Here is a 44,372-nt window from a genome sequence, read left to right as displayed (position 1 = left end):
CCACCGATCATCCGTCCGGCGTTTACACGATCCGAAGCCCACGGTCGATTGACCCCAATCCTAATGGGCCCATAAAATTCGTAGCCCCGGCCGTTGGCCGGACACCGCGCGCAGCGCGGCCCAAGCATCCGAAGGCGGCATCACCACCGCCACCGATCATCCGTCCGGCGTTTACACGATCCGAAGCCCACGGTCGATTGACCCCAATCCTAATGGGCCCATAAAAATTCGTAGCCCCTGCCGTTGGCCGGAAACCGCGCGCAGCGCGGCCCAAGCATCCGAAGGCGGTATCACCACCGCCACCGATCATCCGTCCGGCGTTTACACGATCCGAAGCCCACGGTCGATTGACCCCAATCCCAATGGGCCCATAAAAATTCGTAGCCCCGGCCGTTGGCCGGAAACCGCGCGCAGCGCGGCCCAAGTATCCAAAGGCGGAAACACACGGCCCCCGCGTTTCGTCCGGCGTTTATACGATCCGAAGCCACCCACCAGACGTCCATGACCCGGATCGAAAAGCAGCCGGCCAACGGCCGGCGCTACCGCCGCTGCGCGAACAGCCAATCCCACATCGCCGCATCCGCATACGTCGCATCCCACGCGTTGTGGTTGCCCTGCGGGTACTCGGTATAGCGCACGTCGTCGGCGCCGGCGGCATCGAACGCGGCCTTCAATTTCCTGTCGTCGGCGGGCAGCACCACATCGTCCAGTGCCCCATGGAACATCCAGATCGGCGTGGCCTTGAGGCGCTCGGCGATGGCAGCATAGGGATCGGCTTCGTCCGCCACGGACTCCACGAACAATGACGCCCGCACTGCGCGCGGCGCCAGCACCGCGCCGCACACCGGCACGATCGCGGCGAAACGGTCCGGGTGTTCCAGCGCGATGTTCCAGCTGCCGTAGCCGCCCATCGACATGCCGGTGAGATACTGCCGCGCAGGATCGGCACCGAATTCGGCGATGGTGGCATCCAGCGCGGCCAGCGCGATGCGGTTGTTGATGCCCGACCATTCCTGGTCTTCCGGTGCCTGCGGCAACACTACCAGTGCCGGGAAGTCGCGCGCGTGGTCGCGCAGGTGCGGGCCCAGCCCGGCGGTGGTCTGGCGATGGCCGTCACTGCCACGCTCGCCCGATCCATGCAGGAACAACACCACTGGCAACGCGCCGCGCTGCGCCTTGGCATCGCGCGGCACGAATACCTGGTAGCGCGACACCCGCCCGTCCACGGTGACGCTGCGCTCAACGAAGTGCCCCTTGTCCGCAACGCGGGTCGTGGCACAGCCGCTCATGACGAGCACCGCCACCACCCACATCCACCACGCCGCGCGCTGTCGTGCCATTGTCTTTCCTCGGCTGAAATCGTTTTCAGTCTAGGCGCGGACGTCGGCGCAGGCATCTTGCAGTGCATCAGTCCGCGCGCGGTACCGAAGCCAGGATCTCCAGCTGTTCGATCGCCTCCGGGTGGCCGTCGGCGGCGGCGGCCTGCACCTGGGCCAGGCTGGGGTGGACCACCAGCAGGATGGGGTTCTCGCACTGGGGGCAATCGAACTCGGCCTCGTCCTCGTGCAATTCCATGCTCATCTCGCGCGAGGTCCCCTTCCATTCGCAGGCGGGGCAGGTGTGGGTCTGGTCGCGCCAGCCGGGGACGAAGTAGTTGTCGAGAGTCAGGGCCATGTCGGTGAACCGGTCAGTGCAGCAGGATCAGGGTGGCCAGGCCCAGGAAGCTGAAGAAGCCCATGACGTCGGTGACGGCGGTCACCACCACGGTGCCGGCCACGGCCGGGTCAACGTTCATGCGCTTGAGCAGCAGCGGCAGCAGCACGCCCGCCAGCGCCGCGGCACAGAAGTTGATGATCAGCGCCAGGGTGATCACCAGCGACAGCAGGAAGCTGTGGAACCACAGGTAGGCGATGATGCCGACCACGGTGCCGATCAGGGTGCCGTTGATCAGCGCCACCCGCGATTCCTTCCACAGCAGGATGCGCGCGTTGCTCTGGCCCACCTGGCCCAGCGCGATGCCGCGCACCATCAGGGTCAGCACCTGCACCGCCGCGTTGCCGCCGACGCCGGCCACGATCGGCATCAGCACCGCCAGCGCAACCACCTTCTGCAGGGTCAGCTCGAACTGGCCGATCACCGTGGCCGCCAGGAACGCGGTGCACAGGTTGATGCCCAGCCACACCACGCGGCCGCGCACGGCGCGCTTGATCGGGGAGAACAGGTCTTCTTCTTCGTCCAGGCCGGCCGCGCCCAAGGCCTGGTGCTCGGCCTGCGAACGGATGATGTCGACCACGTCATCGATGGTGATGCGGCCGAGCAGGATGTTGTTGTCGTCCACCACCGGCGCCGACACCCAGTCATGGTCGGAGAACTGCCGGGCCACTTCGTCGGCGCTTTCGCCGACGTCGATCGCCGGCTGCTCGTCGTCGATCAGGCGGTTGATCGGGGTGCTGTCCTCGTGGGTCACCAGCGAGGCCAGCGACAGCCGGCCCAGGTACTGGTGGCGGCGGCTGACCACGAACAGGTGGTCGGTGTGGTCGGGCAGTTCGCCGCGCAGGCGGAGGTAGCGCAGCACCACGTCCACGTTGACGTCGGCGCGCACGGTCACCACGTCCGGGTTCATCAGGCGGCCGGCGCTGTCCTCGGGGTAGGACAGGACCTGCTCGAGCCGCTCGCGGTTCTCGCGGTCCATCGACTTGAGCACTTCGTCGATGACCGTATCGGGCAGGTCTTCGACCAGGTCGGCCAGGTCATCGATGTCCAAGTCTTCGACCGCGGCGATGATTTCGTCCGGGTCCATGTCGGCCAGCAGGCTTTCGCGCACTTCCTCGCCGACGTGGACCAGCACCTCGCCATCGTCTTCCGGGTCGACCAGCCCCCACACCACTTCGCGCTTGCCCGGCGGCAGCGATTCCAGCAGGTTGCCGATCTCGGCCGGCGCCAGCGTATTGACCAGCCGGCGCACCGGACCCAGCCGCCCGCTGTCCAGTGCATCGGACAACAGTCGCAACTGGCGCGCCGTCTTGTCGTGGCGTACGGCTTCGGCCATGCACAGCTCCCGCGGCAAAAGAAAAAAGGCCGCTATCCCGGACAGGATGCGGCAGAGGGGGTGGTCACCGCGTCATTATCGCTTGGATGCATGACAAACCGGTAGGTCAGCGCGTCACGACCAACGGTCGTGACCTACCGGGCTGTTCATTGGTTTGTGTCGATCCAGCGCTCGATGCTGCGCCGGTCGCGTGCGGCCAGCAGCTTTGGTGCTGCGGCCTGCAGTTCGGACAGATCGCTGTCGCGCACCGCGCGCCGCACCTCCAGCAGCGTGCCGGGGTGCAGGCTGAACTCGGTCAGGCCGAGCGCGAGCAGCATGCGGGTCATGCGCGGGTCGCCGGCGATCTCGCCGCACACCGCCACCGGCACCTCGTGTTCGCGGCCGGTGCGCAGGATGTGCGCCAGCAGGCGCAGCACCGCCGGGTGCAGCGGCGAGTACAGCTCGCCCACCGCTTCATTGTTGCGGTCGGCGGCAAGCAGGTACTGCACCAGGTCGTTGGTGCCGATCGACAGGAAGTCGACCAGGTCGATGAAGCTTTCCAGCGCGATCGCCGCAGCCGGTACTTCGATCATCGCCCCGAACGGGATGTGCTCGGCCACTTCGTGGCCCTCGGCGCGCAGCAGCTCGGCCTGCTTGTTCAAGCGCCGGCGCACCGCCAGCAGCTCCTCGCGGGTGCTGACCATCGGCAGCAGGATGCGCAGCTTGCCGTAGGCCGACGCCCGCAGGATCGCGCGCAGCTGGGTATCGGCCACCTTCGGCCGGGCCAGCGACAGGCGCACGCCACGCAGGCCCAGTGCGGGGTTTTCTTCGTTGCTCAGGGTCAGGCCGGTGCGGTCGGCCTTGTCCGCGCCCAGGTCCAGGGTGCGGATGGTCACCGGTCGCCCGCTCATGCCGAGCGCCGCATCGCGGTAGGTTTCGAACTGCTCCTGTTCGTCGGGCAGCTCATCGCGCTGCAGGAACAGGAATTCGGTGCGGTACAGGCCCAGCCCGTGCGCGCCCAGCGCATGCGCCTCGGTAACGTCTTCGCGCGATTCGGCGTTGGCCAGCAGCGCGATCTCCACCTTGTCGCGGGTGCGGCTGGGCTTGCTGCGCAGGCGGCCCAGCTCGCGCTGCTCGCGGGCCTGGTCGCGCAGGCGGGCGCGGTAATCGCGCAGGTCCGGCGGCAGCGGGTTGACGGTGATCTGGCCGGTGCTGCCGTCGATGCCCAGCACGTCTCCGTCGGAAATCTTCTGCAGCAGGTTGGGAACGTTGACGATCAGCGGCAGGTGCAGGCTGCGCGCCAGGATCGCGCTGTGCGAGAGTGCGCTGCCCGCGGCGGTGACGATGCCGACCACGCCATGCGCCTGCAGCTGGGCCAGCTCGGAAGGCGCGATGTTGTCGCAGACCAGGATTTCACCGGCCAGCCCCTTCACGTCCGGCGGGCGTTTCTGCAGGAAGGCATGGATGCGGCCGATCACATGGTCCAGGTCGTCCATGCGGCTCTTCAGGTAGGCATCGTCCATGCCATCGAAGACCTTGGCCAGGCGGTCGCGCTGCACGCGCAGCGCATACCCGGCGCTGTACGGGCCGCTGCGGATCAGCTCGTCCAGGCCGAACAGCAGTTCGGGGTCGTCCAGCAGCAGCGCGTGCAGGTCGAGGAATTCGCCCACTTCCTGGTTCAGTGCACCCTGCAGCCGCTGGCGCAGGTCGTGCATTTCGGCGCGGGCCGCGTCCACCGCCAGGTGCAGGCGCTGCAGTTCGGCCGCCACCTGGGCCGGGGCGATGCGCTGTTCGGCGACTTCCAGGGCATGCGGCAGGCGCACCCGGGCGCGGCCGAGGGCATTGCCACGCGAGGCCCCGTGTCCGGCCAGCAGCAGGGCACCGGACGCGGTCCGTGCCGGTGTGCTGGAACCCGGTCGCGACGGTGGCCCCGGCATGCTCAGCTGTCCTCGTCGAAGCGTCGCTCGAACAGGGCCACCACTTCGTCCATGGCAGCCGCTTCGTCTTCGCCGTCGATGCGCACGGTGACCGGGGTGCCCTGGCCGGCGGCCAGCAGCATCACGCCCATGATGCTCTTGGCGTTGATCTCACGGCCTTTGGCGGCCATGGTCACGTTGCAGCGGAAGGGCGCCAGCACCTGCACCAGCTTTGCAGTGGCGCGGGCGTGCAGGCCCAGGCGGTTGGATACGGTGAGTTCACGTTCAAGCATCGTCGACAATCGCTCCATTGCGAGTGCCCGCCGCCGCAGTGGCGGGCAGTTGATCCAGTCCCTGTTCCGGATAATTCATCACTCGCAACAACATCGGCAGGCTCAGCGCCGAGACCCGGCGTGCCGGGGTGCCCAGGCGGGCCAGCTGCGCTGCCAGATTGCTCGGGCTGGCGCCATACAGATCGGTCAGGATCAAAACGCCCTCACCGCTGTCCACGCGCCGCAGGGCGGCCGAGGCAAGCGGGAGCAGGGCATCCATGTCTGCGTCGAACGGTACTTCGAAAGCTTCGGTCTTCAGCGGCAGGTGCCGCAGGAGTCGGGTCGCCACGTCCAGCAGGGACGTGCCGACGCCGGGATGCGTTACAAGGAGAATGCCACAGGTCATTGTCGAACGTTAACATCCCAACATGAATTGGGGATACACCACGGTAGCAACGGACCGTTGGTCCGTTGGCTTTGATCAATCCAGTTCGCGGTGGAACGTAGCCACTTCCGGCCAGCCCTGGTCGCGCGCATGCCGGGCCAGTCGTTCGGCCAGGTACACAGAGCGGTGCTTGCCGCCGGTGCAGCCGAAGGCCACGGTGACATAGCTGCGGGTGTCGTTGCCCAGGCGGGGCAGCCAGGTATCCAGGAAGTCGATCAGCTGGTCCACGTACTTCTGCACGTCCGGCTGGCTGTCCAGGTACTCGCGCACCGGTGCTTCGCGCCCGGACATCGGCCGCAGCTCCGGGTTCCAGTGCGGGTTGGGCAGTACCCGGGCGTCGAACACGAAGTCGGCCTCGGCCGGGACGCCGCGCTTGTAGGCGAACGATTCGAACAGCAGCGAGAGCTTGTTGCCGTGGCTGAGCGCGAACTCGGTCACCACCTTGCGGCGCAGCTGGTGCACGTTGAGGGTGGTGGTGTCGATCACCGCGTCGGCGGCGCGGCGCAGCGGGGCGGTCAGTTCGCGCTCGCGCGCGATCGCTTCGGGCAGCGACAGGCCCAGCTGGCTCAGCGGGTGTCGGCGGCGGGTGTCGGCGTAGCGCTTGAGCAGGGCTTCATCGGTGGCATCGAAGAACAGCAGCTGCGCGTCCAGCCCGGCCGCCTGGGCGTCTTCGCGCCAGTGCGACAGCTGGCTCAGGTCGCTCTGGCCGCGTACGTCGATGCCCACGGCCAGGCGGCGCGGGGCGTCGGCATCGTGGCCGGCCAGCAGGCTGCGCACGAAGTCGGGCAGCAGGTTGATCGGCAGGTTGTCCGAGCAGTAGTAGTCGAGATCTTCGAAGGTCTTGAGCGCCACCGTCTTGCCGGAGCCGGACAGCCCGCTGACGATGATCAGGGTGGCGGCGGTGGGTTCGGCGGCGGCGTTCATGGGGTACGGCGTTCCAGCAGGTTGCTGTGGCGGGCGATGAACATCGCGGCCGGGTCGATGCCCTTGGTGCGCAGGATGTGCAGTCGGGTGGCCGCCTCGGTCAGCACCGACAGGTTGCGGCCGGGCATCACCGGCAGGGTGATCAGCGGCACGTCCAGGTCCAGCACGTGGCGGGTGCCGGAATCGCCGGTCAGGCGCTCGTAACCATGGGGCGTGGGTTCGGTCATGGGCTTGGTCAGGTGCACGATGAGCCGAAGGTACTTGTTCTTCTTTACCGCCGTGTCACCGAACATCTCGCGCACATTGAGCACGCCCAGCCCGCGCACCTCCAGCAGGTCCTGCAGCAGCTCGGGGCAGGTGCCGTCGAGCACGTCCGGGGCGATCTGGGTGAACTCGGGCGCATCGTCGGCCACCAGGCGGTGGCCGCGGCTGAGCAGTTCCAGCGCCAGTTCGCTCTTGCCCGAACCGGCTTCGCCGGTGATCAGCACGCCGATGGAGTAGATCTCCATGAATACGCCATGCAGGATCACCCGCGGCGCCAGGGTCCGGGCTAGGTGGTAGGAGAGGTGGTTGAGCAGCTCGTGGCCGCGCTTGGGCGAGATCCACAGCGGGGTCTGCGATTCATCGGCCGCCGCGCGCAGGTCTTCCGGGCAGGGCTGGTTGCGGGTGATCACCAGCGCCAGCGGGTGCGACTGCATGATCCGCTCGATGGTTTCCCAGCGCTGGCGCGAATCCAGCGAATCCAGCCAGGACAGCTCTTCGGTGCCCAGGATCTGCACTTTGTTGGGGTAGATGGCGTTGAGGTAGCCGGCCAGCGACGGGCGCCGCGAAACGGTGTTGCCGGCCTCCAGCTCGCGCCGCTCGCCCTTCTGCCCGGCCACCCAGCGCAGGCTCAGGCGGTCACGCTGCTGCTCGAACAGTTCACGCGCGGTGATGCTGGTATTCATGCGGCGCTCGCCGGCGGGGGAAATTCGATCACCTGGCGCAGTGCCGCCGCATCGCGCGCTTCGCGCAGCGCCTGGCGGATGGCCGGCTCGGAAAACAGCTCGGCCAGCTCGGACAGCAGCATCAGGTGTTGATGGGTGTAGTGGCTGGGCACGGCGATGGCGAACACCAGGTCCACCGGTTCATCGCCGCCGCCGAAGTCCACCGGGGTCTCCAGCCGCAACAGCGCCCCGCGGGGGCGTTCCAGCAGCGGGGCGCGGCCGTGGGGAATGGCGATGCCGTGGCCGATGGCGGTGCTGCCCAGGGTCTCGCGCTCGCGCAGGTTCGTGTAGAGCAGCTCGGCGTTGGCTTCGCGGCAGGCCAGCAGCCGGGCGGCTGCCTTGAGCACACTGTCACGATCAGCGGCCGGCAGCACCTGGGTGCGCACGGCCGCCAGTAGATCATTCAAAGGCATGGAAAGGGGGGAGCGGGGGCGTCAGGCGTCATTGTCGCCCAAGGGAGCCGGAACCGGGGCGTGCTGGTGCTTTTTCTCCTTGTGCTTGATCACCAGCCGGTCCAGCTTGTCGGCGAGCACATCGATGGCCGCATACATGGTCTGGCCGTTGGCTTCGGCGTGGAGGGTCTGGCCGGGGATGTTCACGCTGGCGTCGACGTGGTGGTCGGGCTTCTGAAGCTTCAGTGTGACCCGCGCGTCGCAATGCTGATCGAAGTGCTTGCCGATCCGTGCCAGCTTCTCCTCTACGTAGGAATGCAGGGCCGGGGTGACTTCGACATCTTTGCCAAACGTTTCGATGCGCATCGGGTTTCTCCTTTGTTCGGATGAGCCAATGAACCTTGCCGCCAGGCGTGTGAGCGTCAGGCGATGCGTACTCGTTCGTGCGAGGCGGAAATGTTCATGGCTTCACGATACTTCGCCACGGTGCGGCGCGCCACCGGTATTCCCGAGGTCTTGAGCAGGTCAGCCAGCTTGGCGTCAGAAAGCGGCTTGCGCGGGTTCTCGTCGTCGATCAGGCGTCGGATCATGGCCTGGATGGCGGTGCTGGAGGCCTCGCCGCCGCTGTCGGTGTCGATCCCCGAGGCGAAGAAGGCGCGCAGCGCCAGGGTGCCGCGCGGGGTGCGCACGTATTTGCGGGCAATGGCCCGGGAAATGGTGGATTCATGCAGGCCGAGTTCGCCGGCCACCTCGCGCAGGGTCAGCGGGCGCAGGGCCTGGGCGCCGAACTCGAGGAAGGCGGCCTGCTGCTGCAGCAGGCAGCGCATGACCCGCAGCAGGGTCTCGCCACGAGCCTCCAGGCCCTTGAGCAGCCAGCGCGCCTCCTGCAGGTGGCTGCGCAGGTAGCCGGCGTCGCTTTCGCCACAGCGGCGGATCATCTGTTCATAGCCGCGGTGGATGACCACCTTGGGCCCGGCATGGCCGGCCAGGGCGGCCCGCCAGCTGCCGTTCTGGCGCCAGACCACGCAGTCGGGCACCACGTAGCTGTCGTGGGCCAGTTCGCCGATCTGGGTGCCCGGGCGCGGGTCCAGCGAGCGCAGCAGCTGCACGGCGGTGTCCACCGCCTCCACCGGCTCGCGCAGTTCATGGGCAATGCCGGCCACGCCGCTGCGCGGCAGGCGCTCCAGCGGGCCGTCGGCAATGCGCCGGGCCAGGGCCAGGCCGGGGGTCTGCGGGTCCAGCACGTCCAGCTGCAGCTGCAGGCATTCGCCCAGGCTGCGCGCGCCGACCCCGATCGGGTCGAAGCGCTGGATCTGGTGCAGCACGGTGAGGATCTCCGCTTCATCGGCGTGAATGGCCGGGAGCAGGGTTTCGGCGATGGCCGACAGCGGTTCGCGCAGGTAACCGTCGTCCTCGAACGCGTCGATCAGCGCTGCGCCGATGCTGCGGTCGCGGCGGGACAGGTGGGACAGATGCAGCTGCCACAGCAGGTGGTCGGCCAGGCTTTCGGTCTCGGCCACGCGCTCGGCGGCGCTGCCGTTGTCGTCATCGTCGAACGAGCCGCCGCTGCTGCCGCTGCTCCAGTCGCCTTCGCCGGGGGCCCAGTCATCGGCGCCGGAGGGGGCCGAATCGCCGTCGCCGCCATTGTCGCGTTCGGCCACTTCGGGCGGTCGCTCATCGCTGTCCGGCGCGGCATCCAGGGTGGGTTCGGCGTTCTCGGCCCAGTCCAGCAGCGGGTTGGTTTCCACCGCCTCGGCGATCTCCAGCTCCAGTTCGGCGCTGGACATCTGCAACAGCTTGATGGCCTGACGCAGCTGCGGCGTCATGACCAGTTGTTGTCCCAGCGATGTCTGCAGCCGTGCTTTCATGCCTGTGCCGAACGGAGGGAAGGCGCTGCAGCGGCCGGCGGTCAGAGCTTGAAGGTCTCTCCAAGGTACACGCGGCGGACGTCTGCGTTTTCCAGGATCGCGTCTGGTGCCCCCTGCGCCAGTACGCTGCCTTCGTTGAGGATATACGCGCGGTCGCAGATTCCCAAGGTTTCGCGCACATTGTGGTCGGTGATCAGTACCCCGATGCCACGCTGCTTGAGGTGCAGCACGATGCGCTGGATTTCGCCGACCGAGATCGGGTCGACGCCGGCGAACGGCTCGTCGAGCAGGATCAGGCGCGGCTTGGCGGCCAGCGCACGGGCGATTTCGCAGCGGCGGCGCTCACCGCCGGACAGGCTGGCGCCCAGCTGGTCGGCCACGTGGTTGATCTGCAGCTCGTCCAGCAGCGAATTCAGCTCCTTCTCGCGGCCGGCCTTGTCCAGGTCCTCGCGCAGTTCCAGCACCAGGCGCAGGTTGTCGGCCACGGTGAGCTTGCGGAACACCGACGGTTCCTGGGGCAGATAGCCCACGCCCTGCTTGGCGCGGGTGTACATGGGGTCGGCGGTGATGTCCTTGCCGTCCAGCACGATGCTGCCGGCGTCGGCCTCGACCAGGCCCACGATCATGTAGAAGCAGGTGGTCTTGCCGGCACCGTTGGGGCCGAGCAGGCCGACCACTTCACCGGCGTCCAGGGTCAGCCCGAATTCCTTCACCACTTCGCGCTGCTTGTAGCGCTTGCGCAGACCTTTGGCGACGAGCATTACTTCTTGCTCCCGGCGGTGGGGACGGTGGCCTTGGCCGGGGCGGCCGCCGGCTTGGCGGCCGGGGCGGCACCCTTGTTCTTGGGTGGGATGACCGTGCGCACGCGCTGTCCGTCGCCGCCGCTGTTCATCTGGCCGGTGGCGGTGTTGTAGGTCATCGTGCCACCCGAATTGGTGCCCTGCGCGCTCTTGACCGTGTAGTTGCCGGTGAGCACGATGATTTCCTTCTTGATGTCGTAGTCGATCTTGTCGGCCTGGGCTTCCATCCAGGTGCCGTCATCGAGCTGCTGTTTCATCTTGGCCTGCTTGCCGGTGAACACCGCACGCACCGCTTCACCGTCCTTCATGTGGATGTCGGCCTGGGCGGAGCGGATGTCGAGCGTGCCCTGGGTGATGGTGACGCCGCCCGACAGGGTGGTGACGCCATCGCCGACCAGCGTTCCGGACTGTGCCCCGGCGTCGATGGTCATTTCCTGGTTGCGGTCGGAGGTCTTGGCCTGCACGCCGACGGCGGGCACCATCAGGCTGAGGGCTAGGGCAACAGCGTGGAGGGTTTTCATGACGTGGGGCTTTCCTGCCGGATTCGGGGAAACGGCCAAGGCCGTTGTTGAAGTGTGGTGGCGCATCACTGACGGGGCGTGTAACGGCTCTTGACCTGGCTCAGGAACTGGTAGGTCTTGTCACTGGAGTTCAGCGCGAAGCCGACGCCGGACTGGGTCATGCCCGGTCGGGTCAGGGTCACCAGTCCATCAGAGGTGGCGCGGTTTTCGTTCGGGAACACGTCCAGCTGCTCGGTTCGGAACGTGGTCGGGGGAATGCTGGGCACCCGCGGGCTGTCGCCGCTGACGTTGCCGGTCAGCCGCAGCTTGTCGCCGGTGGCGCTGACCCAGCCGGTGTCGCTGCGCAGTTCCCAGTGGTTGCCGTCGCGGTCGGGCAGCAGGAACAGCGGGGTCTGGATGGTCATGGTCTCGTCGCTGCGGGTGCGTTCCAGCAGCGGTGCGCGCAGGGTGGTCGATTCGCGGCCCTGCTCGTCCAGCGCGATGATCTGGAAATCGTGAAGCACATAGTCCTTGCTGGCATCGTCGCCCGCGACGATCTCGGCCTTGTCGCGATCGCGCAGCAGGGACCAGCCGCTGAACAACGCGGCCACCAGCAGCAGGCCACCCAGTGCGGTACGCCAGTTCATGCGCCGAACCTCGCCAGGACAGCATCCACGTGGCCCTGCGCGGCCAGCAGCACGTCACACAGCTCGCGTGCGGCACCACGGCCGCCATCGGCGCGGGTCTGCCAGTGCACGCGCTCGGCGATCCAGTGATGGGCATTGGCCGGCGCCACCGCCAGCCCGACCGCGCACAGCGGGGCCAGGTCGGGCAGGTCATCGCCCATGAAGGCCACCTGGTCCAGGCCGATGCCGTGCTGGTCGCACAGGGCGCGCACGCTGGCCAGCTTGTCGCCGACCGCGATCTGGGTGTCGATACCCAGGTCGGCGCCGCGCTTCTGCGCCGACAGGCTGTTGCGCGCGGTGATCAACACGGGGTGGATGCCGTGCTGCTGCAGCAGTTTCAGGCCAAGTCCGTCCTGCACGTAATACGCCTTGCTCTCGTTGCCATCACGGTCGTAGTAGAGCCGACCGTCGGTGAGTGTGCCGTCCACGTCGAAACAGGCCAGCCGGATACGGCCGGCAACGGCATGCAGGTGGGACGGGAAACCGGGCAGCGGGGAGTAGGGCATCAGGAGCGCAGGTCAGCTGAATGGAGGAGTGTCACTGTGGTTTAAACCACCCGGGCCCGCAACAGGTCATGAATATTGAGGGCGCCAACCGCGCGGCCCTCGCCATCGACCACGATCAGGCCGTTGATCTGCTGGGTTTCCATGACCCGGGCCGCTTCCACGGCCAGCTGGTCGGCGCCGATGGTACGCGGGGTGCGGGTCATTACGTCGACGATGCGCGCGCTGCGCACATCCAGGTCGCTGTCCAGGGCGCGGCGCAGGTCGCCGTCGGTGAACAGACCCACCAGGCGCTGGCCGGCATCGACCACGGCGGTCATGCCGAGCCGCTTGCGGCTCATTTCCACCAGCGCCTCGCTCAGGCTGGCGTTCTCGCCCACCTGGGGCAGCTCGTCGCCGCTGTGCATCACATCCGTGATGTGCAGCAGCAGGCGCCGGCCCAGGCTGCCGGCCGGGTGCGAGCGGGCGAAATCGTCGGCGGTGAAGCCGCGCGCGTCCAGCAGGGCCACCGCCAGCGCATCGCCCATCGCCAGCGAGGCGGTGGTGCTGGAGGTCGGGGCCAGGGCCAGCGGGCAGGCTTCGGCCGGCACGCTCACGTCCAGGTGCACGTCGGCGGCCAGCGCCAGCGACGATCCGGGGCGGCCGGTCATGGCGATCAGCCGGTTGCCCTGGCGCTTGAGCACCGGCAGCAGCATCAGCACTTCGTCCGATTCGCCCGAATAGGACAGGGCCAGCACCACATCGGCCTCGGTGATCATGCCCAGGTCGCCGTGGCCGGCCTCACCGGGGTGCACGTAAAACGCCGGGGTGCCGGTGGAGGCGAGCGTGGCGGCGATCTTGCGGGCCACGTGGCCGGACTTGCCCATGCCCGTGGCGACCACCCGGCCGCGACTTTCCAGCACCAGCTGGCAGGCCTGGCTGAACCCCTCGCCCAGGCGTTCGGCTACTGCGGCAAGGGCATCGCGCTCGATCTCGAACACGCGGCGGCCGCTGGCAACCAGCGCGGCCGGGTCGGCCGATGAGGGGGGCAGGGGCGATACAGCCATGCGGGCGCCACGCGGAAGAGTAGAATGAGCGCACATTTTATTAGGAAAGCCCGTTGGACGCCGAGACCATCCGCAAATTGATAGAAGACGGCCTGCCGGGCGCCCGCGCGGACGTGCAGGGCGATGACGGCGTGCATTTCGAGGCCACCGTGGTGTGCGACGCCTTTGCCGGCAAAATGCCGCTGGCGCGCCACCGGATGGTCTATGCCACCCTGGGCGATCTCATGGGCGGGGCGATCCACGCCTTGGCGCTGAAGACGGTGACCCCGGCCGAAGTGGCCGGTTGATCGCCGAAGTACCCGTTGCCTTCGACCATCCAGCCGACCAACGGTCGGCGCTACCACACCCCAAGTAGACTCCATGGCCAAGATCGTAGTGACCGGCGGCAAGCCGCTGCACGGTGAAGTGAACATTTCCGGCGCCAAGAACGCCGTCCTCCCCATCCTGTGCGCGACCCTGCTGGCCGATGCGCCGGTGGAAATCACCAACGTGCCGCACCTGCATGACGTGGTGACCACGGTGAAGCTGCTCAGCGAGCTGGGGGCCAAGGTCACCATCGACCAGGGCACGCTGTCGCGCGGCAGCGCGATCGTGGTCGACCCGCGCCCGGTCAACCAGCATGTGGCCCCGTATGAGCTGGTGCGCACCATGCGCGCCTCGATCCTGGTGCTGGGCCCGCTGCTGGCCCGCTTCGGCGCGGCCGAAGTGTCGCTGCCCGGCGGCTGCGCGATCGGCTCGCGCCCGGTTGACCAGCACATCAAGGGCCTGCAGGCGCTGGGTGCGGAGATCGTGGTCGAGAACGGCTTCATCAAGGCGCACGCCAAGCGCCTGAAGGGCGCGCACTTCACCTTCGACATGGTCAGCGTGACCGGCACCGAGAACGTGCTGATGGCCGCCGTGCTGGCCGAAGGCACCACGGTGCTGGACAACGCGGCGATGGAGCCGGAAGTCACCGACCTGGCGCACTGCCTGATCGCGCTGGGCGCGAAGATCGAAGGCCTGGGCACCGCCCGGCTGGTGATCGAAGGCGTCGAGCGCCTGTCCGGTGGCCGCCATGAAGTGCTGCCCGACCGCATCGAAACCGGCACCTTCCTGGTGGCTGCGGCGATGACCGGCGGCAAGGTCACGGTCAACCGTGCCCGCCCGAACACGATGGACGCGGTGCTGGCCAAGCTGGTCGAAGCCGGTGCGAAGATCGACACCACCGACGACAGCATCACCCTGGACATGCAGGGCAAGCGCCCGCGCGCGGTCAACCTGACCACCGCGCCGTACCCGGCGTTCCCGACCGACATGCAGGCGCAGTTCATGGCGCTCAACTGCGTGGCCGATGGCGTGGGCGTGATCAACGAAACGATCTTCGAAAACCGTTTCATGCACGTCAACGAACTGCTGCGCCTGGGCGCGGACATCCAGGTGGAAGGCCATACCGCGATCGTGCGCGGTGCCGAACAGCTCAGCGGCGCGCCGGTGATGGCCACCGACCTGCGCGCGTCGGCCTCGCTGATCCTGGCCGGGCTGATGGCCGACGGTGACACCACCATCGACCGCATCTACCACCTGGACCGCGGCTACGAGAACATCGAAGAGAAGCTGTCGTCGCTGGGCGCCACCATCCGGCGCATCGCATGATCCTGCGCGGCCAGTTCACCCGCCGCCGCAAGGCGCTGCTGATCCTCGTGCTGGTGGTGCTGGGCTGGCTGGGCTATGCCTGGTATGCCGATATCGCCATCACCCAGGGCCTGGAACAGCAGGACATGGACTGGAACGGCGATGGCACGGTCAGCCGCACCGAGGTGCTGCAGGCGTTCTACGCGGTCGGGGTGACCACCACCGTGGAAGGCAACCGCCATTGCCGTTCGTTCTACTGGCGCAAGACCGGCGAGCAGATCCGCGTGGACTGCAAGACGGTGTTCCAGGCCGAAACACCGGCGAAATAAAAAACGCCCGCAGTCGCGGGCGTTTTTTTGTATCGACCAACGGTCGTTACCTACCGGCGATGCCGCCGGCATGTCTCAATGCCGGTGGTAGGTACCGACCGTTGGTCGGTACCCGCGCAATCACTTGAACGATTTGATGGTCAGGTCCAGCGCGTCCTTGCCGCCTTCGCGCTGCAGCAGCCGTACCGGCACCGGCATGTCCTTGGTCACCCAGGCAATCTGTTCCTTGTTGCCGTCCACACGGGTCACCTTGGTGGCGTTGTAGGTCTTTCCGCCCACGGTCACGTTCTCGGTGCCCGACACCTTGTAGGTCATCGGCTTGATCCGGCCTTCGTCGACCATGCGGTAGGTCAGCGGCTTGCCTGCGGCGAAATCACGGGCAATGGCCAGGTTGATCAGCAGCGCGTCCATGTCACCCACCTTCAGCGCGACCGGTCCGGCACGGTCCGGCTTGATGTCGCCCGTCCAGGTAGCCTGCTTCTTCGACCAGTCATAGTTGGCTTCCACGTTGCGCTTCTTGACCAGCACCATCGAACGATCCCGGCTGCTGAGCGGGCGCAGGGCGCCATTGGCTTCCTCGAACGTGGTGTTCTGGCTCAGGGTCGCCAATTGGTTGCTGACATCCAGGCTGTACTGCCACTTGTTGCCGTCGACCTGCTTGAGGGTCATCTTGCCGGGCGCCTGCATGCCCATGTAGTTGGCCTGGTACTCGGCGGTAAATGGCTGCAGAGCCATGGCCGGCAGGCTCGCTACGGCCAGCGCGCCGGCTGCGATCCAGGACAGGGGGCGGGTCGGAATGCTCATGCTCAAACTCCTTGGTATTCGATCAGGCGCAGGTCGATCCGATCCTGACCGTCTTCGCGTTGCAGGATGCGCACCGGGGTGGGAACCCCGTTGGCGATCCAGAGGATGGTTTCATCGTTGCCGCCGTTGGTGCGATACACCCGCAGCGCGTTGTAGGAAAGCTCGCCGACCTCGACGTTCTCGGTGTCCGGTGCGGCCTGGTAGTCATGCTGGCGCACCCTGCCCATGTCCGCATAACGGTAATGCATCTGCCCGCCCGGGCGCGCATCGCGCATGATCGCAAGATTCAGCAGCAGTGCGCTCTGGTCGCCCGGCTGCAGCGGAACCGGCTGGGTGCGTTCCTTCTTCAGGTCGCCCACCCACTGTGCGGTACCGGTCTTCCAGTCGTAGGTGCCGGTGACCTTCTTGCCCATGAACAGGCCCTTGCGCACGGTCGCCTGGCTCAGCGGCACATAGGTGGCGCCGTGCTTCTCGAATACGGTGCTCTGTTCAATGTTCAGGCCCAGCACGCTGGCAAAGCCGCGCCGGCCCACCACCTGCATGTCCACGCGCCACTGGTCGCCACCGGTGTGGGTGACGCGCATGGTCGCATCGCCGGCTTCCTTGCCCTTGTACAGGGCCTGGTAGGTGGCGGTGAACGGCTCCAGCGCGGGTGCCTCCCAGGTACTGGGTGGCGGCAGCACCGGCAGTTCCGGCGGGGTGGGTTCCTGCGCCTGCGCGATCGCCATCGTGCACAGCAGGGAGGCGAGCAGCACCAGCGGTTTGGACAGAGTGGTTTTCATGCGCGCGCGGATGCGGGGGATAGGGGAGGATGCCAGCGGCCGGGTCAGCGGCGCGTGTGCGCCGCAGTCAGGGGGCCAGCTGTCCGGCGCAATCTAGGCGCAGGGGACTGAACAGGGGGTGGCCGTCAACCTCCAGCTGACCGTCGCGTTCAGTTACGCGGCCGGCCACCAGCCACTGCAGGCTGGCGATCAGCAACGGGTGCTCCACCGCCAGCACGCGCTGGGCCAGCTGTTCGGCGGTATCGCCGGGCAGTACCGGCACCCGCGCCTGGGCCAGCACGGTGCCGGCGTCCAGTTCGGGCACCACGAAGTGCACGCTGGCGCCGGCTTCGGCATCGCCGGCCTCCAGCGCGCGGGCGTGGGTGTGCAGGCCCTTGTAGAGCGGCAGCAGCGACGGATGGATGTTGACCAGCCGGCCGGCAAAACGCTGCACGAAGGCTTCGCCGAGGATGCGCATGTAACCGGCGCAGACCACCCAGTCCGGCGCGAAGGCGGCCAGCGCGTCGCCCATCGCGGCGTCGAAGGCGGCGCGGTCGGCAAAGTCCTTGGGCGAGCGCGCCCAGCGACGCTCTGGCGCGACTTTCTGGAGTGCCGAGGCCTCCGGCTTGTCCGACAACACCGCAACGACTTCGGCGTCGAGCGTGCCGGCCGTGATGGCATCGATGATGGCCTGCAGGTTGCTGCCACGACCGGATGCCAATACCGCGATGCGGCTGCGCGACCCTCCTGACGCGGTGCTGCTGGCCGACGTCATGCCGCGACCGCGCCGTCCGTGGCAGCGAAGCTGGCCACCACTTCCGGGCGCATCAGTACGATCAGGGCATACACGCCCAGCGCGATGCCGAGCGCGCCGGCCAGGCAGGCCGCGCCGGCGGCGATCTTGCACAGCTTGTGCGCACGGCGCTCGGCCATGCGCCGCGCGCCGAGGATGTTCAAGGTACCCAGACCGGCGAAGATGGCGCCGGCGCCGACCATGATCGCCGCCAGCAGGGCCGGCTGGGCGTTGGGGTTGGCGCTGTTGCTTTCGCTGATGTAGCCGCCGGCGGCGCCCAGCAGCAGGATCGGCACCAGCAGCAGTTCCAGCACGCCCAGGATGTAGAACAGGATCTTCAGCGTATGCAGGTGCGAGGCGACCTGGTGCGGTGTCCAGCCGCGCGGGAAGTTCAGCGGCGGGGGTGTGGAAGACATCGGCAGGCCTCAGGCGTGGGCAGTGGGGGAAGCGTCGAAGGCGGCCTTGACCGCCGGCCGCAACAGCACGATCAGGGTGAACACGCCCAGCACCGTGCCCAGCGGCATCAACATGCACGACAAGGCGGCCACGACCAGGCACAGCGTATGCCGCTGCTGGCGGGCCAGGCAGCGCCCGGCATACGCCATGAAGCCGGCCAGGGTCAGCCCGCACAGGATCAGCACCGAGCCGATCACGATGAACAGCCAGCCGAACAGACGGGTTTCATCAGGCGACGCCGCCCCGCCATTGCTTTCAATGGGCATCGCACCGCTAAGCGCAGCGATGCCGATGCCCACATGGATCAGCGGAAACAGCGAGAACAGCGCGGTCAGGCCGGCCACGACGTAATGGAAGATCGACAACAGCCTCAGGTGCGAGGCGTCTTCCAGTGACAGCGCAGGGGCGGGAGGGAGCGGTGCGTCCATGCAGGTCTCCTTGGCCGGTCAGCCGATCCGCACGCGTTCGGCGCCGTCGGCCGTGGTGACCTTGCCGATGGTCCACTGCGCCAGGCCCTGGGCCTCGACGGCGGCGGTCACGCTGGCCACCTGGTCCGCGGCGACGATCAGCACGAAGCCGATGCCGCAGTTGAAGGTGCGCCACATTTCGCTGTCGGCCACCGCGCCTTCCTTCTGCAGCCACTGGAACACCGGCGGCAGGGTCCAGGACGAGGCATCGATGTCCAGGCCCAGGCCGTCGGGCACCACGCGGATGATGTTCTCGGTCAGGCCACCACCGGTGATGTGGGCCATGCCGTGGATGGCCGCGCCATGAGTCTTGAGCAGGGCCAGGATCGGCTTCACGTACAGGCGGGTCGGCGCCATCAGCGCATCGACCAGCTTGACCCCGCCTTCCAGTTCCAGGTCGGCCGGCTGGCCGGCACGGTCATAGATGCGGCGCACCAGCGAGTAGCCATTGGAATGCGGGCCGGACGAGGCGATGCCGATCAGCACGTCGCCCTCAGCGACGCTGGCGCCGTCCTTCAGCTCGCTCTTTTCCACGCCGGCCACGGTGAAGCCGGCCAGGTCGTACTCACCCGGGGCATACATGTCGGGCATTTCCGCGGTTTCGCCGCCGATCAGCGCGCAGCCGGCCTCGGTGCAGCCGTTGGCGATGCCGCCCACGACCGCCGCGGCGGTGTCGATGTCCAGCTTGCCGGTGGCGAAGTAGTCCAGGAAGAACAGCGGCTCGGCGCCCTGCACCAGCACGTCGTTCACGCACATGGCGACCAGGTCGATGCCGATCGTGTCGTGGCGGCCCAGCTGTTGTGCCAGCTTCAGCTTCGTGCCAACGCCATCCGTACCCGACACCAGCACCGGCTCACGGTACTTGCTGGAGAGGTCGAACAGCGCCCCGAACCCGCCCAGGCCACCCATCACCTCGGGCCGGAAGCTGCGCTTCACCAGCGGTTTGATGCGCTCGACCAGTTCATTGCCCGCGTCGATGTCGACGCCGGCGTCGCGGTAGGTCAGGGGGGAGGGGTTGGACGGGGAATTGGTCACGGGCGTCGGCGCTGCGCTGGGGTGAAAGCGGGATTTTAACAGGCCACGTTGGCGCGCAGGCCCTATTCGGGCAACAATTCCCCCCGGATACGCTCAATGGAAGTCCTGATGCGCCGCAGCCTCTTTGTAATGATGTTCCTCGCGCTGTGCCTGCCGGTGGCCACGATGGCCCAGAGCGGCCTGCGTACCGAAGGCGACGTGGCCACGGCCAGCGGGGCCTACGAGGCCGAAGTGCCGGTCAACAGCCAAGGCGAGTCCGACCGCAACGGGGCCTTGGCCCGCGCGCTGGGCAACGTGCTGACCAAGCTGTCGGGCGACCGCAGCGTGCTGTCCCGCCCGGGCGTGATGCAGGCCCTGCGCGATGCGAAGAACTACGTGGCCAGCTATGACTACCGCCAGGACCAGAGCACCTCGGCCAGCGGCGCCCCCAGCTACCGCACCATGCTGGTGGCCCGGTTCCGCCAGGACGACGTGGACGGGCTGATTTCCGCGCTGGGCCTGCCGCTGTGGCCGCAGCCGCGGCCCAAGCCGGTGGTCTGGCTGGCCATCGATGACGGGTCCGGCCCGCGGTTGGTCACGGTGCAGCAGGCCAATGCGGCCCGGCCGTTGCTGAACCGGGCCATCGAGCGCGGCTTCAAGCTCGGCCTGCCGACCGGCAGCGCCGCCGAGCAGGCCGTGGTCGGCTCGATCTTGCGCCAGGACACCGCGGCCGTGGCCCGTGCCTCCTCGCGCTACGCCCCGCCGATGCAGCTGGTCGGCAAGCTCTACCGCGACAGCACCGGCGGTTGGGTCGCGGACTGGGTGTTCGTGGACGGCGGCAAGGAACTGAACAAGTGGACCGTGAAGGACAGTGACGCCCGGCGCGCGATGTCCAGCGGCGCCGACGGCGCGGCTGACGCGCTGGTCAAGCGCTACGCCAAGGCCGGTGCGGCCACCGGCGCGGCCGGCACCTACACCATCGCCGTGACCGGGGTGGACAGCGCCGAGGACTACATGCGCCTGGCCGCCGGCCTGCGCGAGAACCCGGTGGTGCGCAACATCACCCCGCTGCGCGCCTCGGGCAACCGCCTGGAACTGTCGCTGGAAATGACCGCCGGCCTGGCCGGGCTGAACCGCATGCTGGGCGAGAACGGCGTGATCGTGCCGCTGGCCCCGCTGCCCGTGCCTATCGACGAAGACGCGGCCCCGGGCACCCCGCCGCCGCCCGCCAGCAACGAGTACCGCCTGCGATGATCCTCACCCCGGAAGCCGAGATCGCGCAGTTCCTGCGCCGCGTCAAGTACATCCTGTTCGCGCTGGCGGTGGGTTGGGTGGTGTGGCTGCTGGCCCCGATCCTGACCCCGTTCGTGCTGGCCCTGGCGCTGGCCTGGCTGGGCGACCCGCTGGTGGACCGCATCGAGGCCAACGGCCGCTCGCGCATCACCGGCGTGGTGCTGGTGTTCGTGGCGATGGTGCTGGTGATCACCGCCGCGCTGCTGATCCTGGTGCCGATGATCGAACGCCAGATTTCCACCCTGATCGCGGCCATTCCGCAGGCCCAGCAGTGGCTGATGGAGAAGGGCATTCCGTGGTTCGAGCAGAAGACCGGCATGGAAATCATGCCGTGGCTGGAACCGGACCGGCTGATCGAATGGGTGCGCAGCCATTGGGAACAGGCCGGCGGCTTCGCCAAGACCTTCTTTGGCTACGTGTCGCGCTCCGGCTTTGCGATGGTGACCTGGGTGGTCAACATCCTGCTGCTGCCGATCCTGGCGTTCTATTTCCTGCGCGACTGGGACAAGCTGGTCGAGCGGGTTGCCTCGACCATTCCGCGCAACCATGTGGGCACCATCACCAAGCTGGCGCGTGAATCCAACGAAGTGCTGGGTGCGTTCATCCGCGGCCAGTTCCTGGTGATGGTCGCGCTGGGCCTGATCTACGCCATCGGCCTGTCGCTGGTGGGCCTGAAGCTGGGCCTGCTGATCGGCCTGATCGCCGGCCTGATCAGCTTCATTCCGTACCTGGGTGCCACCACCGGCATCGTCATGGCGGTGCTGGCCGCGCTGGTCCAGGCGCAGGGCTTCGACCTGAAGCTGCTGATCCTGGTCGGCGTGGTGTTCACCGTGGGCCAGCTCCTGGAAAGCTACGTGCTCACCCCGCGCATCGTGGGCGACAAGATCGGCCTGCACCCGGTGGCGGTGATCTTCGCGGTGATGGCCGGTGGCCAGCTGTTCGGCTTCCTGGGCATGCTGCTGGCGCTGCCGGTGGCGGCGGTGAGCAACGTGCTGCTGCGCTATGCGCACCTGCGCTATCGCGAGAGCGAACTGTATGCCGGCGAGAAGACCGCGATCGTGCTTGATTCGTACATCGACAAGCCGACCCTGATCGTCGATGCGCCGAAGGGCCCGGACCTGAAGTGAGCGTAGTGCCGCAGCTGCCGCTTGCCCTGCGTTACCCGCAGGACGAGCGACTGGAAACCTTCATCGGCGCGCCCGATGGTGCGCTGGCGCAGCTGCGCGCCATTGCCGTGGGCGACGACCCACACTGGGTGTACCTGGAAGGGGCGGCCGGCACCGGCAAGACCCACCAGGCGCTGGCGATGTGCTCGCTGGCCGAACAGGCCGGGCGCCAGCCGACCTACCTGCCGCTGAAGGCGGTGGTGGGGCGTACCCGCGCTGCGCTGGAATCGCTGGAAGGCCGCGACCTGGTGGCGCTGGATGGGCTGGATGCGGTGGCCGGCAACCGCGACGACGAAGTGGCGCTGTTCGATTTCCATAACCGCGCGCGCAGTGCGGGCATCACCTTGATGTACACCGCGCAGCACGCGCCGGACCAGCTGGGTCTGGTGCTGCCGGACCTGCGCTCGCGCCTGCAGCAGTGCGTGCGCGTGGTACTGCAGCCGCTGGATGACGAAGGCCGCGCGGCCGTGCTGCGCGAGCGTGCGGCGCGGCGGGGGTTGTCGATTGATGAGGCGGCCATCGAGTGGCTGCTGACCCGCACCGGGCGCGAGCTGGGCAGCCTGGTGAGCCTGCTGGACTGGCTGGACCGGGAGTCGCTCGCCGCGCAGCGTCGCATTACCGTGCCGTTTCTGCGGCAGGTGGTGGAAGAAGGGTCTCACCGGTTGTGATGACGCGCGGCTTCGGCCGTGGTCATGCGTCTGTCGCACCGATGGGCGGTATCGGCGGTTGATCGGAATCCAACCCTACCGCAGGGTTGCGTCCAGATCTGCCAGGCGTTCCGGCGTGCCTACGTCGGTCCATTTTCCGCGATGATGCTGCCCGGTTACCCGGCCGTTTGCCATCGCGTGGCGCATCAGCGGGGCCAGGCCAAACTGCGGCGGAGTTGCAGCTTCGCCTTCGGTGTTGCGGATCACGCTGCGCCATCCATCGAGAATCGATGGGCGAAATACCCCCACGCCCGCGTACGTCAGCCGCGGTGCATTGCCTTCATCACTGACCGTGCCATCCGCGCGCAGGATGAAATCCCCGCGCGGGTGCTGCACCGGGTTGTCGACCAGCACCAGGTGCGCATCGCCCTCTGGTTGCCGTGGCAACGTGGCGACATCCACATCGGTCCACACATCGCCGTTGATCACCAGGAACGGCGCATCGCCCAGCAGTGGCAGCGCATTGAGGATGCCGCCACCGGTCTCCAGCGGCACCGCGCCTTCATCGATGAAATGCAGGCGCAGGCCCCACCGATCCCCATTGCCCAGCGCGGGTTCGAACTGGTCGCCCAGCCACGAGGTGTTGATCACCACCTCGCTGAAACCGGCCGCCGCCAACCGCTCCAGGTGCCACACGATCAGCGGTTTGCCGCCTGCCACCAGCAACGGCTTGGGCGTGGTGAGCGTGAGCGGGCGCATGCGCTCGCCCTTGCCGGCGCTGAAGATGATCGCCTTCATGCGCGGCTGGACACCGGCAATGCCAGCGCGGCCATCGCCGGCTTGATCCGTTCCTGCAGCAGGGTGTTCAACCCGGCCAGTTCCGGATGGCGCGGCAGCACTTCATCCAGGTAGCGGATGAAACGCGGCGCATCGGCGAAATAGTGGCCCTTGCCATCGCGGTCGCGCAGGCGCACGAACAGGCCCAGGATCTTCAGGTGGCGCTGCACGCCCATCCAGTCGGCATCGCGCAGGAACTGCGGCCACGGCCGCACCGGCAAGCCTGCCGCCAGCGCCTGCGCGTGGTAGCGCGCCAGCCAGGCATCCACGCGCGCCAGCGGCCAGCTCAGGAACGCATCCTTGAACAGGCTCACCGGGTCGTAGGCAATCGGTCCGCGTACCAGGTCCTGGAAATCCAGCACGGCCGGGCCGGGTTCGGTGGGCATCAGGTTGCGCGGCATGAAGTCGCGGTGGGTCAGCACCTGCGGCTGCTGCAGCGCGTTGTCCATCAGCCGGCGATGCGCCAGCTGCAGCGTTTCAAGCTCACCGCAGTCCAGCTGCAGGCCCAGGTGGCGCTGTAGGAACCATTCGTCGAACAGCTCGGCATCGCGCTGCAGCAGGGCCTCGCCGAACGACCCCATGCCCTCGGGAACGGGAATCTGCTGTAGGCGGATCAGCTGCGCGAAGGCGGCATCGAACCACGCGTCGGCGTTGGCGTCATCGATGTGCCGGGCCAGGGTCGGGCCGCCGAGATCTTCCAGCAGCAGGAAGCCCTGCTCCTCGTCGCGGGCCAGCACGCGCGGTACGCGCACGCCGGCGGGTTCCAGCAGGTCATGCATGCGCAGCCACGGGCGTACATCCTCCAGCCCTGGCGGCGAATCCATCACGATATGGCTGCCGTGCACGCTGGTGGCGCGCCAGTAGCTGCGGAAGCCGGCGTCCACCGAGGCCCGGTCCAGGTGCAGGTCGGGGTCGCCCAGCGCGGCGCAGGTCCACTGTCGGCGAAGCTCGGCGCGCAGCGGGTCGGAAGCAGGATCGTTCATGGACAGGTACGTCGAAGCGGCGCCCTGCGGCGCTCGGGAATAAAGGGGGGAAGTGCGTTCAGCGCTTGCTGCTGAACAGGCGGAGCAGGGCCAGCACTGCAATGGCGCCCAGGATCGCGCCGATGAAGCCGGCCGGTTCGCCGCGCGCATACCAGCCCATGTACTGGCCGAACCAGCCGGCCACCAGTGCGCCGACGATGCCCAGCACGATGGTCAGCAGGCAGCCCATGCGGTTGTTGCCGGGCATCACGAAGCGCCCGAGCAGGCCGACCACGAAGCCGACCAGGATGATGTAGAGCCAGCTGGTGCTGCCGAACAGACCATTCATTGCGCTGTTTCCCGCAGAAGATTGACGCAGCCTACCAAGGGCAGGCTGCGTCCGTCATCGTCGCTGTCAGCAGCAGCCGTGGCCGCCGTGGCGGGTGCCGCTGTCGGCGGCCACCGGCGAACCGCTGGTTTCACCGCGCAGGCTGGCCGCGTAGTGCTCGCTGATCACCTTGGACACGCACGAGGTGACGCGCTTGCCCATCGGGATGTGCAGGAACTCGTTCGGGCCGTGCGCGTTGGAATGCGGGCCGAGCACGCCGGTGATCATGAACTGCGCGCCGGGGAACTTCTCGCCCAGCATGCCCATGAACGGAATCGAGCCGCCTTCGCCCATGTACATCGCCGGCTTGCCGAAGAAGGTCTGGCTGGCCTCGTCGATCGCCTGGGTCAGCCACGGCGCCATCGCCGGGGCGTTCCAGCCCGAGGAGGCCTTTTCCAGGTCCAGCTTCACTTCCGCGCCGTTCGGCGGGTCGCGCAGCAGGGCTTCCTTCAGCAGCTCACCGCAGGCCTTGCCGTCGGCGGTCGGCGGCAGGCGCAGCGACAGCTTCACCGCAGTATGCGGGCGCAGCACGTTGCCGGCCGAGGCCAACGGCGGCATGCCGTCCACGCCGGTCACCGACAGCGCCGGGCGCCAGGTGCGGTTGAGCACCAGTTCGGTGAGGTCGTCGTTCATCGGCTTGAGGCCGTCGACCATCGGGAATTTCTCGAAGATCTCGGTATCCACCACCTCGGCAGCGCGCTTGGCCTGGGCCTGGCGCTCTTCCGGAATCTCCACGTGCATGCCGTCGAGCAGGATGCGGCCGGTCTTTTCGTCTTCGATGCGCGACAGCAGCTGGCGCAGCAGGCGGAAGCTGGACGGCACCACGCCGGAGGCATCGCCCGAATGCACGCCCTCGTTGAGCACCTTCACCGAGAAGTTGCCGCCGGTCAGGCCGCGCAGCGAGGTGGTGCACCACAGCTGGTCATAGTTGGCGCAGCCCGAATCCAGGCACACCACCAGCGACGGCTTGCCGATGCGGTCGGCCAGGTGGTCCACGTAGGCCGGCAGGTCGTAGCTGCCCGATTCCTCACAGGCTTCGATCAGCACCACGCAGCGCGCGTGCGGCAGGTTCTGTTCCTGCAGCGCCAGCACCGCAGCCAGCGAGCCGAAGATGGCGTAGCCGTCATCGGCGCCGCCGCGGCCGTACAGCTTGTCGCCGCGCAGCACCGGCACCCACGGGCCGAGGTCGTCGTCCCAGCCGGTCATTTCCGGCTGCTTGTCCAGGTGGCCGTACAGCAGCACGGTGTCGTCGCCGGTTTCGGCGCCGGTGGCGGGAATTTCCAGCAGCAGCAGCGGCGTGCGGCCTTCCAGGCGCACCACTTCGACCTTCAGGCCCGGCAGCTTCTGCGCCTTGGCCCAGGTTTCCATCAGGGTGACGGCCTGCTCCATGTAGCCGTTCTCGACCCAATTGGCGTCGAACATCGGCGATTTGTTGGGAATGCGGATGTATTCGACCAATTGCGGAACGATCTCGCTGTCCCACTTTTCACTGACGAATTGGCCGAGCTTGGCGCTGTCCATCTGGTACTCCGAATGCATGTGGCTGATTCCGCCATTCTACGCCTGCGCAGGGGGTAGGGATTTCCCTACACCACGTCAGGTATTTAGCTGGCTGTGTGAAGGTGATGTGGACGATAGGCTGTGTGTATGTGGCGAGGGACACTGACTGCTCCGACGGGATGCCGGCAGCGGTCGGTCCGACGTCACAGGGAGCTACACGGTGGGGCCTTGGTTTTCGTGGAAGGCGCTTGCGCTGGCACTGCTGTTGACCGGAACCGCTTCGGCGGCCGACCGCATCAACATCAATACGGCAGATGCGTCGACGCTGCAGCAGGGATTGACGAACGTAGGGCCCCAAAAGGCCCAGGCGATCGTGGCGTACCGGCGACAACACGGACCTTTCCTCCGGGTCGAGGACCTGGCACGGGTGAAAGGGATAGGGACAGCAACGGTCGAACGGAATCGACGACGGATGACGGTGGGGGCCATGGCGGCGCCCACGGTGGCACCGCCCAGGAGGGCAGTGTCGGCACCCGTACCAAGGCGCTGACACAACAGGATGGGTCGCGACCGGCATGACGCCGGTCACGGTAGCCAGGCAGGAGCCGGCCACCTCGACAGCCGCAGGGACGGGGCACGCAGGGACGCAGCGCGGAGGGATTGGCGCGGATCCACCAGGACGGTGGCATCCATACCCGGGAAGGGGAGGGATGGCGGAACAACATACGGCCGAGTGCATGGAGCATGGCCGGCACCCACACTGGGCAGGACGCACAGGGGGAAGGCGGGATGCCGACAAGGACGTGACGATTGCCCGGTCCGCACAGGGATGTGCGACCGGGCAATTTTGTTTGGGGCTTTGGCGGGTTTCAACGTTTGCGGTGATCATGCGTAGCGACACGCCATGCGTGTCTTCGACCCACCCGAAGGAAGGCCACATGCTCACACGTCGCACGCTGTTGACCCACATCGCCGGTTCGCTGATCGCCGTCATGGCACTCCCGGCGTGGTCCGCGCCCGAGCCTGCCAGCCCCACCGATCTCAAGCCCGGCCAGTTCCTCTGGCACCCGGAAATCTCGCCCGCCGGGCCCATCGTGCTGGTGGTCAGCCTGGATGAGCAGCGTGCCTACGTGTACCGCAACGGCATTGCCATCGGCCTGAGCACGATCAGCTCGGGCAAGGCCGGGCATGAAACGCCGACCGGGGTGTTCACCATCCTGCAGAAGGACAAGGACCACAAATCCAACCTCTACAACAGCGCGCCCATGCCCTACATGCAGCGGCTGACCTGGGACGGCATCGCGCTGCACGGCGGCAACCTGCCCGGGCATCCCGCCTCGCACGGCTGCGTGCGCCTGCCCCAGGCTTTCGCGCAGAAGCTGTTCGGCGAAACCAAGCGTGGCGATACCGTGGTGGTGGCCGACGCCAAGAGCGCGCCGATGACGCTGGCCTACCCGGCGGTGCTGGCCCCGGTGAACAGCGTGGGCAAGACCCTGCTGGAAACCACCGGTGCGCCGGACCAGTACTGGAATGACAGCGCCGCACCGTCGGGCCAGGTGGGCATTCTGGTCAGCCTGCACGACCAGCGCCTGTACGTGCTGCGCGACGGCGTGCTGATCGGCGAATCGCGGCTGGAAGCCAAGGCGCTGCCGGCGTTCGAGGGCACCACCCTGTTCGTGATGCAGGACGGCTATTCGGATGCCGCCAGCCCGCTGGATGCGACGCAGAAGCTGCACAAGTGGACCGCCTACCCGCTGCTGGGGCAGAGCGCCGGCAATGCCAGCCCGGACCTGCTGGCCACGCCCAGCCTGCCCATGGCGCTGCCGGCGTCCTTCGCCGCGCAGCTGTACAAGGTGCTGGTGCCGGGCACCACGCTGCTGGTGACCAGCCTGCCGGCGGTTCGCCCGGTGGCGGATGAACAGAACCTGCAGCCGGTCTTGGAATCCGACGCGGGCGGGGCCACCTTGTAGGGAGGCCCTGCCGGTACCGCGTTGATGCGTTCCTTTCCCGTTCTGATTGCCACCGTTGCCCTGTGCGGGCTGGCGCTGACCGCGCCGGCAGGCAGCGCCCGTGCGGCGACCACGCCTCCGCCCCGCACGCTGCCGCCGGCCCAGCTGGCCGACATGCTGGCGCGCGCGGCGCCCAATGCGGACCGCAAGGTGCTGCAGCTGGCCGCCAACGCGATGACCTGCGCCCTGCGCCGGCCGGAGCTGGGCGTGGATCCGGGCCGCTTGAGCGTGATTGATTACTCGCGCCCGTCCACCGAACAGCGCATGTGGGTGTTCGACCTGGCCCACCAGAAGCTGCTGTTCGAGGAGTGGGTCGCGCATGGCCGCAACAGCGGCGGCAACGCCACCGAACGCTTCTCCAACCGCGATGGCAGTTTCATGTCCAGCCTGGGCGCGTTCACCGCCAAGGAAACCTACATGGGCGGCAATGGCTATTCGCTGCGCCTGGAAGGTCTGGAACCGGGCTTCAACGACAAGGCGCGCGACCGCGCCATCGTCATCCACGGTGCGCCGTACGTGAATCCCACCATCGCCCGGCTGCAGGGCCGGCTCGGCCGCAGCCTGGGCTGCCCGGCGGTACGCCTGACCGTGGCGCGGCCGCTGATCGACAGCCTGCGCGGTGGGGCGATGGTGTTCGCCTACTACCCGGACAAGGAGTGGCTGGCGCGCTCGCAGCTGCTGGAAGCGGACTGCGGCGGCAAGCCCGGCTGAGGCACAATGGCGGCATGTCGACCGCCACCGCATTGAGCGCTGCCACGCGCGTCATTCCCAGCTTTGAATACCGCCGCGAACGCTGGCGCAATGGTCTTGGCTGGACCCGTGAAATCCTGCGCGTGCCCGACAGCGAAGAGTGGCTGGTACGTTTGTCGATTGCCGAGATCGAACAGGATGCGGCGTTCTCGTCGTTCCCCGGCATCGACCGCGAACTGGTCCTGCTGCGCGGCGAAGGGCTGCGCCTGCGCTTTGCCGATGGCGCGCTGCATACGTTGCTGCCACCCCACGATCGCCTGCGCTTTGCCGGCGAAGCGGAGGTCCATGGCGAGCTGGTGGATGGGCTCACCCATGACTTCAATCTGATGTGGCGGCGTGACCAGGTCGATGCCGAACTGCTGCACCGCCCGCTGGTGGGCAGCATGTTCTTCTTCACCGAGCCGGGCACGGCGTGGGCGATCCACCTGTTGGCGGGGCAGGCGGAGTTCGAGGGCGAGCCGGACCTGCCGCCGCTGCAGCAGGGTGACACCGCGTGGCTGGCGGCAGGGCCGCATAGGCGCTACGCATTGTGCGGTGGCGGTGAGCTGCTCGCCATCCGCCTGGACCCGCGCGGTCAATAAACGTCGCGGCGGTAGCGGCCGGCGACGATCAGCGCTTCTTTGCCTTCGCGGCCCAGCGCCTGTTCGATCACCGCGTCCACTGCCGGGGCCATGCCCTGCAGGCTGCCGCAGACCAGGATCGTGGCGCCGTCGCGGACCCACTGGCGCAGGGTGTCCAGCTGCGCGAGCAGGCGGTCCTGCACGTAACGGTGCTCGCCGCCGTCGCGGCTGAACACCGTATCCAGCCGCGCGATCATGCCGTCACGCTGCCAGCGCTGCAGGTCTTCCTTGAAGTAGAAATCGTGCGCGGCGGTACGCTCGCCGAACAGCAGCCAGTTGCGCCCGGCGCCAAGGTCCACGCGTGCACGAAGGTGCGCGCGCAGCCCGGCAATGCCGGTGCCGTTGCCGATCAGGATCAGCGGTGCGTCCGGCGCGGGTGGGTGGAAATTCGGGTTGCCGCGGAAGCGCAGGTTGATGCGCCCACCCAGCGCCGCGTAATCGCACAGCCAGCCGCTGCCCAGCCCCGGCGTGCCATCCGGGCGCAGCAGCCGCCGCAACAGCAACAGCACGTGGCCTTCGCCCGGCATGCTGGCAATGGAATACTCGCGGTGCGGCAACGGCTTGAGCGTGGCTACCAGTGCCATGTCATCGGCCGGTACCGCATCGGGCAGCACCGGCAGGTGCGAGCGCGCCAGCCAATCACGCAGCGGCTGCTCCTCGACCATCGCCGCGCCATCGCGTGCATGCGTGGCCAGCCAGGCATCGACCTCGACCGGACTGTGCTGCGGACCAATCTCCGCCACATCACCGGCCTGCCACGCCGGCAGCACGCCATCGGCCGGCACCAGGCTCACCCGCCACGTCGCCGCGCCGGGGCTGCCGGGGTTTTCCTGGCGGCGCGCCTGCAGCTGCCAGGGCTGGTACTGCGCGGGTGCCCAATCGGGCAGCTCGGTGGCGTTCCCGCCCAGCTGGCCCAGCAGCTGCTGCCAGTGGCGCAGAGCGGCCGGGTCGGCGTTGTCCACTTCCACCGTGTCGAACAGCGGGTGCGCGCCGTGCTGGCGCAGCCACGCATCGAGCTGGTGGCCGAACGCGCAGAAGTGCCCGTAGCTGCGGTCGCCCAGTGCCAGCACACCGTAGTGCAACTGCGGCAGTGCCATGTCCTGCGGCATCACGCGGCGCAGGAAGGGCAGGGTGTGGTCGGGTGGATCGCCTTCGCCGGTGGTGCTGGCGATCAGCAGCACCCGGGTGGTCTGCTGCAGCAATGCGGCATCCACCTGGTGCAGGCCGCGCACGCGCACCGGCACTCCGGCCGCGCGCAGGACCTCGGCGCTGCGCTCGCTCAGCTGCTGGGCGAACCCGGTCTGGCTGGCCCAGACCAGCAGCGTCGGTGCTTCGCCGGCGGCGCTGCCAACATCGTCGCGGGTCCGGCCGCGCCACCACAGCAGCGCGCACAGCGCGGCGTAAGCGGTGAGGGTGCCCGCCGCCCAACGCCAGTGCGAGGCCAGTGGCGCGGCCAACCACCAGTCTTCCTGCAGATGCAGGCGCAACAGCAACCACGCCAGTACGGCCAGCAGGGCCACCACCAGCACATTGCCCACTACCGCGCGCGACGGGCTGCCTTTCATGCAGCGGCATCCTGTTCGGTGAGCAGCGCGGTAAACGCCGTGCTCAAGTGTTCTTCGATGCCCTGCGCAGTGCGGGTGATGAAGCGTGCGGCGAGCGCGTTGGCATTGGCGAACGCAAGCCCTTCCTGCGCGCCCATCACTGTCAACGCGGTGGCCCATCCATCGGCGTGCATGGCGTGGTGGGCGACCACGGTCACCGCGGCCGCCGTGCGGCTGACCGGCGCGCCCGCGCGTGGATCCAGCGTATGGCTGTAATGCGTGCCATCCTCGACGAACTGGTGCCAGCGATCACCGGAGGTGGCAACGGCCAGGTCGTCCAATGCCAGCACGCGCGGCGGATGCGCGAGTTCTGCTTCTTCTTCGGGACCTGCTTCGACCAGGACCCGCCACGGCTGCCCATCGGGCTTGCGCCCATAGCCGTGCAGCTCACCGCCCACCTCCACCAGTGCCGCCGCAATGCCCTGGCTGCGCAGCCAACGGCTCACCAGGTCCACCGCAAAGCCCTTGGCGATGGCCGAAAGATCCAGTTCCAGTCCACCCGGCTGCAGCAGGTGGCCGTCCTGCCAGTGAAGCCGCTGCCAACCGCAGCGTGCCTGCGTGGCCGCCAGCCGGGCAGCATCGGGAACGCGTTGCGCGTGCGCGTGCGCACCGAACCCCCACAGCGCGACCAACGGGCCGACCGTGGGATCGAACGCCCCTTCGCTGCGCCGGGCGATATCGAGCGCGCAGTCGATCACCTCGGCGAGCAGGCCGGGCAGCGGCAGCGACGTGCCGGCCGCTGCGCGGTTGAACGCGGCGATGTCGCTGGCCGCTTCCCAGGTGCTCATCTGCGCGACCACCGCATCCAGCTGCGCCTGGATCCCCGCATGCAGCGGGTGCAGATCGCGGCCGGGCGTGGTGGTCAGTTTGACCTGCCAGGTGGTGCCCATGGTGTGGCCACCGAGGCTGGCGATGTCGTGCAGGGTGGACATGATTACAGCGGCAGCACTTCCAGCGTGGCGACGTAGTTCAGGCGGCGGGTCTTGGCCTGCTTGAGCGTGGTCTTCTTGTCTTCGCTGCTGGTTTCCAGCCAGTACATGCCGGCTTCGGGCCAGGTGACCGAGAACTCGCCCTTCTTGTCGCTGGTGACCTTGATCTCTTCCTGGGCGTTGCGGTAACGCGTGCCGCCACGGGTGATCTCGAAGGCCAGACCGGCGCGCGGCTTGCCGTCGACCAGCACGCGGAACCTGGCTTCTTCGCCCGCGGCCAGGTCGTTGGGGTGGCCCACGGCGACGAGCTCGATGCCCGACTTGGTCGGCGCCAGCGCGGTGCTGTTCGGGGTGCCGTTGGTGACGAAGGTTTCGATGCGGTTGACCGACTGGCTTACCTGCAGCTTCTTGGCCTTCTTCGGCACTTCGGTGGCGAAGGTCGCCACGGTGCCGCGCCAGCGCTTGGGCTTGCCGTCTTCTTCCCAGCTGGCCGACAGGCCGTTGTTGACCGAGGCCAGGCGGTAGGTGCCCTGCTGGGTCAGCTCGACATCGAACACGCTGCGGAACTTGCCGGTGGAGGCGTTCTGCGGCTGCACGGTGCTGCCGTCAGGTGCGGTGATGACCAGGCTTTCCAGGCGCAGCGGCACGTGGTTGAAGTAGAACAGGTCGTTGGACACCGCCGCATCGACGGTGATCCACGGGTGGTCACCGGCGATCACGGTCTGCGAGGGCTGCAGCCAGGCCTTGTGGGCCAGGGCGGAGAACGGAAGGGCGGCGGCCAGGGCGGCGGCTAGGACGAGCGAGCGCTTCATCAACAACTCCATGTACAGGTTAAGGGTGCCCTCGACGGGGAGGGCAGTGGAACATCAGGGCTTGGACGACAGCGTGACCAGGCCCAGCTCGGTGCTGCCTTGGGCCTTGCCGGTCTGCGGCGCGGTGGCCGGCCAGGTGAAGGGAATCTTGACCAGCTCGCGGCCGCCGACTTCGCGTACCGCTTCCACCACCAGCGTGTAGTTGCCCGGTGCCAGCGCCTTCAACGCCGGCTGCCTGTCGGTGAACGACAGCGCGTGGGTGCCGGCCGGCTTGGTCGGCCCGGTCACGCCGTCCACCGGCACCTTCAGCTCGCGGCCGCTCTTGCGCCACCACTGGCGCAGGTCGGGCAGCCACTTGGTGCCATGGCCTTCGCTGTTGCCGGTCTGCTGGTACCAGACCGCCAGGTTGGCGGCGACCTTCTGGTCAGCGCCTTCCAGCCACACCGCAACATACGGGCGGTGGTACTCGGCCACGTTGAGCTTGGGCACCTCGACGTTGATGTCCAGGGTGGTGGCATAGGCCGGCGAGGTGGCCAGCAGGCCGCTCAGGGCGATGGTGAGGGTGACGCGCATGGGTGCGACTCCGGGAAGGGAAAGGGCGAAGGAAAGTCAGTGGATCAGGATCAGGGCGATCAGCAGCGGCACCATCAGGCCCAGGCCGACCAGCGGCCAGGTCATGCGGCGCTGGCGGGCATGCAGGTGCAGCAGGAACAGGCCCGTGATGCAGAACACCAGGCAGGCCACGGCGAACACATCCAGGAACCAGCCCCAGGCCGGGCCGGCATTGCGGCCCTTGTGCAGGTCGTTGAAGTAGGACACCCAGCCGCGCGAGGTGGCTTCGTATTCCACCGCGCCGCTTTCGCGGTCGATGCTCAACCAGGCGTCGCCGCCGGGGCTGGGCATGGAGAGATAGATTTCCTCGGCGGACCATTCGGCCGGGCGACGGCCGATGGAAATGCCCAGTTCGCGGTCCAGCCAGCGCACGGCCGGGCGCGGCACCGGGGCGTTGCCGTCGGTGCGGTCGCCCAGCTGGCCCAGCAGCTCGGCCGGCAGTTCCAGCTGGCGGTTCACCACCTGCGGGGTGGCCTCGATCTTCGCCGCATGGTTCAGCGTGATTCCCGTGGCGGCGAACAGCAGCATGCCGATCAGGCACACCGCCGAGCTGATCCAGTGCCACTGGTGCAGGGTGCGCAGCCAGAAGCCACGGCTCTGTTGCTGCTGCACGGCGGAAGGGGGAGCGCTGGTGGCCACGGTCACGGCAGGAAGACGAATAGCCAATTACACCATTGATGAGAATGGTTCGCAATTATTGGTCGCGCGATGCCGGTCTGCGGCGTGTGCCGACCAACGGTCGGCACCTACCGGTGTGCGTGGGGCGCCCGGTGTGCGTGGGGCGCCCGGTGTGCGTGGGGTGCCCGGTGTGCGTGGGGGTGCCCGGGGTGCGTGGGGCGCCCGGTGTGCGTGGGGCGCCCGGTGTGCGTGGGAGCCGGTAGCGCCCGACCGTTGGTCGGGCGGCGGCGCGCAGCGCCGGGACTTCAGAACGCCGCGTTCAACGAAATCCAGTAACTCCGACGCTGGTCCTTCGTCGCGTAATCATCCACGCAGGTGTACTCACTGTCGCTGATCAACACGCACGACTGCGAGACGAAGTCCTTGTCGAACAGGTTGTTGACCCGCGCATTCACCGTCAGCCACTCGTTGATGTTCCAGCTGCCGCCCAGGTGGAAGATGGTGTAATCGTCGTAATACCGCACCTGCGACGAACTCACACCGGCCACGTTGCTCACCAGCGTGTCGCGGTACCGGTCATAGCGTCCCTCGCCAATCAACGACAGGCTCACCGCCTCACTGACCTGCCAGTTCAGGCTGGCATTGGCCATGTGCTTGGCGGGATTGCCGGCGATCGGTTGGCCGTTCGCGGCGCCGCTGGTCTGCTCGGACTTCGTATACGTGTAGTTGCCGCGCAGCTGCAGGCTCTGCAGCAGGTCCACATGCGCTGCCGCCTCGATACCACGCGTCTCGGCAGTATCGATGTTCACGCTCTGGCTGAAGGTGCTGTAGCCCAGCGCCGCCCAGCCCGGGCCCACGTCCACGCAGTAGCCGCCGCCAACCGGTGCCACTTCGCAGTTCGGGAAGGTGCCGCCGCTGGCGATCTTGTCGTCGAACTTGTTGAGGAAGCCGGTGACGTTGAAGCCCCAGCGCTCGCCCTCGTAGTACGAGGCGATTTCATAGTTGGTGCTGGTCTCGGGCTGCAGGTTCGGCGAGCCCACCAGCGGCAGCACGCCCTGGCCGCCGAACCCGGTGACGCCGGGGAACAGCTGGTCCGGGCGCGGGGTCTTGTAGCCGGTGCTCACGCCACCCTTGAAGGTCCAGGCGTCGCTGGCGTTCCACACCAGGTAGGCACGCGGGCTGACGTGGCTGCCGAAGATGTTGTGGTCGTCATAACGCACGCCCAAGGTGGCGGTGAGCGCGTCGGTGAGTGCCCAGTTGTCCTCGGCGAACACCGACCACATGCGGTGCTTCTGCTTGACGTTGTCGCGGTAGCCGGCGCCGTCCATGCCGAACACGCCGTCGATCATGTCGGTGTCGGTGTACTGGCCGCCCAAGGTCAGCTTGTGCGCGTCGAAACTCATGTCCAGCATGGTGTCCAGCACGTAGCCTTCCAGCTCCATGGTGCGCAGCGGGCGTGGCAGGAATGCTTCCAGGCGTGCCATCTCGGCGGGGTTCAGCGCGGCGAGACCGTTTCGGGCGCCGGCGGCGCAGTTGTTGGCCGCGCCGGTGCGGCGGCACACGTCGTTCCACAGCGTCTGCAGGTCGGCGCGTTCGTCCAGGGTCAGCGGCAGCGAACGCCCCAGGTTGTTGCTCCTGGTGTGGGTCAGCGTGGTCTGCCAGGTACCGAATGCATAACGGCCCTGGTGGGTCAGTGCCAGCTGGTCGCGCTCATAGCGCTGGTAGGCGGTATAGCCCACGCGCGGCTGCACCACGCGGCGGGTGACCGTGCCGGTGCCGTTGGGGTTCGGAATGGTGGCATTACCCACGCGCCAGAGGCTGGCAGCGCTGTCCAGCGTGCCGGTCTGGCCTTCGCTGTTGTCGTACTTCTGGCGCGAGACGTCGTAGTCCAGCGACAGGTCATGGTCGTCGTTGATCGACCAGCTCAGGCGCACGCCGGTGTTCCAGTTGGTGTTGGCCACCGCCTTGCCACCACCGCCGAAGCCGATGCTGCGTTCCCACAGCGTGCCGTCGGGCAGGGTCAGTGCTTCCCATTCCGGGTTGGAGGCCTTGGCATCGTAGTAACTCCCGCGCACGGCTACGTCCAATCGTTCCTTCACCAGCGGGCCGGTGAGGTACACGTCGGTGGTGCGTGCATCGCCGAACTGGTTGTCCTGCTGCACGGTGAACCCTTGGGTCACCGAGCCGTGCCAGCTGTCCTGGTTGCGCCGGGTGATGATGTTGATGACGCCGCCCATGGCATCGGAGCCGTACAGCGTGGACATCGGGCCGCGCACCACTTCGATGCGCTCGATCGCATCCAGCGGCGGCAGGTAGGCGAACTGGCCGCCGCCGAAGTTGTTCGGGTACAGCTGGCCCACATTGCTCTGGCGGCGGCCGTCGATCAGCACCAGCGTGTACTCGGACGGCATGCCGCGCATGGAGATGGTGGCGCGGCCGTTCTTGTCGGTGGTTTCCATGCCCACGTCGATGCCTTCCACGTCGCGCAGCGCGTCCACCAGGCTGGTGTACGGGCGCTTGGCCAGTTCCTCGCGGCTGACCACGCTGATGCTGGCCGGGGCGTCGGCGATCTTCTGTTCGAAGCCCGAGGCGGTGACCACCACCTGGTCCAGGGTCTTGAGGTCGCCCGCGACATCGCCGGCGGCGAAGGCGGGGGCGCTGAGCGCGCCCAGCAGGGCAACGCTCAACGAGCAGCGGGACAGGGACGTGCGACGACGATGGCGCTGGGCCATGGGAAGTACCTCGAAAAGGATGCGAACGCGGGAACGCCGTGGCCGGCGGCCGCAGCGCAATCGAAAAATCGTCAGGGGGCCTGCAGTGCAGGCAGCAGCGGCGCCCGGCGGCGGTCGTGCAGGCGCAGCGACGCGGACGCGGGCGGGATCAGCCCTGCGGGGGCGCCTGGCCGCGCTGGACGCGCAACCCGGGGGCCGCCGGAAGCGGCGTTGCCGGGGCGGAATCAATGGTGGGGACGACCTGCGGCGGCAGCTCGGCCAGGGTAGCCATCAGTGCATCCAGCGACTCGGTCAGCGGCGGCGGTGGCAGGCGCGGCGGCGTGGCCGCCGGGCGCGCACTGGTCATCCGGCGTGGCTTGGCCGGGGCTTCTTCCTGCAGGCGATTCTCGCCGCCGGGACGTTCTTCGGCGGGCTGCTGCAGCACCAGCGCGGCGGTGCCGGGCAGGCGCTGTTCCAGCAGCGGCAGCGTGCCCAGCAACATCGAGAGCAGGGCCAGCCACGCCAACACCGTCGCCAACGCCGGGCGCTGCCCGCGCATGGCGGGGGCAAAGCTGCGGTGGCGGTGGGGGTGGCGCAAGGAGATATCCCTGTCGGAGCACGCCAGCAGGTCTGGCGCGGCGGGGATTGTAGAGAGGGTATGTAACAAACGCAAATGGGAATGATTTACAGCGTCACGTCTCGCTCCAGCGACGCAACAGGTTGTGATACACGCCGGTCAACTGCAGCACCGCCCCCGGATCGCCGCCGGTCACGCGCAGCGTCTCGATCGCGCCATCCATCTCCAGCAGCATCCGCCGTGCGCCATCGTCGCGCACCATGCTCTGTACCCAGAAGAACGACGCCAGCCGTGCGCCCTGCGTGACCGGGTTGACCTTGTGCAGGCTGCTGGACGGGTACAGCACCAGGTCGCCGGCCGGCAGTTTCACCTCATGCTCGCCGTAGGTATCACTGATGACCAGTTCGCCCCCTTCGTAGTCCTCCGGCGCATTGAGGAACAACGTGCATGACACGTCCGAGCGCAGGTGGCTGCGCACGCCCTGGCTGTCGGTGATCATCACCGCGCCATCCACATGGAAGCCATACTCCCCACCGCCCTGGTAGCGGTTGAAGCGCGGCGGCAGGATGCGCAGCGGCAGTGCGGCGGCGAAGAACAGCGGGTGCCGTTCCAGCGCCGCCAGCACGATCCTGCCCAGCTCGGCCTTCAGCGGTGAGGCGTCAGGCAACTGCTGGTTGCGCTTGACCTGCGCTCCCTGCACGCCCACGGTCTCGCGGCCGTCTGCCCAGTCTGCCGCGGCAAGCGCGCGCTGCAGGTGGGCCAGTTCGTCGGCGGTGAGGACATCGGGAACGTGCAGGAGCATGGCAGGGTCCTTGGTGGATCAGAAGCGGAAGTCCGCGCTGAACAGCACGCTGCGCGGGGCGCCCGGGGTGTAACGGTAGCCGCTCTTGTTGATCGCGGCCACATAGTCCTTGTCGAACAGGTTGTAGGCGTTCAATCGCAGCACCAGGTGCTCGTTGATTTCATACGAGGCCACTGCGTCGTACACCGTGTACGACTTGGTGAACGCCGGCGTGCCCACCGCGCCATCGGTACCGCGGTGCATGCGGCCGGCGTACCGCACGCCCCCGCCCACGGTCAGGCCGAACGGGAAGGTGTAGCTGGTCCAGCTGGTGAAGGTCGCGCCCGGGGTGTAGGTCAGGTTGCGGGTGCCGTCGGCGGCCACGTTGGCGCCTTCCTCGACTTCGGTGTCCAGGTGGCTGTAGCCGGCCGACACCGACCAGTTGTCGGTGATGCGGCCCACCGTGGACACCTCGATGCCCTGCACCGACTTCTTGCCGGTCTGGGTCGGGTTGCCGGCATCGTCGAGCACCTGGGTGTTGATCTCGTTGCTGACTTCGGTCTTGAACAGCGCGACGTTGAAGGCCAGTGCATCGTCGAGGAAGGCCCATTTGGTGCCCACTTCAAGCGTCTTGGCCTTCTGCGGGTCCAGGCTGGGGTTGTCGGCGCTGCTGGCCGAACTGCTCAGCTGGAAGTTGCTGCCGCCCGGGGGCTGCTGGGACAGCGCGTAGTTGCCGTACAGGCTGACGATGTCGCCGACCTTGTACACGGCGCCCAGCTTCCAGTTGAGCAGGGTGTCGGAATGCTCCAGCGACGGATTGGGAATCACCGTGCCCACCGGGTTGCTGCCGCACGCCGGGCCGCGCCCGCCGCACACCGCCGCGCTCTGGTACTCGGTCTTGTAATGGTCCGCACGCAGGCCGGCGGTAACCAGGAAGCTGTCGGTGAAGTTCAGCGTATCGAACAGGTACACCGACGAGGTGGTGGTCTTGCCACGGCTGTCGGCGCCGTTGTGTGCCCAGGTCAGGCCGGTGGCGTTCCAGTCCGGGTTGTACAGGTTGGCCGGCGACCAGGTGGTGCCGTTGGTGGCGGCCTGGCCGAAGCTCTTGAGCTCTTCGCGGGTGAACTCCACGCCGGTGCTCAGGTTGTGCACGATGGCGCCGGTGCTGACGTCCGCGCGCAGGTTGAGCTGGTCGGTGAGGATGGTGTTCTGCTGGTCCTTGAAGGTCGGCAGGCTGCGCGCGATGGTATAGGTGTCCAGGTTGTTGCGGTCGGTGTAGCGGATGTTGCCGGTCGGCGCACCGTTGGCGCCGCGCGTGCCGGTGCCCATGAAGGCGGTGAGCATGTAGTCCTGGTCGGTACGGCCCCAGCGGGCAGTGTTGGTCAGGCGCACGCTGTCGTTGAAGTCATGCTCGATGCGGAAGGTGGCCATCTTCGCGGTCACGTCGTCATGGTCGGCGCGGGTGCCGTAGAAGTTCTCCGGGTTCACCGGATGCCCAGCCAGCGGTTCCAGCGTGGGCTGCGGGGTCCAGCCGGGCAGGCCCAGGGTCGGCACGCCGCCGTCGGGCACGTTCTGCTGGTCCACATAGAGCAGGTTGAGGATATAGCGGGTGTTGGTGCCCAGACCGAACGCCAGCGACGGCGCGATGCCCCAGCGCGAGTTGTTCACGTGGTCGCGGCCGGGCTGGTCGCTGTCCTGCCACATGGCATTCAGGCGCAGCGCGCTGGTGGCGCCGAGGGACTGGTTCCAGTCGGCCGACGCGCGCTGCTGGCTGTCGCTGCCGACCGACACGGTGCCGCTCACCGCGTCATGCAGGTTGGCCTGCTTGCTCACCATGTTGATCGAACCGGTGGGCGCGGAGCGGCCGTTGTCGGTGCCGGCCGGGCCCTTGGACACTTCCACCTGCTCGGTGTTGAACACATCGCGCGAGATCGAGCCGACATCGCGCACGCCGTCCACGAAGATGCTGCTGGAGGTATCGAACCCACGCATGAAGATGCTGTCGCCGGTGTTGGTGTTGCCGTTCTCGCCGACATAGAACGTACCCACGCCCGGGCTGTTGCGCAGCGCATCGGTCAGCGTGGTCGCGCCCTGCTGGGTGAACAGGTCGCGGCTGATGATCTGGATGGTCTGCGGGGTGTCCTGCAGGGACTGGGTGAACTTGGGCGAGGCGACCTTGTCGACCTTGAAGGCGCGGGCGGCCTGCACCTGCACCTGGTCCAGCGTGCGCGGGGAGTCACTGGCGGACTCGGCCTGGGCGGCCGCCGGCAGCATGGCCAGGCTGAGGCCGGTGACGAGGCTGGCGGTGGCCAGGCTGGCGGCACTGCGGGCGGGGGAGGAATGCTTGCGGCTCTTGATCATGGTGGTGATGGACCTGGAAACGGGAAGAGGAATGCCATCGAGCGCGCACGGGTGGGGCGCGCACGCAGGGGCATGGACGGTCGAGCGAAAGAGATGCGATGTGCAGGGGGGCGTTGGGCCCTGCGTGGTGGGGTGCCTGGGCAGCAGCGGTCAGGCGCGCGCGGGCGGCGCCTGCGACAGATGCGAACGCAGTGGGCGCGGTCGGATGGCCGGCATGGCCCATGCGGCGGGTGACGCTGCGGTGCGCGTGCCTGCCATGCACGACGGAAGCGACGTGGAACGTTCGGCAGGGTCGGGGCGGCCGTTCTCCGCTTCCTTTTCCGCTGCGGCGCAGGCGTGGACAGCGACCGGGGCGCGGTCTGGTGCAGGTATGCCGGACACCTGCAGCGATCCGCCGGCGGCCATCGCGGCCACCGTTCCCGCGCGATCCATCGAACCCGGCGATGTGCCCAATCCAGCCACGACGGCCAGCAGGCAGATCAGCACCGCCGCGGTCAGCAGCAATGGGGTCGAGCAGCGGTTGGCGGTGGCATCACTGGCGGCAGCCATGAGGCGGTAGTCGGTCAGGCCGGGAAGGCGAATACCGATAAATTAACAGAAACGATAATGATTCGCATCCACCGCCGTGCGGCGGGCATCACAGAACCGGCCAGGGGCCGATTCAAGTTTTCTATCGGCTCGCGGAAACTCAGTCGCGGTCGTCGCGGGTCCAGACGCCGTCGAACTCGCGCTTCACCGGGAACTTCGGCACCGCCGTATAGGCCGGGGCGCACAGGGCACGGCCATCGCGCACGTCAAAACGCGCGCTGTGGAGCACGCATTCGATGCTGCCTTCCTCGGTATCGAACGTGCCCGAGGACAGCTCGAATTCCTCGTGGGTGCACTGGTCTTCCAGGGCGAACAGTTCCCCGTCCAGGTTGAACACCACGATCGGCGTGCCGGTGACCTCGTCGAAGGTGCTCTTCATCTCGCCCGGCAGCAGCTCGGCCGTGGCGCAGACGAAGGTCCAGGTCTCGCTCATGCGTGGGCCGCCAGCGGCTTTTCCAGGATCTCGAAGCGCAGGTCGTCGCGCTTGGGGATGCCGAAGCGCTCGTCCCCGTACGGGAACGGCTTCTTGATGCCGGTGCGCTGGTAGCCGCGGCGCTCGTAGAAGGCGATCAGCTCATCGCGGATGTCGATCACCGTCATCTGCATCACTGCCACGCCCCATTCGCGCGCGGCGTGGGCTTCGGCCGCGTCCATCACCTGCTTGCCGATGCCGCCGCCCTGCTGGGCCGGGTCCACCGAAAACATGCCGAAGTAGCCCTTGCCGTGGTCGTCGGCCACGTGCGCGCAGGCCAGCAGTTGGCCGTCGCGTTCGGCCAGCAGGACGGTGCTGCGCGGGCGCTCGATATCGGCTTGCAGTCCGGTTGCGTCAATGCGCGCGCCGTCCAGCATGTCCGCTTCGGTGGTCCAGCCGGCGCGGCTGGCGTCGCCGCGGTAGGCCGAGGTGACCAGGGTGATCAGGGCGGGAATGTCGGCCAGCGTGGCCGCACGGAAGGTCAGGGTGCTCATGCCGTCATTCTAGAGCGGGGCGCCGGTGGCGGGTAGCAGTGGCGCTGCCTATGTAATGCCGCTTTTTGATAGGAACTGTGCGTTGGCCGTGCGGATCGGGCACTGGCAGGATCGTGCGGCTATGAAGTCCATTTTCCTGTCCTGCGTGTTTCTGTTGGCGCTGCCCGGCTGCGGCGAAGGGCCCCCGACGGACGACCGCTACCTGTCGCCCCGCCAGTTGGCCGAGGTGACCGCCGCCGCCAAGGATGACGATCTGGTGGCGATCAAGCGGCTGATCGCGCACTACGAAGCCACCCCCGGCAATGACGTGCCGGCCGCGCGCTGGCGGCAGCGCGCGCGCGACCTGGGCGATGTCCAGGAGCTCTACTACCAGGCGGCGTCGCGTTTCGCTTCCGCGCGGGTGGCGGAGAGTGCCGAGGCGCGCTTCCGTCTGCTGGCCGAAGCCCAGGACGCGGCCAAACGCGCCTACGAGCGCGCGCCGGAGCATGGCAACCTGCTGCTGGTCGAACAGATCGAGCGCGAGATGCGCACGGCGCTGACCGAATAGCACGCCTGCGCGGGCGCTCAGCGGATGAAGAACTCCACCGGGAACGACAGTTCCACCGGTGCCGGCCGGTCGTCCGGCACGGCCGGCAACGGCGCGGCTCGGCGGAAGGTATCCAGCGCGGCCTGGTCCAGCATCGCGTAGCCCGAGCTCTGCTCCACTGCCAGCGCAAGCAGCTGGCCGTCGCGGGCCAGGCTCACCCGCACCTGCACGACGCCCTCATGGCGGCGCTCTCTCGCGGCGTGGGGGTAACGACGGAAGCGTTCCAGCCGCGCCATGACCCGGCCTTCCCAGCTGTCGCGGCCGGGCGTGGTATCGCTGGGGCCGGGCGGCAGCGGTGGGCTGGGCGGCGAGGCGGCGACCGAGGCCTGCTGCTGCGCCGGCGCCGGTGAATCCGGCTTGGGCTGCGGCGGGGTTGGTGGCGGGATAACCCAGTGAGCCGTCTCGCGCGGCGGCGTCCTGGGCAGGTCGCGCGGGGGTTCCGGTTTTTGCTGTTGGAGTGTGGCGGCCGTGCTGGGGGTAGGCGCCACGATGTCTTCCAGCGGTACTTCCGGCGCGCGCGGCGGCAGCAGCACCAGCTGGGTGCGGTCGGCCGGCGGGGGTGGCAGCACCGGCGTGCTGGCAACGTGGGTCCAGAGCAGCAGCCCGATGACGGCAGCGTGGGCCAGCACGGTCAGGCTGCCAGCGAGCGTGCGCGCATGGCGTTCGGTGAACGAGGCGCGTACCCGCGCACGGCCCGGAGCACCCTTGTGTGGGCCCTGCAGGTAAGCGTGCAGCGGTGGGGGGGTGCTCGCGGCACTGGGGGCGACCGACGACATCCAGCGACATTAATGAGAAGGGTTCTCATTATGGCATACGCGCTTCGTCGTATGCTCTGGCGGGGGAAAAGGGATGGGGCGCAGGATGGGGCTGAAGACGCAACACCGGGAAGGGAGAACGGCGCGGCATATCGGCGTCGTCGGACTATTGTTGTCGACGCTGCTGGGTGCTGGTTGCGCCCAGCGCCCGCAGTGCACCTACACCCTATCCACCAGGGATCCGCACAGCGGAGTTTCGCAGCATTACTGGTCGAAGATCGAGCGTGAGCTTGGAGGAAAACATGGCGATCCTTCGCGAAGCATAGGTGTCCATCTGATCGGGAGCAGCCTGGTCCCGACCGCATCGCAGAAAGACCGCACTCGCGTGTTCTATGCACTACAGGGGCCGAACGAGGAGCTGCTTCAGGCGCGCACCTGCGAAGGCAGCATCACCCGTTGCTCGGCGCAGATTGTCGATCTGGCATTGGCTGAGTGCAGGAAGACATGAACAGGCTCCGCTGCTGGGATGGTCTTCTGTGCGTGTTGCTGCTGGCAGGATGCGGGGGCGATCGCTCGGAGGGCCCGTACGTCACCAACCATCAGCCAAGCCGCCTGATCGCGCAAGGCTATGCACGGGCGTTTGAGCGAACGTTCGCCACAGAGGTGATTCCCCGCCTGCACGGACGCGCGTGCCGGGTA

General features: G+C 67.8%; 52 protein-coding genes. 13 read left to right on the top strand and 39 right to left on the bottom strand.

Features of this window, described 5'->3' with window-relative positions:
• Positions 1-539: 539 nt before the first annotated feature.
• From KVS69_RS10980 to KVS69_RS10905, 16 genes are all read right to left on the bottom strand, one after another.
• The gene (locus KVS69_RS10980; protein WP_217538059.1) at positions 540-1,340 is read right to left on the bottom strand and encodes a prolyl oligopeptidase family serine peptidase; all 801 of its coding nucleotides are present in this window, start codon (positions 1,338-1,340) and stop codon (positions 540-542) included.
• 67 nt (positions 1,341-1,407) lie between these two features.
• Positions 1,408-1,674, bottom strand: a complete 267-nt coding sequence (locus KVS69_RS10975) for a hypothetical protein (RefSeq protein WP_217538058.1) — start codon at positions 1,672-1,674, stop codon at positions 1,408-1,410.
• Between the two features lie 13 nt (positions 1,675-1,687).
• Positions 1,688-3,049 (bottom strand): magnesium transporter, encoded by a 1,362-nt coding sequence (gene mgtE / locus KVS69_RS10970; protein WP_068849782.1) that lies wholly within the window; start codon positions 3,047-3,049, stop codon positions 1,688-1,690.
• Positions 3,050-3,195: 146 nt separating this feature from the next.
• A complete protein-coding gene (gene ptsP, locus KVS69_RS10965) occupies positions 3,196-4,965 on the bottom strand; it encodes a phosphoenolpyruvate--protein phosphotransferase (RefSeq protein WP_083214075.1) in 1,770 nt (589 codons plus the stop codon).
• A gap of 2 nt (positions 4,966-4,967) precedes the next feature.
• Complete coding sequence (locus KVS69_RS10960) at positions 4,968-5,237, bottom strand: HPr family phosphocarrier protein (RefSeq protein WP_068849785.1); 270 nt, start codon at positions 5,235-5,237, stop codon at positions 4,968-4,970.
• Entirely contained in the window at positions 5,230-5,622 is a 393-nt protein-coding gene (locus tag KVS69_RS10955) for a PTS fructose IIA subunit family protein (RefSeq protein ID WP_068849788.1), read from the bottom strand. Before KVS69_RS10955 ends, KVS69_RS10960 begins: the two co-directional genes overlap by 8 nt.
• 75 nt (positions 5,623-5,697) lie before the next feature.
• Complete coding sequence (rapZ, locus tag KVS69_RS10950) at positions 5,698-6,585, bottom strand: RNase adapter RapZ (protein ID WP_176472645.1); 888 nt, start codon at positions 6,583-6,585, stop codon at positions 5,698-5,700.
• Entirely contained in the window at positions 6,582-7,532 is a 951-nt protein-coding gene (gene hprK, locus KVS69_RS10945) for an HPr(Ser) kinase/phosphatase (RefSeq protein WP_068849794.1), read from the bottom strand. The genes rapZ and hprK overlap by 4 nt, the downstream gene beginning before the upstream one ends.
• The gene (locus tag KVS69_RS10940) at positions 7,529-7,984 is read right to left on the bottom strand and encodes a PTS sugar transporter subunit IIA (protein WP_217538057.1); all 456 of its coding nucleotides are present in this window, start codon (positions 7,982-7,984) and stop codon (positions 7,529-7,531) included. Before KVS69_RS10940 ends, hprK begins: the two co-directional genes overlap by 4 nt.
• A 21-nt stretch (positions 7,985-8,005) precedes the next feature.
• Positions 8,006-8,329, bottom strand: a complete 324-nt coding sequence (raiA, locus tag KVS69_RS10935; protein WP_068849799.1) for a ribosome-associated translation inhibitor RaiA — start codon at positions 8,327-8,329, stop codon at positions 8,006-8,008.
• Between the two features lie 56 nt (positions 8,330-8,385).
• Positions 8,386-9,831 carry an RNA polymerase factor sigma-54 gene (locus tag KVS69_RS10930; RefSeq protein ID WP_068849802.1) on the bottom strand — a complete coding sequence of 482 codons (1,446 nt, stop codon included), beginning with the start codon at positions 9,829-9,831 and terminating at the stop codon, positions 8,386-8,388.
• Between the two features lie 41 nt (positions 9,832-9,872).
• Entirely contained in the window at positions 9,873-10,592 is a 720-nt protein-coding gene (gene lptB / locus KVS69_RS10925; RefSeq protein WP_068849805.1) for an LPS export ABC transporter ATP-binding protein, read from the bottom strand.
• The gene (lptA, locus tag KVS69_RS10920; protein ID WP_210131804.1) at positions 10,592-11,152 is read right to left on the bottom strand and encodes a lipopolysaccharide transport periplasmic protein LptA; all 561 of its coding nucleotides are present in this window, start codon (positions 11,150-11,152) and stop codon (positions 10,592-10,594) included. The genes lptB and lptA overlap by 1 nt, the downstream gene beginning before the upstream one ends.
• A 65-nt stretch (positions 11,153-11,217) precedes the next feature.
• Positions 11,218-11,778: an LPS export ABC transporter periplasmic protein LptC gene (gene lptC, locus KVS69_RS10915; protein ID WP_217538056.1), complete on the bottom strand. Its 561-nt coding sequence runs from the start codon at positions 11,776-11,778 to the stop codon at positions 11,218-11,220.
• On the bottom strand, positions 11,775-12,323 hold the full coding sequence (locus tag KVS69_RS10910; RefSeq protein ID WP_217538055.1) for an HAD hydrolase family protein: 549 nt from the start codon (positions 12,321-12,323) through the stop codon (positions 11,775-11,777). The genes lptC and KVS69_RS10910 overlap by 4 nt, the downstream gene beginning before the upstream one ends.
• A 41-nt stretch (positions 12,324-12,364) precedes the next feature.
• Positions 12,365-13,366 carry a KpsF/GutQ family sugar-phosphate isomerase gene (locus tag KVS69_RS10905; RefSeq protein ID WP_068849816.1) on the bottom strand — a complete coding sequence of 334 codons (1,002 nt, stop codon included), beginning with the start codon at positions 13,364-13,366 and terminating at the stop codon, positions 12,365-12,367.
• Positions 13,367-13,419: 53 nt separating this feature from the next.
• Here KVS69_RS10905 and KVS69_RS10900 point away from each other — a divergent pair, with 53 nt between their 5' ends.
• The 3 genes from KVS69_RS10900 (at position 13,420) to KVS69_RS10890 (ending at position 15,306) form a co-directional block, all read left to right on the top strand.
• Entirely contained in the window at positions 13,420-13,653 is a 234-nt protein-coding gene (locus KVS69_RS10900; RefSeq protein WP_068849819.1) for a BolA family protein, read from the top strand.
• Positions 13,654-13,726: 73 nt separating this feature from the next.
• The gene (murA, locus tag KVS69_RS10895; protein WP_095363733.1) at positions 13,727-14,998 is read left to right on the top strand and encodes a UDP-N-acetylglucosamine 1-carboxyvinyltransferase; all 1,272 of its coding nucleotides are present in this window, start codon (positions 13,727-13,729) and stop codon (positions 14,996-14,998) included.
• Positions 14,995-15,306 carry a hypothetical protein gene (locus KVS69_RS10890; protein WP_068849825.1) on the top strand — a complete coding sequence of 104 codons (312 nt, stop codon included), beginning with the start codon at positions 14,995-14,997 and terminating at the stop codon, positions 15,304-15,306. Before murA ends, KVS69_RS10890 begins: the two co-directional genes overlap by 4 nt.
• Before the next feature lie 120 nt (positions 15,307-15,426).
• On the opposite strand, the gene KVS69_RS10885 is transcribed toward KVS69_RS10890, so the two are convergent.
• The 6 genes from KVS69_RS10885 to purM form a co-directional block, all read right to left on the bottom strand.
• A complete protein-coding gene (locus KVS69_RS10885; RefSeq protein WP_217538054.1) occupies positions 15,427-16,110 on the bottom strand; it encodes a DUF3108 domain-containing protein in 684 nt (227 codons plus the stop codon).
• Between the two features lie 2 nt (positions 16,111-16,112).
• Positions 16,113-16,892 carry a DUF3108 domain-containing protein gene (locus KVS69_RS10880; RefSeq protein ID WP_217538053.1) on the bottom strand — a complete coding sequence of 260 codons (780 nt, stop codon included), beginning with the start codon at positions 16,890-16,892 and terminating at the stop codon, positions 16,113-16,115.
• Between the two features lie 67 nt (positions 16,893-16,959).
• On the bottom strand, positions 16,960-17,646 hold the full coding sequence (gene purN / locus KVS69_RS10875) for a phosphoribosylglycinamide formyltransferase (protein ID WP_217538052.1): 687 nt from the start codon (positions 17,644-17,646) through the stop codon (positions 16,960-16,962).
• Complete coding sequence (locus tag KVS69_RS10870; RefSeq protein ID WP_217538051.1) at positions 17,643-18,080, bottom strand: hypothetical protein; 438 nt, start codon at positions 18,078-18,080, stop codon at positions 17,643-17,645. The genes purN and KVS69_RS10870 overlap by 4 nt, the downstream gene beginning before the upstream one ends.
• Positions 18,081-18,089: 9 nt before the next feature.
• A complete protein-coding gene (locus KVS69_RS10865; protein ID WP_068849838.1) occupies positions 18,090-18,548 on the bottom strand; it encodes a hypothetical protein in 459 nt (152 codons plus the stop codon).
• Between the two features lie 18 nt (positions 18,549-18,566).
• Positions 18,567-19,592 (bottom strand): phosphoribosylformylglycinamidine cyclo-ligase, encoded by a 1,026-nt coding sequence (gene purM / locus KVS69_RS10860; protein WP_208856136.1) that lies wholly within the window; start codon positions 19,590-19,592, stop codon positions 18,567-18,569.
• A 138-nt stretch (positions 19,593-19,730) separates the two neighbouring features.
• Here purM and KVS69_RS10855 point away from each other — a divergent pair, with 138 nt between their 5' ends.
• From KVS69_RS10855 to hda, 3 genes are read left to right on the top strand one after another with little or no spacing between them, the layout of a single operon-like run.
• Positions 19,731-20,855, top strand: coding sequence for a DUF2066 domain-containing protein (locus KVS69_RS10855; protein ID WP_217538050.1), 1,125 nt, complete (start codon positions 19,731-19,733; stop codon positions 20,853-20,855).
• Positions 20,852-22,021 carry an AI-2E family transporter gene (locus KVS69_RS10850; protein WP_217538049.1) on the top strand — a complete coding sequence of 390 codons (1,170 nt, stop codon included), beginning with the start codon at positions 20,852-20,854 and terminating at the stop codon, positions 22,019-22,021. The genes KVS69_RS10855 and KVS69_RS10850 overlap by 4 nt, the downstream gene beginning before the upstream one ends.
• A complete protein-coding gene (gene hda / locus KVS69_RS10845; protein ID WP_068849849.1) occupies positions 22,018-22,728 on the top strand; it encodes a DnaA regulatory inactivator Hda in 711 nt (236 codons plus the stop codon). The genes KVS69_RS10850 and hda overlap by 4 nt, the downstream gene beginning before the upstream one ends.
• 75 nt (positions 22,729-22,803) lie before the next feature.
• Here the strand turns inward: hda and murU are convergent, their stop codons facing one another.
• The 4 genes from murU to KVS69_RS10825 all read right to left on the bottom strand — a co-directional run bounded on the left by murU (position 22,804) and on the right by KVS69_RS10825 (position 26,415).
• Positions 22,804-23,505, bottom strand: coding sequence for an N-acetylmuramate alpha-1-phosphate uridylyltransferase MurU (murU, locus tag KVS69_RS10840; RefSeq protein ID WP_217538048.1), 702 nt, complete (start codon positions 23,503-23,505; stop codon positions 22,804-22,806).
• Entirely contained in the window at positions 23,502-24,527 is a 1,026-nt protein-coding gene (locus KVS69_RS10835) for a phosphotransferase (RefSeq protein ID WP_217538047.1), read from the bottom strand. Before KVS69_RS10835 ends, murU begins: the two co-directional genes overlap by 4 nt.
• Positions 24,528-24,585: 58 nt before the next feature.
• Positions 24,586-24,855: a GlsB/YeaQ/YmgE family stress response membrane protein gene (locus tag KVS69_RS10830; protein WP_068849858.1), complete on the bottom strand. Its 270-nt coding sequence runs from the start codon at positions 24,853-24,855 to the stop codon at positions 24,586-24,588.
• 66 nt (positions 24,856-24,921) lie between these two features.
• Complete coding sequence (locus tag KVS69_RS10825; protein WP_093533374.1) at positions 24,922-26,415, bottom strand: M20 family metallopeptidase; 1,494 nt, start codon at positions 26,413-26,415, stop codon at positions 24,922-24,924.
• 238 nt (positions 26,416-26,653) lie between these two features.
• On the opposite strand from KVS69_RS10825, the gene KVS69_RS10820 reads away from it, so the two are divergent.
• The 4 genes from KVS69_RS10820 (at position 26,654) to KVS69_RS10805 (ending at position 29,734) form a co-directional block, all read left to right on the top strand.
• Positions 26,654-26,944: a helix-hairpin-helix domain-containing protein gene (locus KVS69_RS10820; protein ID WP_217538077.1), complete on the top strand. Its 291-nt coding sequence runs from the start codon at positions 26,654-26,656 to the stop codon at positions 26,942-26,944.
• A 388-nt stretch (positions 26,945-27,332) separates the two neighbouring features.
• Positions 27,333-28,364, top strand: coding sequence for a L,D-transpeptidase (locus KVS69_RS10815; RefSeq protein ID WP_217538046.1), 1,032 nt, complete (start codon positions 27,333-27,335; stop codon positions 28,362-28,364).
• Between the two features lie 24 nt (positions 28,365-28,388).
• Positions 28,389-29,114, top strand: a complete 726-nt coding sequence (locus KVS69_RS10810) for a murein L,D-transpeptidase catalytic domain family protein (RefSeq protein ID WP_217538045.1) — start codon at positions 28,389-28,391, stop codon at positions 29,112-29,114.
• A gap of 14 nt (positions 29,115-29,128) precedes the next feature.
• Positions 29,129-29,734, top strand: coding sequence for a HutD family protein (locus KVS69_RS10805; protein WP_217538044.1), 606 nt, complete (start codon positions 29,129-29,131; stop codon positions 29,732-29,734).
• Here KVS69_RS10805 and KVS69_RS10800 read toward each other — a convergent pair.
• The 12 genes from KVS69_RS10800 to KVS69_RS10745 form a co-directional block, all read right to left on the bottom strand.
• Positions 29,728-31,338: a sulfite reductase flavoprotein subunit alpha gene (locus KVS69_RS10800; protein ID WP_217538043.1), complete on the bottom strand. Its 1,611-nt coding sequence runs from the start codon at positions 31,336-31,338 to the stop codon at positions 29,728-29,730. The two genes, KVS69_RS10805 and KVS69_RS10800, sit on opposite strands and share 7 nt — an antisense overlap.
• On the bottom strand, positions 31,335-32,309 hold the full coding sequence (locus KVS69_RS10795; protein ID WP_217538042.1) for an FAD:protein FMN transferase: 975 nt from the start codon (positions 32,307-32,309) through the stop codon (positions 31,335-31,337). Before KVS69_RS10795 ends, KVS69_RS10800 begins: the two co-directional genes overlap by 4 nt.
• 2 nt (positions 32,310-32,311) lie before the next feature.
• A complete protein-coding gene (locus KVS69_RS10790; protein WP_068849875.1) occupies positions 32,312-33,118 on the bottom strand; it encodes a DUF4198 domain-containing protein in 807 nt (268 codons plus the stop codon).
• Positions 33,119-33,172: 54 nt separating this feature from the next.
• Entirely contained in the window at positions 33,173-33,691 is a 519-nt protein-coding gene (locus tag KVS69_RS10785) for a DUF2271 domain-containing protein (protein WP_068849877.1), read from the bottom strand.
• A 36-nt stretch (positions 33,692-33,727) separates the two neighbouring features.
• Complete coding sequence (locus KVS69_RS10780; RefSeq protein WP_099047384.1) at positions 33,728-34,342, bottom strand: PepSY-associated TM helix domain-containing protein; 615 nt, start codon at positions 34,340-34,342, stop codon at positions 33,728-33,730.
• A gap of 311 nt (positions 34,343-34,653) precedes the next feature.
• Positions 34,654-37,080, bottom strand: a complete 2,427-nt coding sequence (locus KVS69_RS10775; protein ID WP_217538041.1) for a TonB-dependent receptor — start codon at positions 37,078-37,080, stop codon at positions 34,654-34,656.
• Positions 37,081-37,228: 148 nt separating this feature from the next.
• Complete coding sequence (locus tag KVS69_RS10770; protein WP_345776805.1) at positions 37,229-37,657, bottom strand: hypothetical protein; 429 nt, start codon at positions 37,655-37,657, stop codon at positions 37,229-37,231.
• A gap of 94 nt (positions 37,658-37,751) precedes the next feature.
• Positions 37,752-38,438, bottom strand: coding sequence for a Fe2+-dependent dioxygenase (locus KVS69_RS10765; RefSeq protein ID WP_095363750.1), 687 nt, complete (start codon positions 38,436-38,438; stop codon positions 37,752-37,754).
• A gap of 18 nt (positions 38,439-38,456) precedes the next feature.
• Positions 38,457-40,778 (bottom strand): catecholate siderophore receptor Fiu, encoded by a 2,322-nt coding sequence (locus KVS69_RS10760; protein ID WP_254622135.1) that lies wholly within the window; start codon positions 40,776-40,778, stop codon positions 38,457-38,459.
• Between the two features lie 150 nt (positions 40,779-40,928).
• Positions 40,929-41,327 (bottom strand): hypothetical protein, encoded by a 399-nt coding sequence (locus KVS69_RS10755; protein WP_217538040.1) that lies wholly within the window; start codon positions 41,325-41,327, stop codon positions 40,929-40,931.
• A gap of 139 nt (positions 41,328-41,466) precedes the next feature.
• Positions 41,467-41,799 carry a non-heme iron oxygenase ferredoxin subunit gene (locus KVS69_RS10750; RefSeq protein WP_068849893.1) on the bottom strand — a complete coding sequence of 111 codons (333 nt, stop codon included), beginning with the start codon at positions 41,797-41,799 and terminating at the stop codon, positions 41,467-41,469.
• Positions 41,796-42,332 carry a GNAT family N-acetyltransferase gene (locus tag KVS69_RS10745; protein ID WP_217538039.1) on the bottom strand — a complete coding sequence of 179 codons (537 nt, stop codon included), beginning with the start codon at positions 42,330-42,332 and terminating at the stop codon, positions 41,796-41,798. The genes KVS69_RS10750 and KVS69_RS10745 overlap by 4 nt, the downstream gene beginning before the upstream one ends.
• A 121-nt stretch (positions 42,333-42,453) precedes the next feature.
• On the opposite strand from KVS69_RS10745, the gene KVS69_RS10740 reads away from it, so the two are divergent.
• Positions 42,454-42,879: a hypothetical protein gene (locus KVS69_RS10740; RefSeq protein ID WP_217538038.1), complete on the top strand. Its 426-nt coding sequence runs from the start codon at positions 42,454-42,456 to the stop codon at positions 42,877-42,879.
• Positions 42,880-42,896: 17 nt separating this feature from the next.
• Here KVS69_RS10740 and KVS69_RS21270 read toward each other — a convergent pair whose 3' ends face one another.
• Complete coding sequence (locus tag KVS69_RS21270) at positions 42,897-43,694, bottom strand: energy transducer TonB (protein ID WP_217538037.1); 798 nt, start codon at positions 43,692-43,694, stop codon at positions 42,897-42,899.
• Between the two features lie 85 nt (positions 43,695-43,779).
• Between KVS69_RS21270 and KVS69_RS10730 the strand changes: the two genes are divergently transcribed.
• Together KVS69_RS10730 and KVS69_RS10725 are read left to right on the top strand one after the other, a co-directional pair.
• Entirely contained in the window at positions 43,780-44,181 is a 402-nt protein-coding gene (locus KVS69_RS10730) for a hypothetical protein (RefSeq protein WP_217538036.1), read from the top strand.
• Positions 44,178-44,372 (top strand): hypothetical protein (locus tag KVS69_RS10725; RefSeq protein WP_217538035.1); only part of this gene is annotated, 195 nt, incomplete at its 3' end. The genes KVS69_RS10730 and KVS69_RS10725, both read left to right, overlap by 4 nt.

It is taken from the genome of Stenotrophomonas sp. GbtcB23 (assembly GCF_019091045.1).
Lineage (GTDB): Bacteria > Pseudomonadota > Gammaproteobacteria > Xanthomonadales > Xanthomonadaceae > Stenotrophomonas > Stenotrophomonas rhizophila_A.
The sequence above is the reverse complement of the archived record's forward strand: the minus strand, read 5'-3'. Positions and strand labels throughout refer to the sequence as shown.

What these genes read in the sequence shown, in the direction of transcription:
- KVS69_RS10980 (WP_217538059.1), bottom strand. Translation starts at nt 1,340, where the DNA reads ATGGCACGACAGCGCGCGGCGTGGTGGATGTGGGTGGTGGCGGTGCTC.
- KVS69_RS10975 (WP_217538058.1), bottom strand. Translation starts at nt 1,674, where the DNA reads ATGGCCCTGACTCTCGACAACTACTTCGTCCCCGGCTGGCGCGACCAG.
- mgtE (WP_068849782.1), bottom strand. Translation starts at nt 3,049, where the DNA reads ATGGCCGAAGCCGTACGCCACGACAAGACGGCGCGCCAGTTGCGACTG.
- ptsP (WP_083214075.1), bottom strand. Translation starts at nt 4,965, where the DNA reads ATGCCGGGGCCACCGTCGCGACCGGGTTCCAGCACACCGGCACGGACC.
- KVS69_RS10960 (WP_068849785.1), bottom strand. Translation starts at nt 5,237, where the DNA reads ATGCTTGAACGTGAACTCACCGTATCCAACCGCCTGGGCCTGCACGCC.
- KVS69_RS10955 (WP_068849788.1), bottom strand. Translation starts at nt 5,622, where the DNA reads ATGACCTGTGGCATTCTCCTTGTAACGCATCCCGGCGTCGGCACGTCC.
- rapZ (WP_176472645.1), bottom strand. Translation starts at nt 6,585, where the DNA reads ATGAACGCCGCCGCCGAACCCACCGCCGCCACCCTGATCATCGTCAGC.
- hprK (WP_068849794.1), bottom strand. Translation starts at nt 7,532, where the DNA reads ATGAATACCAGCATCACCGCGCGTGAACTGTTCGAGCAGCAGCGTGAC.
- KVS69_RS10940 (WP_217538057.1), bottom strand. Translation starts at nt 7,984, where the DNA reads ATGCCTTTGAATGATCTACTGGCGGCCGTGCGCACCCAGGTGCTGCCG.
- raiA (WP_068849799.1), bottom strand. Translation starts at nt 8,329, where the DNA reads ATGCGCATCGAAACGTTTGGCAAAGATGTCGAAGTCACCCCGGCCCTG.
- KVS69_RS10930 (WP_068849802.1), bottom strand. Translation starts at nt 9,831, where the DNA reads ATGAAAGCACGGCTGCAGACATCGCTGGGACAACAACTGGTCATGACG.
- lptB (WP_068849805.1), bottom strand. Translation starts at nt 10,592, where the DNA reads ATGCTCGTCGCCAAAGGTCTGCGCAAGCGCTACAAGCAGCGCGAAGTG.
- lptA (WP_210131804.1), bottom strand. Translation starts at nt 11,152, where the DNA reads ATGAAAACCCTCCACGCTGTTGCCCTAGCCCTCAGCCTGATGGTGCCC.
- lptC (WP_217538056.1), bottom strand. Translation starts at nt 11,778, where the DNA reads ATGAACTGGCGTACCGCACTGGGTGGCCTGCTGCTGGTGGCCGCGTTG.
- KVS69_RS10910 (WP_217538055.1), bottom strand. Translation starts at nt 12,323, where the DNA reads ATGCCCTACTCCCCGCTGCCCGGTTTCCCGTCCCACCTGCATGCCGTT.
- KVS69_RS10905 (WP_068849816.1), bottom strand. Translation starts at nt 13,366, where the DNA reads ATGGCTGTATCGCCCCTGCCCCCCTCATCGGCCGACCCGGCCGCGCTG.
- murA (WP_095363733.1), top strand. Translation starts at nt 13,727, where the DNA reads ATGGCCAAGATCGTAGTGACCGGCGGCAAGCCGCTGCACGGTGAAGTG.
- KVS69_RS10890 (WP_068849825.1), top strand. Translation starts at nt 14,995, where the DNA reads ATGATCCTGCGCGGCCAGTTCACCCGCCGCCGCAAGGCGCTGCTGATC.
- KVS69_RS10885 (WP_217538054.1), bottom strand. Translation starts at nt 16,110, where the DNA reads ATGAGCATTCCGACCCGCCCCCTGTCCTGGATCGCAGCCGGCGCGCTG.
- KVS69_RS10880 (WP_217538053.1), bottom strand. Translation starts at nt 16,892, where the DNA reads ATGAAAACCACTCTGTCCAAACCGCTGGTGCTGCTCGCCTCCCTGCTG.
- purN (WP_217538052.1), bottom strand. Translation starts at nt 17,646, where the DNA reads ATGACGTCGGCCAGCAGCACCGCGTCAGGAGGGTCGCGCAGCCGCATC.
- KVS69_RS10870 (WP_217538051.1), bottom strand. Translation starts at nt 18,080, where the DNA reads ATGTCTTCCACACCCCCGCCGCTGAACTTCCCGCGCGGCTGGACACCG.
- KVS69_RS10865 (WP_068849838.1), bottom strand. Translation starts at nt 18,548, where the DNA reads ATGGACGCACCGCTCCCTCCCGCCCCTGCGCTGTCACTGGAAGACGCC.
- KVS69_RS10855 (WP_217538050.1), top strand. Translation starts at nt 19,731, where the DNA reads ATGCGCCGCAGCCTCTTTGTAATGATGTTCCTCGCGCTGTGCCTGCCG.
- KVS69_RS10850 (WP_217538049.1), top strand. Translation starts at nt 20,852, where the DNA reads ATGATCCTCACCCCGGAAGCCGAGATCGCGCAGTTCCTGCGCCGCGTC.
- murU (WP_217538048.1), bottom strand. Translation starts at nt 23,505, where the DNA reads ATGAAGGCGATCATCTTCAGCGCCGGCAAGGGCGAGCGCATGCGCCCG.
- KVS69_RS10835 (WP_217538047.1), bottom strand. Translation starts at nt 24,527, where the DNA reads ATGAACGATCCTGCTTCCGACCCGCTGCGCGCCGAGCTTCGCCGACAG.
- KVS69_RS10830 (WP_068849858.1), bottom strand. Translation starts at nt 24,855, where the DNA reads ATGAATGGTCTGTTCGGCAGCACCAGCTGGCTCTACATCATCCTGGTC.
- KVS69_RS10825 (WP_093533374.1), bottom strand. Translation starts at nt 26,415, where the DNA reads ATGGACAGCGCCAAGCTCGGCCAATTCGTCAGTGAAAAGTGGGACAGC.
- KVS69_RS10815 (WP_217538046.1), top strand. Translation starts at nt 27,333, where the DNA reads ATGCTCACACGTCGCACGCTGTTGACCCACATCGCCGGTTCGCTGATC.
- KVS69_RS10810 (WP_217538045.1), top strand. Translation starts at nt 28,389, where the DNA reads ATGCGTTCCTTTCCCGTTCTGATTGCCACCGTTGCCCTGTGCGGGCTG.
- KVS69_RS10805 (WP_217538044.1), top strand. Translation starts at nt 29,129, where the DNA reads ATGTCGACCGCCACCGCATTGAGCGCTGCCACGCGCGTCATTCCCAGC.
- KVS69_RS10800 (WP_217538043.1), bottom strand. Translation starts at nt 31,338, where the DNA reads ATGAAAGGCAGCCCGTCGCGCGCGGTAGTGGGCAATGTGCTGGTGGTG.
- KVS69_RS10795 (WP_217538042.1), bottom strand. Translation starts at nt 32,309, where the DNA reads ATGTCCACCCTGCACGACATCGCCAGCCTCGGTGGCCACACCATGGGC.
- KVS69_RS10790 (WP_068849875.1), bottom strand. Translation starts at nt 33,118, where the DNA reads ATGAAGCGCTCGCTCGTCCTAGCCGCCGCCCTGGCCGCCGCCCTTCCG.
- KVS69_RS10785 (WP_068849877.1), bottom strand. Translation starts at nt 33,691, where the DNA reads ATGCGCGTCACCCTCACCATCGCCCTGAGCGGCCTGCTGGCCACCTCG.
- KVS69_RS10775 (WP_217538041.1), bottom strand. Translation starts at nt 37,080, where the DNA reads ATGGCCCAGCGCCATCGTCGTCGCACGTCCCTGTCCCGCTGCTCGTTG.
- KVS69_RS10765 (WP_095363750.1), bottom strand. Translation starts at nt 38,438, where the DNA reads ATGCTCCTGCACGTTCCCGATGTCCTCACCGCCGACGAACTGGCCCAC.
- KVS69_RS10760 (WP_254622135.1), bottom strand. Translation starts at nt 40,778, where the DNA reads ATGATCAAGAGCCGCAAGCATTCCTCCCCCGCCCGCAGTGCCGCCAGC.
- KVS69_RS10755 (WP_217538040.1), bottom strand. Translation starts at nt 41,327, where the DNA reads ATGGCTGCCGCCAGTGATGCCACCGCCAACCGCTGCTCGACCCCATTG.
- KVS69_RS10750 (WP_068849893.1), bottom strand. Translation starts at nt 41,799, where the DNA reads ATGAGCGAGACCTGGACCTTCGTCTGCGCCACGGCCGAGCTGCTGCCG.
- KVS69_RS10745 (WP_217538039.1), bottom strand. Translation starts at nt 42,332, where the DNA reads ATGAGCACCCTGACCTTCCGTGCGGCCACGCTGGCCGACATTCCCGCC.
- KVS69_RS10740 (WP_217538038.1), top strand. Translation starts at nt 42,454, where the DNA reads ATGAAGTCCATTTTCCTGTCCTGCGTGTTTCTGTTGGCGCTGCCCGGC.
- KVS69_RS21270 (WP_217538037.1), bottom strand. Translation starts at nt 43,694, where the DNA reads ATGTCGTCGGTCGCCCCCAGTGCCGCGAGCACCCCCCCACCGCTGCAC.
- KVS69_RS10730 (WP_217538036.1), top strand. Translation starts at nt 43,780, where the DNA reads ATGGGGCTGAAGACGCAACACCGGGAAGGGAGAACGGCGCGGCATATC.